Raw genomic sequence first — 57,671 nt, 5'->3', positions numbered from 1 at the left:
CAGCATGTCAGGCAGCTTCAGGTCGATGATCATGCAGTCGTAGACGTTGGTTTGCAGCAGATCCAGGGCTTGCTGGGCCAGGCCGACAGCGGTGATCTCAATGTCATCGTCGCCGATCAGGCGCGTAATGCTATCGCGCTGCAAGTCATCGTCCTCCACCAGCAGCACCCGCTTGACCTTCTGGGTCAACTTGGCTTCAAGACGGGCGAACACTTCCTTGAGCTCTTCGCGGGTGGTGGGTTTGACCGCATAGCCGACGGCGCCCATGTGCATCGCGGCTTCCACGCGATCCTCGACGGAAATCACGTGCACCGGGATATGCCGGGTTCCAGGCTGCTCCTTGAGCCGCTGCAACACCGTCAGCCCGGAGTGATCGGGCAGGCGCATGTCCAGCAGGATCGCGTCGGGGCTCAACTGCAAGGCCAAGTCGAAGCCTTCATCGGCGCCATGGGCCACCAGGCACTGATAACCGAGTTCGTGGGCCAGGTCGAAAAGGATGCGGGCAAACTTGGGTTCGTCTTCGATGACCAGAATACAACGGCTTTTGAACGGCGCGTTGTCGCGATCATCATCGAACCGGGCGGTGGGCGCTTGGACTTGGGCGATCAGCGCTGGGGACGCCATCTCCGGGGTGGCTCGCACCGGCAGAGCGGCTGACGTGGGCAGTGTCCTCGGCTCTTGCGGGGTTTCCCCCGGCTCGTGATAGCGCTCCGGCAAGACCAGCGTAAACACACTGCCCTGCCCCGGTTCGCTGGAAACGGAGATCGAGCCGCCCAGCAAGGTGGCCAGGTCACGGGAAATCGACAACCCCAAGCCGGTGCCGCCATAACGGCGGTTGGTGGTGCCATCAGCCTGGCGGAAGGCTTCAAAAATGCTTTCTTGCTGATCGGCGGCGATACCAATCCCGGAGTCACGCACCGTGAACGCGATACTCGAATCCGGCTGACCAGTCACCGACAGGCAGACGGTACCACGCTCGGTGAACTTCACCGCGTTGGACAGCAGGTTCTTGAGTACCTGCTCCAGACGCTGGCGGTCGGTATACAACGTGGCTGGGGCGTCAGGCAGCAATTGCACCTCAAGGCTCAAGCCTTTTTCGCTCGCCAGGGGCATGAACATGTCACGCAAGCCTTCCACCAGGCGCGACACGCCGGTGTTCTCGGGGCGCACTTCCAGTTTCCCGGCTTCGACCTTGGAGATGTCGAGAATGTCATTGATCAGGTTCAGCAAGTCGTTACCGGCGCAATAGATCGACTCGGCAAACTTCACCTGCTCCTCGCTGAGGTTCTGCTGAGGATTCTCCGCCAGCAGTTTGGACAGGATCAGTGAACTGTTGAGCGGCGTGCGCAATTCATGGGACATGTTCGCCAGGAACTCGGACTTGTATTTGCTCGAACGCTGCAGCTCTTCGGCGCGTTCCTGTAACTGGACCTGCGCCAGGTTCAGTTCGTTGTTCTTCTGGTCCATGGCGTCGCGCTGTTCAGCCAGTTGCTCGTTAGTCTGCTCCAGCTCCTGTTGCTGGGCTTCCAGATGGGCCTGGGACTCCTTGAGGATGCGCGACTGCTCTTCCAGTTCCTCGTTGGCGGTCCTGAGTTCTTCCTGCTGAACTTGCAGCTCTTCGTTCAACTGCTGGGTTTCGGCCAGCACTTCCTGCAGACGCTGCCGATAACGAGCCGCCTCAATGGAGGTGCCAATGTTGCCGGCCACCAGTTCCAGCAGTTCAATATCGCGCTCGGTCAGCGGACGTAAAAAGCCCAGCTCGATGACACCGTTGATCCGGTCGTCGTCGCTGGTCGGCACCACCACCACGCTGTTGGGCGCCCCCTGGCCGAGCCCGGAGCTGATGTTCAGGTAATCGTCGGGCACATCATCCAAGCGGATGAGACGTGCCTGTTGTACGGCCTGGCCCGCGATCCCTTCACCTGCAACGATCACCTGATGATGCTCGTCATCCTCTCGCGACATGCCGTAAGTGGCCACGCGCCTGAGCAGACCGTTCTCTTCGCGCGCATAAAGTGCCGCTACCACCGCTCCCATGTATTGGGCACAGAACTGCAGGATGTTGCGCCCCAGCAGGTTCAGCGTCAGTTGGCCCAGGACCTGCTCCGCCAGTTGAGTCTGGCCATTGCGCAGCCAGGCCTGCTTTTCCAGACGTAACGCGCTCTGCTGCTGGACCTTCAGACTGGCGCTGTAGTTGTTGGAGAGCCCCAACAGATCCCTGCGTCCGACATAGGCCAGCAACCCACTGACAGCGGCCACGAACAATAGATACAGCGCGATGCTCCAGAGGGTGGTGGTGCGCACTTGCTCATTGCGCTCGGCACGCAATTGCTGTTCGGACTCGACGATATCTTCGAAGGTCTTGCGTATCTCATCGGTCAAGCGCTTGCCGCGACCGGCCTTTACCGCGCCCCGGTAATCACCGCTGTTGCGCTGCATGTTGATCATGTCCTGGGCGTAATTGGCCCACTCCACCTGAAGCGCTTGTACCTTGCGCAGCCGATCAACCTGGACGGGGTTGTCGGCTGTCAATTCCAGCAATGTGTCCAAGGCCACGGCGATACGTGGCTTGGCGACTTCATAGGGGTCGAGGAAGTGCTCGTCGCCCGTCAAGAGGTAGCCGCGCATGCCGGTTTCCAGGTCCACGCTCAGTTTGAGCGCTTCGTTGGCGTTATTGATCACCCGGTCGGTATGCCCCACCCATTGGATGACCGATAACAGATAGGTGATCAGCACGATGAAAAACACGGCGCTAAGGGCGCCGATGCCAAGGGGCAGGCTGATATTGCGGCTCAGGAGCTTGCGAAAACTTTGCTCGTCAACCGAAGACGAAGGAGTCATGGAATAAGCCTTGGTGGACAGTGAAAACCGTGGAGTTTGCCGAAAAACACCGGTTGGATCCACACTCTGACGGCGCAAAGGCGCAAACTCCACAAAAAGCCTGAGGATGCGACGATCCTTGTCAGCTCTTGTACTATAGATCCTTTCTTGTACAACCCCGGGAACTTGTGCCGCCTCGCTACTTACTCATGCATAAGGCCGTTTTTCGGCGCACCTCCCCAACTCAATACACCGAGAATGCCAACTATGCACAACCACGCTCCTGATACTCAGCCGACCATTCTGGTAGTCGAAGACGACGACATTGTGCGTATGTTGATTGTCGACGTGCTGGAAGAGCTGGAATACCAGGTACTGGAAGCGGACGGCTGTGAACAGGCCCTGGCGTATCTGGGCAATGATGCGCAGCCCATAGCCTTGATGATGACCGATGTCGGTCTGCCGGGGATGGACGGTCGCGAGCTGGCCAAGCAGGCCCGATCGGCTCGGCCTCAGCTACCCATTCTGTTTGCCAGCGGTTATGCCGAAAGCATTGATGTGCCCGAAGGCATGGCGGTGATTGGCAAGCCTTTTTCCATCGATCAGTTGCGCGACAAGGTCAACGGTATTCTTTCTTGAGCCCGACGGGATTGTTGGTCACTATCGGCGCCCCGCGCTGATCGCGCTCACGTCGATTCGTTCCAAGGAAGCCCCCGCTCATGCGTCAACCCACCGCCACCAAGGTCCTGGTTATCGGCTATGTCTGGCCCGAGCCGCGTTCATCGGCTGCCAGCGGGCACGTCATGCAGATTCTGGAGGCCTTCCTCGGGCAAGGCTGGGACATTACCTTCAGCAGTCCCGCAGGCCCTGGCGAGAACCGTGCCGACCTGATCGCGCTGGGCATCGGCGAAGTACCGATCGAACTCAACAGCAGCAGCTTCGACGCATTCATCGCTGAACTGGCCCCGGATATCGTGTTGTTCGACCAGTTCATGATGGAGGAACAGTTTGGCTGGCGGGTCGAAAAACACTGCCCCGGCGCCCTTCGTGTGCTGGAGACTTCCGATCTGCAAAGCCTGCGCCACGCCCGGCATCAGCGGCTCAAGGATCGTTTGAAGACGGATGACGTTTCCCAGGACTTCAGCGATCTGTTTGCGCAAGACCTGCGTCAGGCGTTCGAGCTGATGGCCGACAGCGACCTTGCCAAGCGGGAAATCGCTGCCCTGTACCGGTGCGACCTGAGCCTGATGGTGTCCGAAGTCGAGATCGAGTTGCTGGTAGAGCACTTCAAACTGCCCCGCAACCTCTTGCAGTGGTGCCCCTTGATGCTGGACTTGCCGAGCGAAGCCAGCGTGCCGTTCGAAGATCGGGCGCATTTCCTGAGCATCGGCAACTTCCGCCACGCGCCGAACTGGGACGCCGTGCTCTGGATGAAAAACGCCATCTGGCCACTGATCCGCCAACAACTGCCTGACGCGCAGTTGCACCTGTATGGCGCCTACACTCCACCCAAGGCAGCGGCCCTGCACAACCCGGCCCAAGGCTTTCACATCATGAACTGGGCCGAAGATGCCCTGCAGGTCATGTCGGCGGCCCGTGTCTGTCTGGCGCCGCTGCGTTTCGGTGCCGGAATCAAGGGCAAGCTGATCGAGGCCATGCTGTGCGGCACGCCCAATGTCACCACGCCCATCGGCGCAGAGGCTATGCAGGGTGAAATGCCCTGGCCCGGATCGATTGCCCAAAGCGCCGCCGAAATTGCCCGCGCCGCGGTGCAGTTGTACCGCGACCAGCGCCTTTGGACCCGCGCCCAGGACGACGGCCTGGCCCTGTTGAGGGACCGTTACCGCCGACAGGTTCACGCCCAGGCGCTGATTGATAGTCTCAATGCCTGCCGCGCCGACCTTGAGCAACGGCGCCGGGAGAACTTCACCGGCAGCATGTTGCGTCACCACCAGCACAAGAGCACTCAATACATGTCCCAGTGGATTGAGGAAAAGAACCGCAACAGCCAGGCAGCCAGCGCTGCGGGGTAGCCCCCGTGCGGCGAAGGGGGCATTATCCAACGGCAATAACAATAAAAGCGCCAGGCCATGACCCGAACAGCAAGAGTCACCGATCCTTCCTACGAGTTGATGGACGACCATAACGGGTTGTCCATCATCTATCGCCAGCACGGCTTCCCGTGCCCGCTGGTGCGCTGGCATTTCCATAAGGAATACGAGTTGCACCTGATCGTCGCCAGCTCCGGCAAGGTGTTCATCGGTGACTACATCGGCAACTTTTACCCGCAATCGCTGTTTCTCACCGGCCCCAACCTGCCTCACAACTGGATCAGCCAGGTCGCCGAGGACGAGGTAGTGCCCAAGCGTGACATGCTGGTGAATTTTACCGACGAGCTGTTCGAGAGCGGTCATCAGGTGTTTGCTGAGCTCAAGACCGTCGCTCCTCTGCTGGAGCGAGCCCAGTACGGCATCGAATTTCGCTGCAAGCGCACCATCCGCCAGGCCATGATCCTGATGCAGCGCATCGCTGATTCCCAAGGCATGAGCCGGCTGGGACATTTTTTCATCCTGATGGAGCTGCTGGCCGCAACCGATGACTATCAATTGCTCTCCGGCGCCACCGCAGCGCAACCGGCGGACGAACACAGCATCGACCGCACCAACCGGGCGGTGGATTACATCTTTGCCCATTACGCACGGGAATTGTCCCTGGAAGAGGTCGCCGACCACCTGGGCATGAAGCCCACGTACTTCAGCCGCGTCTTCAAACAGGCCACCGGCCGCTGTTTCATCGAGTTCGTCAATCGTCTGCGCATCAGCAAGTCCTGCGAATTGCTGGCCGACGGCGACAAGCCGGTGACGGATGTGTGTTTTGAGTCCGGGTTCAACAACATTTCCAACTTCAACCGGCGCTTCCAGCAGCTCAAGGGCATGACCCCTTCCCATTACCGGCGGCTGGCGGTGCAGCGCTTGACCGAGCAGAACCAGGGCTGACATTTTTTCGCCCCGACAGCCCCCCCGTGGCGAGGGAGCTTGCTCCCGCTGGGGCGCGCAGCGGCCCTTGTTTTTTGGGTCTGCTGCGCAGCCCAGCGGGAGCAAGCTCCCTCGCCACGGGGTTCATTGTTTAGCCGCATTTCTCTTCAGTGCAAAAAAGTATCAGCACAAGTGCGACGGATGATTTGTCACGCCGTCGATTGAGGGCTGTAATCAGCGCACATTCTTCCCTTCATCCGGAAGACACAAAAACAATAACTGTCCTTCCGCAGCCTTGGGCGCGGAAAAGGAGTGCGCGATGAAACCTTCGGTAAAAGCTCTGCTTGTCTCCACCTGCATGACCCTCAGCAGCGTCAGTTTCGGCGCACAGACCCTCACCATTGCCACCGTCAACAACAGCGACATGATCCGCATGCAAAAGCTCTCGAAGACCTTCGAGGCCGAGCACCCGGACATCAAGCTCAATTGGGTGGTGCTCGAAGAAAACGTCCTGCGCCAGCGCCTGACCACCGACATCGCCACCCAGGGCGGGCAGTTCGACGTGCTGACCATCGGCATGTACGAAGCCGCACTCTGGGGGGCCAAGGGGTGGCTGGAACCGATGAAGGATTTGCCGGCCAGCTATGCCCTGGATGATATTTTTCCGTCCGTGCGCGAAGGCCTGTCGGTCAAGGGCACGCTCTATGCCCTGCCGTTCTACGCCGAAAGCTCGATCACGTACTACCGCACCGACCTGTTCAAGGATGCCGGGCTGAGCATGCCCGAACACCCAACCTGGACCCAGATTGGTGAGTTCGCGGAAAAACTCACCGACAAGACCAAGGAACAATATGGCTTGTGCCTGCGGGGCAAAGCCGGTTGGGGCGAAAACATGGCGCTGATCACTACCCTGGCCAACGGGTATGGCGCACGCTGGTTCGATGAGCAGTGGCAGCCGCAATTCAATGGTCCCGAGTGGAAGGAAGCGCTGAATTTCTACGTCGACAACATGAAGAAATCCGGCCCGCCGGGCGCGTCCAGCAACGGCTTCAACGAAAACCTGGCGCTGTTCAACAGCGGCAAATGTGCGATCTGGGTCGATGCCAGCGTCGCCGGCTCGTTCGTGACCGACAAGACCCAGAGCAAGGTGGCCGATCACGTTGGCTTCACCTTCGCTCCCCACGAAAAAACCGACAAAGGTACCTCGTGGATGTACTCCTGGTCGCTGGCCATCCCGGCCAGCTCCAAGGCCAAGGAAGCGGCCACGGTCTTTACCACGTGGGCAACGTCCAAGGAGTACGGTCAATTGGTCGCCAAGACCGACGGCATCGCCAACGTACCGCCAGGCACACGCACCTCGACTTACAGCGATGACTACATGAAGGCCGCGCCGTTTGCCAAGGTGACCCTGGAGTCGTTGAAAGTCGCCGACCCGAAAGCGCCAACGCTCAAACCTGTGCCCTACGTCGGCATCCAGTTGGTAACCATTCCCGAGTTCCAGGCCATCGGCACCCAGGTGGGTAAATTCTTTGCCGGCGCGCTGACCGGCCAGCAGACCGTGGACCAGGCGTTGACCGCAGCGCAGTCCACCACCGAACGCGAGATGAAGCGCGCCGGGTATCCCAAGTAACCCGCGCCGCCGCTCTGCCTTTTGTGGGCGTGGGCTTGCTCGCGAAAGCGATCTGTCAGTCACATTGATATTGGATGTGCTGGCCTATTCGCGAGCAAGCCCGCTCCCACAGGGGATTTTTGTAGGCCTGCACAAAAACGGTTCAATGCCATGAATAGCTCAACGACAACCGCCAAAGCGCCCACCGAGATTGCCCCACCGGTTCGCAAAAGCCGCCTGGCCAATCCCGGCTGGTTCCTGGTCAGCCCTTCGGTTGGCTTATTGCTACTGTGGATGATCGTGCCACTGGGCATGACCGTCTACTTCTCGCTGATCCGCTATAACCTGCTCTACCCCGGCGAAAACGAATTTGTCGGGCTGGAGAACTTTGAGTACTTCCTGACCGATTCGGGTTTCATGCCCGGTGCTACCAATACGCTGCTGCTGGTGGGCAGCGTGTTGCTGATCAGTATCGTGCTCGGGGTGTTGATCAGTGCGCTGCTGGAGGCCAGCGAGTTTTTCGGCCGAGGCATCGTGCGGGTTTTGCTGATCTCACCGTTCTTCATCATGCCAACCGTGGGCGCGCTGATCTGGAAGAACCTGATTTTCCACCCCGTCTCGGGCATCCTCGCCTCGGTGTGGAAACTGTTCGGCGCGCAGCCGGTTGACTGGCTGGCCCACTATCCGCTGCTGTCGATCATCATCATTGTGTCCTGGCAATGGCTGCCCTTCGCGATCCTGATCCTGATGACCGCCATGCAGTCCCTCGATCAGGAACAGAAAGAAGCTGCGCGCCTGGATGGCGCCGGCCCGATCGCGATTTTCTGGCACCTGACCCTGCCCCATCTCGCCCGCCCGATTGCGGTGGTGCTGATGATTGAAACCATCTTCCTGCTGTCGGTGTTTGCCGAGATTTTCACCACCACCAACGGTGGCCCCGGCTACGCCTCCACCAACCTCGCCTACCTGATCTACAACCAGGCGCTGGTGCAGTTCGACGTTGGCATGGCTTCGGCCGGCGGCTTGATTGCCGTGGTGATTGCCAATATCGCCGCCATCATCCTGGTCCGGATGATCGGCAAAAACCTCACCGACAAGAATTGAGGCCGCAGCCATGACACTTCAACAATCCCGTCGCCTGCAAAGCCTGCTGCTGGGTACGCTGGCCTGGGCCATCGCGATCCTGATCTTCTTCCCGATCTTCTGGATGGTGCTGACCAGCTTCAAGACCGAAATCGATGCGTTCGCCACGCCGCCGCAGTTCATCTTCGCGCCGACGCTGGAGAACTACCTGCACATCAACGAGCGCAGCAACTACTTCAGCTTTGCCTGGAACTCAGTGGTGATTTCCTTCAGCGCCACCGCCCTTTGTCTGCTGATTGCAGTGCCGGCGGCCTACTCCATGGCGTTCTATGAAACCCAGCGCACCAAAGGCACGTTGCTGTGGATGCTCTCCACCAAAATGCTGCCGCCGGTGGGCGTGCTGATGCCGATCTACCTGTTGGCCAAGAGCTTTGGCCTGCTGGACACGCGGACTGCGTTGATCATCATCTACACCCTGATCAACCTGCCGATCGTGGTCTGGATGATTTACACCTACTTCAAGGACATTCCCCGCGACATCCTTGAAGCCGCGCGTCTGGATGGCGCCACGCTGTGGCAGGAAATGGTGCGAGTGCTGCTCCCCATCGCCAAGGGCGGCCTGGCCTCCACCGTGCTGCTGTCGCTGATTCTGTGCTGGAACGAGGCGTTCTGGTCGCTGAACCTCACCTCGTCCAAAGCTGCGCCCCTGACGGCCCTGATCGCCTCCTACTCCAGCCCCGAAGGTTTGTTCTGGGCCAAGTTGTCGGCCGTCTCGACCCTGGCCTGCGCGCCGATCCTGATTTTCGGCTGGATCAGCCAGAAGCAGCTGGTGCGCGGTTTGTCCTTCGGCGCCGTGAAATGAATCGCCAAAAGATCGCAGGCTTCGCCAGCGCCTACACGCAGCCCACAGCCTTCACGATCCCGTAGGAGCTGTCGAGTGCAACGAGGCTGCGATCTTCTCCAGCCAAACTGAATAAATGACAAGTGGAGGCCCATCATCATGGCCAACCTGAAAATCAAGAATCTGCAAAAAGGCTTCGAAGGTTTCTCCATCATCAAGGGCATCGACCTTGAGGTGAACGATCGCGAATTCGTGGTCTTCGTCGGCCCGTCTGGCTGCGGCAAGTCCACGCTGCTGCGGCTGATCGCCGGCCTGGAAGAAGTTAGCGACGGCACCATCGAACTGGACGGCCGCGACATCACCGAAGTCAGCCCGGCCAAGCGCGACCTGGCGATGGTGTTCCAGACCTACGCCCTTTACCCGCACATGAGCGTGCGCAAGAACATGTCCTTCGCCCTGGACCTGGCCGGTGTGCCCAAGGCCGAGGTCGAGAAGAAAGTCAACGAAGCGGCGCGCATCCTCGAACTGGGGCCGATGCTTGAGCGCAAGCCCAAGCAGTTGTCGGGCGGTCAGCGCCAACGGGTGGCGATCGGCCGGGCCATCGTGCGCAACCCGAAGATTTTTCTGTTCGACGAACCGCTGTCCAACCTCGACGCCGCCCTGCGGGTGCAGATGCGCCTGGAACTGGCGCGACTGCACAAGGAGCTGCAGGCGACGATGATCTACGTCACCCACGATCAGGTCGAAGCCATGACCCTGGCCGACAAGGTGGTGGTGCTCAACAGCGGGCGCGTCGAACAGGTCGGTTCGCCGCTGGAGCTGTATCACCAGCCGGCCAACCTGTTTGTCGCCGGGTTCCTCGGCACGCCGAAAATGGGCTTTCTCAAAGGCAAGGTCACACGGCTTGAAGGCCAGGGCTGTGAAGTCCTGCTGGACGCCGGCACCCGGATCAGCCTGCCCCTGAACGGGGCCAGCCTGAGCGTCGGTGGCGCGGTGACCCTGGGGATTCGCCCGGAGCATTTGAACCTGGCGCAACCGGGCGATTGCACGCTTGAGGTCACCGCCGATGTCAGCGAACGGCTGGGCAGCGATACGTTCTGTCACGTTGTGACCGCGTCCGGCGAAGCCTTGACCATGCGGGTGCGCGGCGATCTGGCGAGCCGTTTCGGTGAACAACTGAGCCTGCACCTGGATGCTGAACACTGCCACTTATTCGATGCCGAAGGCGTGGCGGTCACCCGTGCGCTGCGCGTCGCCGCCTGATTGCCGAGACTTGTGATGAAACTCAACCGACAGAACCTACACAACCTCAACCCTGAGGTCGCCCTGCCCGCTTATTCGTTGAGCGAGGTCAGCCAGGGCATTGCCCACATCGGCGTCGGCGGCTTCCACCGCGCGCACCAGGCTTATTACACCGACGCCCTGATGAACACCGGCGAAGGCCTCGACTGGGCCATCTGCGGCGTGGGCCTGCGGGCCGAAGACCGTCGTGCCCGGGATGACCTCGCCAGTCAGGACTACCTGTTTACCCTGTTTGAACTGGGGGACACCGATGACACCGAAGTTCGGGTGATCGGTGCCATCAATGACATGCTGTTGGCCGAAGACGGCGCCCAGGCGCTGATCGAGAAACTGGCCGATCCGCACATCCGCATTGTCTCGCTGACCATCACCGAGGGTGGCTACTGCATCGACGACAGCAATGGCGAGTTCATGGCCCACCTGCCGCAGATCCAGCACGACCTGGCCCATCCTGACGAACCGAAGACGGTCTTCGGTTTCCTCTGCGCGGCCCTGGCCAGGCGCCGCGCGGCCGGCACTGCGGCATTCACCCTGATGTCCTGCGATAACCTGCCCCACAACGGCGCTGTCACCCGCAAGGCGCTGCTGGCATTCGCCGCGTTGCGCGACCCCGAGCTGGGCCAATGGATCGACCGCAACGTGAGCTTCCCCAACGCCATGGTTGACCGCATCACCCCCATGACCAGCGGTGCCCACCGGCTGCAATTGCATGACGAACATGGGATCGACGATGCCTGGCCGGTGGTCTGCGAGCCGTTCGTGCAATGGGTGCTGGAAGACAAATTCGTCAACGGTCGCCCGAACTGGGAAAAGGTCGGCGTGCAGTTCACCGATGACGTCTCGCCCTATGAAGACATGAAAATCAAGTTGCTCAACGGCAGTCACCTGGCGTTGACGTACCTGGGTTTTCTCAAGGGTTATCGCTTCGTCCACGAAACCATGAACGACCCGCTGTTCGTGCGTTACATGCGCGCTTACATGGACCTGGACGTGACCCCGCAGCTGGCACCCGTGCCAGGGATCGACCTGACCGACTACAAGAACACCCTGGTGGAGCGTTTTTCCAACCAGGCGATAGCCGACCAGTTGGAGCGGGTGTGTTCGGACGGCTCGTCGAAGTTTCCCAAATTCACCGTGCCGACCATCAACCGTTTGATTGCCGATGGCGGTGAAACCCGTCGCGCGGCGCTGGTGGTGGCGGCCTGGGCCGTGTATTTGAAAGGCGTGGACGAAAACGGCGTGAGCTACTCGATCCCGGACCCGCGGGCGGCGTTCTGCCAGGCGCTGGTGGCCGACGATGCGCTGGTGACCCAGCGGCTGCTGGAGGTCGAAGAGATTTTCGGCACGGCCATTCCCCATTCGCCTGAGTTCGTGGCAGCCTTCGAGTGGTGCTGCAACAGCTTGCGCGAACATGGGGTCACGCCCACGCTTGAGCGGGTGTTGGCCAACACGGACTGAGTTGCTGACACGATCTGCTTTTTGTGGCGAGGGGATTTATCCCCGCTGGGTCGCGAAGCGCCCCCCCAGACGAGCTGCCTGATATACCTAAGCCGCAGATACATTGGGGCTGCTTCGCAGCCCAGCGGGGCGGTGCGACGTTTCGCTAAATCCCCTCGCCACAGGTAATTTCCCTGGCCACTAGTTCTGTGTTTTGTTCTTTGATCCGAGGATTCTTATGGCAAACCAACAATTGTTCCTGGGCATCGACTGCGGCACCCAAGGCACCAAGGCTTTGATCCTCGACGCAAGCAGCGGTCAGGTTCTGGGACACGGTTCTGCTGCCCACACCATGATCAGCGGCCCGGATGGGCGACGCGAGCAAGATACCGCGCAATGGCTGGACGCTTTCACCCAGGCCACCCACCAAGCCCTGGCATCCGCTGGCGTCGATGGCCAGGCCATCCTCGGCCTCAGTGTCTCCGGCCAGCAACATGGCCTGGTACTGCTCGATGATCAAGGCCAGGTCCTGCGCCCGGCCAAGTTGTGGTGCGACACCGAAAGCACTCCACAAAACGATCGTCTCTTGGCCCACCTGGGCGGCGAAAGCGGCTCCCTGGAACGCCTGGGCGTGGTCATTGCCCCCGGCTACACGGTTTCCAAACTATTGTGGACCCGCGAGCATCACCCGCAGCTGTTCAACCGCATCGCCAGCATCCTGCTGCCCCACGATTTTCTCAATCACTGGCTCACCGGCCGCCATTGCAGCGAATACGGCGACGCCTCGGGTACTGGCTATTTCAACGTACGTACCCGTCAATGGGACGTACCGCTGCTGCAACACATCGATCCCAGCGGCCGGCTGCAATCGGCATTGCCGCAGCTGATCGAGGCCCATCAGCCGGTGGGGCGGATCCTGCCGGCCGTTGCCGCCCACCTGGGCATCAACCCCGACGCGGTGGTGGCCAGCGGGGGGGGCGACAACATGATGGGGGCTATCGGCACCGGCAACATCCAGCCCGGTGTGATCACCATGAGCCTGGGCTCCTCCGGCACGGTCTACGCCTATGCCGCAGAGCCTGCGGTCAGTGCGCAGCCGTCGGTGGCAACCTTCTGCTCATCCAGCGGCGGCTGGCTGCCGCTGATCTGCACCATGAACCTGACCAACGCCACAGGGGTCATGCGCGAGCTGCTGGAGCTGGACATCGAAGCGTTCAATGCCCTGGTGGCGACGGCCCCGATTGGCGCCGAAGGCGTGTGCATGCTCCCGTTTCTCAACGGCGAGCGGGTCCCCGCCCTGCCCCATGCCACTGGCAGCCTGCTCGGTCTGACCACCACCAACCTGACTCGGCCCAACCTGTGTCGGGCGGTGGTCGAAGGCACGACCTTCGGTTTGCGCTACGGTTTGGACCTGCTGCGCGCCAATGGGCTTGAGGCCCAGAGCATCCGCTTGATTGGCGGTGGCTCGAAAAGCCCGATTTGGCGGCAGATCGTCGCCGACATCATGGACACCACGGTCATTTGCACCGAACAAAGCGAAGCGGCTGCGTTGGGTGCGGCGATTCAGGCGGCGTGGTGCCATTCAGGCTCGCCAGACAGCTTGGCCGACCTGTGCGAACGCTGCGTCAAGCTCGATCCAACCAGCGAAACCCGACCCGTTGCCGAGCATGTCGCCGCATCCCAAAAAGCTTATGAATATTATCAACAACACGTCGCAACCCTTTAAGAGTTAAGAACTATGTATTTGGTGTGTGGTGAAGCGCTGTTTGATTTTTTCAGCGAAAAGGAAACCGGCGGCCCGGCCTCACAGGTCAATTTCAAAGCGATTGCCGGCGGCTCGCCATTCAATGTGGCGGTAGGGCTGCGGCGCTTGGGGGTGGAGTCTGCGCTGTTTGCCGGCTTGTCTACGGACTACCTGGGCCGACGCTTGCACCAGGTCCTGCTTGCCGAAGGTGTCAACACCGAGTACGTACGGGACTTCGACGCGCCTACAACCCTGGCCATGGTGGCGGTCGGCGCCAACGGTTCGCCCCACTATAGCTTTCGCGGTGAAGGATGCGCGGACCGGCAACTGGGCCTGGACCATCTGCCGGTCCTCGGTCCCCACGTACGCGGATTGCATGTCGGCTCCTTCTCTCTGGTGGTGCAACCGATCGCCGACACACTGCTGGCCTTGGTACGGCGCGAGAGCGGCAAGCGCTTGATCAGCCTGGATCCGAACGTGCGACTCAACCCGCAACCGGACATCGAACTGTGGCGCTCGCGAATCGCAACGCTGGTCGAATATGCCGATTTGATCAAGGTCAGCGACGAAGACCTGAGTCTCCTTTACCCCGACCATCTGCCACAGACCCTCATCGAGCGCTGGCTGGAGCACCGTTGCCAATTGGTGTTCCTTACCCGTGGCAGTCAAGGCGCGACGGTCTTCAGCCGCCAGCACGGCTCCTGGTCAATGCCGGCATGCTCGGTGCAAATCGCCGATACCGTCGGCGCAGGGGACACCTTCCAGGCGGCGTTGATTACCTGGCTGACCGAGCGACAACTGGATTCGGCGGAAGGCCTGCATGCCCTGACTCGGGAACAGGTGAGCGACATGCTCGCCTTTGCCATGCGCGCGGCTGCACTGACGTGCGGCAGGACCGGGCCGGACCTGCCGTATCGGCAGCAATTGGACTGAATCGATTGAGTAAAAGCACGGCACCGGGTTCGGACAATGACCGAACCCGGACGTGATTCTCAGAAGGACAAGGCCGTGATCAGCGCCCGGTCATGCGGTGTTGCTGATGAAAGTGATTACTGGTGTGGTGATTGTGGTCGAGTTCAGAGCGCAACTCGGCAATCAGGTCGTTGATTGCCCGGCAACCATTCAGCTTGTTGGCATCAATGTCGGTCTTGATCAACGCCACACGATCGGTTTCATGATCGTCATAGATCTTGATTGTCATCGACAAGTCAGGTGACAAGGTGCACTGCGAGCGCTTGGGCAGCAAGCTGCTTTCAATGATGTTTCGCATTTCGAGGGCAGATAAAAACATGGCGACTCTCTCCTGTTGAGGCGGCCAATTTATGTTCACGACGGCGGTATTTCGCCCGTTCTTCCATGCGGACTGGGACTACGAATGCCGTGCCGTTCGTTCGTTCTTGGCGTTTCTAATCAATGAGCCCATTAAGCGACTCATTCATCATCCCGCAAAAAATATGCCTGCTTTAAAGAAAATCCCGATTGATCCAAATCAACTACTTAGCTTTCAGGACGGTTGAAGCGTGCGTGCAAATTGCAAGGAAGCGGGATTTTCCTCATGCAAACTGCAATCGCCAATGATCCCTGTCGCAAGCTAGATTAGACCCTCTTGCGCCGGGGCGAACGGGCGCCCGTCGCCTGCTTCGAAAAAAGTGTGACGTAGCGTAAAAAACTTCAAATGGCTTGCGCCGCTGCCCGCTCCGCGACATGGCGCAGGCTATCGAAGTTGATATTCGCGCCTGAATCGATTGCCACCAGTGTTTCGCCCCGTGCCCCGGTGTGAGCAACGTAGTGCTTGATGCCGGCGACCGCCAGGGCGCCCGAGGGCTCGGTTATCGAGCGGGTATCGTCATAGATGTCTCGGATGGCCGCGCACAATTGGTCATCGGTGACGGTGATCACTTCATCGACGCAAAAACGGCAGATGTCGAAGCCATAGACACCTATTTGCGCAACAGCCACGCCATCGGCAAAGGTTCCCACGCTTGCCAAACTCACCCGCTCACCGACTGCCAGCGCCGCCTGGAGACAAGCGGAATGTTGTGACTCCACCCCGACGATGCGAACCTCAGGACGCAGGTACTTGACGTAGGCCGCGATTCCGGCAATCAGCCCCCCGCCACCGACCGGGACAAAAATCGCGTCCAGGCTGCCTGGGTGCTGACGCAGGATCTCCATGGCGACGGTGCCCTGCCCGGCGATCACGTCCGGATCATCGAAGGGCGATACGAACTCGCGTCCGGTCTGACGGGCCAGCTCCAGTGCGTATGCCAGGGCAAAGGGAAAGCTCTCCCCGTGCAGCACGGCTTCGGCGCCCCGGTTGCGCACACCCAGCACCTTGAGCTGTGGTGTGGTGAGCGGCATGACGATGCTGGCCGAAATGCCCAGCTCCCGCGCGGCCAACGCCACGCCTTGGGCGTGATTGCCTGCCGAAGCCGTGATGACGCCGCGAGCCCGCTGCTGCGCGGTCAGTTGTACCAGTTTGTTGTAAGCGCCGCGGATCTTGAAAGAAAAAGTCGGCTGCAGGTCTTCACGCTTGAGCAGGATCCGGTTGCCCAAGGTTTCGGACAGCCCGGCGGCCGCTTGCAACGGCGTACGCACGGCCAGTTCGTACACCGGCGCGGCGAGGATCTTCTTGACGTAATGTGCTAGCAGGGCTTGCTCGGAACGGGTGGTCGGCATGGCGGTCTCCTGGTTTGGACAAACTCCGGAGACAGAAAGAAAAAACCCGCCTCGGAGGCGGGTTGGGTACAGTCGTCAGCTAGCCCGCCAAATAAGGAATGGCGGTAATAATGCTCGGCTGGCTACGCAATACGGTGCGGGTCATGGCTGGAAATTAGCCTGCCGTTGGCAGGCAAGTCAATGGCATTGTGGCGATTCACTTGAGCCCGACTTTATAGAGCGCCCCGTCATCGTCGTCCGTCAGCACGTACAGGAAACCGTCCGGCCCCTGGCGAACGTCGCGAATACGCTCACCGAGTTCACCCAGCAGACGCTCTTCGTGAACGACCTTGTCACCCTCCAGCTCCAGGCGGATCAGATTCCGGGACACCAGCGCGCCGATGAACACGTTGCGTTGCCAGGCCTTGAAGCGATCACCGTCATAGAACGCCATGCCGCTCAACCCGGGTGACACTTCCCATACGTGAAAAGGGCCAAGCGTGCCTTCGGCGGTCTGGCCGCCGGCTTCCGGGATCGGCGCCCCGGAGTAGTTGATGCCGTGGGTCGCCAGCGGCCAGCCGTAATTCTTGCTGCGTTCGATGATATTCAGCTCATCGCCGCCCCTGGGGCCGTGTTCGTTCTCCCACAGCGTACCGTTCCAGGGATTGAGGGCCGCCCCTTGGGGGTTGCGAACGCCATAGGACCAGATCTCGGGGCGTACGTTGGGCTGACCGACAAACGGATTGTCGTCCGGTACCTTGCCGTCGGGGTAGATGCGCACGATTTTGCCCTGCAGCTTGTCCAGATCCTGGGCCGTGGGGCGCTCGTTGTTTTCCCCCAGGGTGATGAACAGATAACCGTCCCGATCGAAAACAAGACGCGAGCCAAAATGGTTCCCCGTGGAAAGCTTGGGCTGCTGGCGGAAAATCACATTGAAGTTCTTCAGGCTCTGCAGGTCTTCGGACAATTGCCCGCGGCCCACGGCGGTGCCCGCCTTGCCGTCATCGCCGGCCTCGGCGTATGACAGGTAAACCGTGCGGTCCTGCTTGAAGTCCGGCGACAGCACCACGTCCAGCAAACCGCCCTGGCCTCTGGCCCAGACCTCAGGTACGCCGTTCAACGGTGCCGAGAGCTGGCCATCAGGGCTGACCCGGCGCAGGTTGCCCGCGCGCTCTGTCACCAGCATGCCTTGTTGGTCAGGCAGGAAAGCCACGGACCAGGGATGCTCGAGCCCCTTGACCATGGTGGTCACCTCCACCGTGCCCTCCTCGCTCTTGAGTTGCTGGGTTTGCGCGGCAGACGCCGGCAGGGCAAGGGTCAGTACAGCGCTGGCGCAGAACGCGGCCAGGAGTGTTTTACGCAACATGCACACTTCCTTCTGTGGTGTGGATAGAGACTGCCGGGGCTAAGCACTCAGCGAGTGTCGTTGGAGGTGGCCCTCGGCGGTGGAGTGGACTTGATGGTAGGCCGTGGCGAACCGGCAGGCTGACCGGAACGAGGATAACCGTTGCCGATACCGCCATTCTCCAGCGTGGGTGGCCGCGGAACGGGAACCGTCGGGTTGTTATGGATCATCGGCACGTTGGGCCGGGTGCCCTGCATGCTGTTGGGATTGGCCCGGCGGATCGGGCTGTTATAGGGATTGTTGTTGCCTGGCAGGTTCTGGGCCAGTAGCACGACCCCGCGGTCGGGCGTTGCCGAGTGGGCGGCGGTGGCCAGCAACAGCGTCATGAGAGCGAGTAGCAGCCTGTTCATCGGAGCACCTCTTGGATTCAGGCATATCGAAAGCACGCTACGCCGCCGGTTCGCCATTGTTAAGGAAATGTCCGCCCGAAGATGTAACCAAGCGTCTCGAAAGTAATGTGGGGCGGGTCAACCGGCGCGCCATGGAAACTTTTGCGAAGGCCGCAAGGTCACCTGAATGACTCATTCACCGGCAAGGAAACTCCTCCATGGCACGGGCAATCTGGAAAGGCGCAATCAGCTTCGGACTGGTCCACATTCCTGTAGCGCTGGTGTCGGCCACGTCCTCCCAGGGGGTGGATTTCGACTGGCTGGACAAGCGCAGCATGGACCCGGTGGGCTATAAGCGAGTGAACAAGGTCACCGGCAAGGAAGTGACCAAGGAAAATATCGTCAAGGGCGTGCAGTATCAGAAGGGCCAATACGTTCTGCTCAGCGAAGAGGAAATTCGCTCTGCCCACCCCAAATCCACCCAGACCATCGATATTTTTTCTTTTGTCGACAGCGAAAAAATCCCCCTGCAAAACATCGACACCCCCTACTTCCTGGCGCCAGACAAACGCGGCGGCAAGGTCTACGCCCTGCTACGCGAAACCCTGATCAAGACCAACAAGGTGGCCCTGGCCCATGTCGTGCTGCATACCCGCCAGCATCTGGCTGCGCTGATGCCGCTGGAGTCTGCACTGGTGCTGGTGATGCTGCGCTGGCCCGCCGAAGTGCGTGAACTCGACATCCTGGAACTGGGCGATGAAGTCATCAAGCCCACCTTGGCCAAGGGAGAATTGGAAATGGCCAAGCGACTGGTGCAGGACATGAGCGCCGATTGGGAACCGCAAGCGTACCGAGACAGCTTCGAAGACAAGATCATGGAGCTGGTGGAGAAAAAGGCCAAAGAAGGCCGGCTCGAGGCGGTGGAAACCGACCCAGGCGAAGAGCAACGCAAGAGCGCCGATGTCATCGACCTTACCGAGCTGCTCAAGCGCAGCCTGGGCGGCAAGGGCAAGGCAGCCGACAAACCTGCTGGCAAAACCTCCGCAAAGCCGGTGAAAACCCGCAAATCCGCTCCCGCGAAAAAAGCCACCAAGGCCTCCCAGGGCTAACCCCCGGGCGCCAGCAATAAAAGGGAATCCGTCATGGCCAAGGCCCAGAGTGAATACGCCCGTTTGTCCGGTGCCGAGCCGGAGCAGAAGAGAAGCCGCAAGCGCCCCCGGCAAAACCAGGCCGGCGTCGCCAACACACTTCCCGAGCGCTTGTTGCCGCAGCGTGCCACACCCGTGGAGCAACCCCCAGCCGGTGAATGGCGTTATGAAGTGCAGTTCGATGGCTATCGCCTGATGGCCCGCATTGAAGCAGGCCAAGTGCGTTTGTTCAGCCGCAATCAGCAGGACTGGACCGATCGCCTGCCGTTGCACGCCGAGGCGTTGTCCGAGCTGAACCTGGGTGACAGCTGGCTCGACGGCGGCCTCGTTTCGCTCGATGACGATGGCCACTCTGACTTTGCGGCGCTGCGACAATCCTTCGAGATTGGCCGCACGGTAGACCTGGTGTATGTCCTGTTTGATGCCCCTTTCCTCAATGGCGTCGACCTGCGCCAGATGCCCGTTGAAAAGCGTCGGGCCGCCCTGCACAAAGCCCTGAAGAACAACGCCAGCAAGCGCCTGCGTTTCTCTGAGTCGTTTTCGGCCAACCAGCGCGACATTTTTGAAAGTGCCAACGCCCTCGCACTCGATGGCGTAGTCGGCAAACGCCTGGGCAGCCCCTATGTATCACGCCGCAGCACCGACTGGATCACATTAAAATGCCGTCTGCGCCAAGCGTTCGTGATCGTCGGTTTCACCCGCCCCAAAGGTCGGCGCAGTGGGTTCGGGTCACTGTTGCTGGCCGTCAACGGAGCTGAGGGACTGGCATATGCCGGTCGCGTCGGCAGCGGATTTGCTCACGCCCGGCTCAAACAATTGCACGAACAACTCTGCAGGCTGGAACGGGACGATTCGCCATTGGCCGCGCCGCTCAGCAGTGCGCAAAGCCGCAACGTGCATTGGGTAGCGCCAACCGAGGTCTGTGAAGTCGAGTTTGCCGAATGGACCCGCAGCGGCCTGGTGCGACAGGCCGTGTTCCTGGACGTGCAGAACGACATACCGGCAAACAAGGTTGTGCGCGAGCAACCGGTTCCGATAAAAAACATGCCCTCCACGGCCGTGCTCCGGAGCAAGGCCCGTACCGTAAAGGTCGCGGGGGTGGATGTTTCCCACCCCGAGCGCGTCATCGACAGCGTCAGCGGTGTTCACAAAGTCGAACTGGCGCAGTACTACGAAAACATCGCCCCCTGGATTCTGCCGCATCTGAAGCAGCGCCCTGTGGCCCTGCTGAGGGCTCCAGAGGGAATCGGCGAAGAGCAGTTCTTTCAGAAACACGCCGATCGCCTGGAGATTCCCCATATCAAACAGCTGGATCCGGCACTGGACCCCGGCCATGCCGCGCTGATGGAAATCAACAGCGTCCAGTCGCTGGTCAGCGCGGCACAAATGGGCACGGTGGAGTTGCACACATGGGCCGCCACGCATGATCGGATCGAGACGCCGGACCTGTTCGTGCTTGATCTGGACCCCGACCCGTCGCTGCCCTGGAGTGCGATGATCGAGGCGACGCGCCTGACCCTCTCGGTGCTCGACGAATTGGGTTTGCAGGCGTTCCTCAAGACCAGCGGCGGCAAAGGCATGCATGTCATCGTGCCGCTGGCGCGCAGTGAAGGCTGGGACCTTACCAAGGCTTTCGCCAAGGCCATTTCCCAGTTCATGACCGGGCAGATGCCGCAGCGGATCACCGCGACCATGGGGCCGAAGAACCGTGTCGGGAAGATATTCGTCGACTACCTGCGTAACGCCCGAGGCGCCAGCACCGTCAGCGCCTACTCGGTGCGCGCTCGGCCAGGTCTGCCGGTATCCGTTCCGATTGCCCGAGCCGAGCTCGACGGCCTGCGTAACGCCCAGCAGTGGGATATTTATACGGCGCTTGAACGGGCCAGAAATCTGGGCGCCGACCCGTGGGAGGGTTACAACCATCGCCAGCGGATCACCGCCAGAATGTGGGAGCAACTGGACGCGAAGAAACCCGAGGAATGATTCAGGTACGCAAAATTACCCGCTCAGATCCAGATAAAGGCGGCTAGCAGACCGCCGAACAATGCCCATTTCAGCAAGTAATACAGCTGGCGGTTACGCTTCTTCAACGCTTTGCCTTGCAGACGAATTCTGTAAAGCCTGGAAAACGCCCGGTTCAGCCCGCCCGTTTTATCACCTGCGTCGTTAGGCGCTCCGGCGGCAGCCATCACGGTGCGGCTGAACCAGCGGTTGAATGCAGCGGCCCAGCGAAACCTCATGGGGCGTTCCACGTCGCAAAACAGGATGATTCGATTGTGGGGCGTGGTGTTCTGGGCGTAATGAATGAAGGTCTCGTCGAATATCACCGCCTCGCCATCACGCCAATGGTAATGCTCGCCGTCGACATTGATGTAGCAACCGGCATCGTTGGGCGTTTCCAGGCCCAGGTGGTACCGGTAGGACCCGGCATACGGGTCGCGATGACGAACCAGCTTGGAACCCGGTGGCAGCTCGGCGAACATCGCCGCCTTGATCGAACCGATGCTCTGCACCAGTTCAGTGGTGCGCGGGCACAGCTTCATGGCCGAGGGATGGCTGTCGGCGTACCACTTCAGGTAGAAACGCTTCCAACCGGTCTTGAAGAACGAATTGAAACCCACATCGTCGTACTGGTTGGAACGCTTGATCTCCCCCGCTCGCAGCAAATTCTGGCCTTCGGCACGGATCTCCTGCCAGTGGGTCTGCAACGGGCTCAGGTCAGGAAACTGCGCCGGGTTCAGGAAAGGCTTGTTGGGCAGTTTCGAGCACAGGTAAAGCAGGCAGTTGATCGGCGCGAGGAAGGACGAGTGGTCGCTCAACTGGCGTCCGAGCTTGTGCCGAACGCGCCCGCGCAGATGCACATAACCGATAGAGAGAAGATAGATCGCGGCAATGATGAGTTTCACAGTATCCGCACACATCAAAAGTGGACAGGCTGCCACTTCCGCACAACCGAACAGTGTGGGGAATGGCGTAAGTGAGACGGCAATTTAGCCACAACTCGTAACTAAAGGTTATCCCCGCGTTGTTAAAAACTGTCTTGCCTGGGTTACACCCTATCGTTAACGCGGCCAGATCAGTACAATTGCCGCCAAACATTACGCGCCCCCTTTTTGGCCGATACCGGATTCCGGCTTCGGCGTACGTCTATTTGGGTCAGGCGCTCCGTATGCTGCTGTCCTCTTATGCCGGATGGACCCTTGCGCTTGCGACCGCGATGCTCTTGTGCGGTCGGGACCTGCGCAAACAGGTACTGAACAGGTACTGCCGCACCCTTAGCTACTCTGAATGTTCCGCAGGATAAACCTTTGATCTCTACAGCTAACATCACGATGCAGTTCGGCGCCAAGCCGCTGTTCGAAAACGTCTCTGTCAAGTTCGGCGCGGGTAACCGCTACGGTCTGATCGGCGCCAACGGTTGCGGCAAGTCGACCTTCATGAAGATCCTCGGCGGCGACCTCGAGCCGTCCGGCGGCCAGGTCATGCTCGAGCCGAACGTGCGCCTGGGTAAACTGCGTCAGGACCAGTTCGCCTACGAAGAATTCACCGTGATCGACACCGTGATCATGGGCCACGAAGAGCTGTGGAAGGTCAAGGCCGAGCGCGACCGTATCTACTCGCTGCCGGAAATGACCGAAGAAGACGGCATGGCCGTGGCCGAGCTGGAAACCGAATTCGCCGAAATGGACGGCTACACCGCCGAGTCCCGTGCCGGTGAACTGCTGCTGGGCCTGGGGATTGGCATCGAGCAGCATTTCGGCCCGATGAGCGAAGTATCGCCCGGCTGGAAACTGCGCGTATTGCTGGCCCAGGCGTTGTTCTCCGACCCGGAAGTGCTGCTGCTGGACGAGCCGACCAACCACCTGGACATCAACACCATCCGCTGGCTGGAAAACGTGCTGACCCAGCGCTCGAGCCTGATGATCATCATCTCCCACGACCGTCACTTCCTGAACAGTGTCTGCACCCACATGGCGGATCTGGACTACGGCGAGCTGCGTCTGTTCCCCGGCAACTACGACGAGTACATGACCGTGGCGACCCAGTCCCGCGAGCAACTGCTGTCGGACAACGCCAAGAAGAAAGCGCAGATTTCCGAACTGCAATCGTTCGTCAGCCGCTTCTCGGCCAACGCCTCGAAAGCCAAGCAAGCCACCTCCCGTGCCAAGCAGATCGACAAGATCCAGTTGGCCGAAGTCAAGCCATCGAGCCGTGTGAGTCCGTTCATTCGCTTCGAACAGACCAAGAAGCTGCACCGCCAGGCGGTCATTGTCGAAGGCATGGCCAAAGGGTTTGATGGCAAGCCGCTGTTCAAGGACTTCAGCTTCACCGTCGAAGCCGGCGAGCGCGTGGCGATCATTGGCCCGAACGGCATCGGCAAGACCACGTTGCTGCGCACCCTGGTCAACGAACTGGAACCGGACGCCGGGACCGTGAAATGGACTGACGCAGCAGAACTGGGCTACTACGCCCAGGACCACGCCCACGACTTCGAAGACGACGTCAACCTGTTCGACTGGATGGGGCAGTGGACCCAGGGCGGCGAACAACTGGTTCGTGGCACCTTGGGCCGCATGTTGTTTTCCAACGACGAGATCCTCAAGTCAGTCAAGGTCATTTCCGGTGGTGAACAGGGTCGCATGCTGTTCGGCAAGCTGATCCTGCAAAAGCCGAACGTGCTGGTGATGGACGAACCGACCAACCACCTGGACATGGAATCCATCGAGGCGCTGAACCTGGCGCTGGAAAACTATCCGGGCACGCTGATCTTCGTCAGCCACGACCGTGAGTTCGTATCGTCCCTGGCCACCCGCATCATCGAGTTGAGCGCCGACGGCGTGATCGACTTCAGCGGCACCTATGACGACTACCTGCGCAGCCAAGGCGTGTTGTTCTAAGAACAGCCCTGAGCCGCAAGCGTCAAGCTGCACGTGAAAAGCCCTGTCCGTTGTGACAGGGCTTTTCAGTTTCAAGGTAGAACAGCCTGTGAGCGCAATCCTGCACCTGCCCCTTGTGGGAGCGGGCTTGCTCGCGAAAGCGGTGGTTCAGCTTGCAGCGATGTTGACTGTGCCGCCGCCTTCGCGGGCAAGCCCGCTCCCACAGGATCCATTGGTGTAAGCAAATGCTGCATACACCCGAGATCCAGTATGGGAGCGGGCTTGCTCGCGAAAGCGGTGGATCCGTCACCTCTATGCTGGATGTGCCGCCGTCTTCGCGGGCAAGCCCGCTCCCACAGGATTCATTGGTGTAAGCAGATGCTGCGTACACCCGAGATCCAGTGTGGGAGCGGGCTTGCTCGCGAAAGCGGTGGATCCATCACTTCTATGCTGGATGTGCCGGCGTCTTCGCGAGCAAGCCCGCTCCCACAGGATCCATTGGTGTAAGCAGATGCTGCGTACACCCGAGATCCAGTGTGGGAGCGAGCTTGCTCGCAAAGGCGGTGGATCAGTCACTTCTATGCTGGATGTGCCGGCGTCTTCGCGGGCGAGCCCGCTCCCACAGGATTCATTGGTGTAAGCAGATGCTGCGTACACCCGAGATCCAGTGTGGGAGCGAGCTTGCTCGCGAAAGCGGTGGATCCGTCACTTCTATGCTGGATGTGCCGGCGTCTTCGCGGGCAAGCCCGCTCCCACAGGATCCATTGGTGTAAGCAAATGCTGCATACACCCGAGATCCAGTGTGGGAGCGAGCTTGCTCGCGAAAGCGGTGGATCAGTCACTTCTATGCTGGATGTGCCGGCGTCTTCGCGGGCAAGCCCGCTCCCACAGGGTTTCGGTGGCGTACGTCAATACTGCGTACACCAATGGACCCTGTGGGAGCGAGCTTGCTCGCGATGGCGTCAGTCAGGACGCCGCATTACTTGTCCTGAAACTCCGCCGCGCGCTTGGCCACGAACGCCGCCATGCCTTCCTTCTGATCATGCGTGGCAAATGCCGCATGAAAGACCCGGCGCTCGAAACGCACACCTTCGGACAGGCTGACTTCAAAGGCGCGGTTGACGCTCTCCTTGACCATCATGCTGATGGGCACCGACTTGGACGCAATCAGAGCGGCGGTTTTCAGCGCGTCGTCGAGCAATTCATCGGCCGGCACGATGCGCGCGACAATGCCGCAACGCTCGGCCTCCACTGCATCGATAAAGCGGCCGGTCAGGCACATTTCCATGGCCTTGGCTTTGCCCACTGCGCGAGTCAGGCGCTGGGTGCCACCCATGCCCGGTAGTACCCCAAGGTTGATTTCCGGCTGGCCGAACTTGGCATTGTCACCGGCCAGGATAAAGTCGCACATCAACGCCAGTTCGCAACCACCGCCCAAGGCAAACCCGTTCACCGCCGCGATGATCGGCTTGCGCCGGTTGGCCACCCGATCGCTGTCGCTGAACAGGTCATCCAGGTAAATCTGCGGATAGGTCAGCTCGGCCATCTCTTTGATGTCGGCACCGGCGGCAAAGGCTTTTTTCGAGCCGGTCAGCACGATGCAACCAATCTTCGGATCAGCCTCCAGCGTATCCAGCGCCTGGTTCAGCTCGTTGACGATCTGCGCGTTCAAGGCGTTCAACGCCTGGGGACGGTTGAGGGTGATCAGGCCAACGCGGTCCTTGATCTCCAATAAAATCGTTTCATAGCTCATGCAGGACTCCTGTTAAGCATTTGTATATTTCTCGACCCCCGTAGGAGCTGCCGAAGGCTGCGATCTTTTAAAAGACCAGAATCAAAAGATCGCAGCCTTCGGCAGCGCCTACGAAAGCGCTGTTCAAAGATTGCGCGAAATGACCATGCGCTGTATGTCGCTGGTGCCTTCGTAGATCTGGCAGACCCGCACGTCGCGGTAGATGCGCTCCAGCGGGAAGTCGTTGAGGTAACCGTAACCGCCCAGGGTTTGCAACGCCATGGAGCAGACTTTTTCGGCCATTTCCGAGGCGAACAGCTTGGCCATGGACGCTTGCACCAACGCAGGCTGACCGTTGTCCCGCAAAGCAGCGGCGTAATGGACCATTTGCCGCGCCACGGCGATCTGGGTGGCCATGTCCGCCAGGCGGAACGCCACGGCCTGGTGCTCGATGATCGGCTTGCCGAAACTTTGCCGCTCGCGAGCATAGTCGCGGGCCGCTTCGAACGCCGCGCGGGCCATGCCCACGGACTGCGCCGCAATGCCGACCCGCCCGCCTTCCAGGTTCGCCAGGGCGATCTTGTAGCCCTCGCCCTCCTCTCCCAAGCGGTTGCCCACCGGAACACGAACATCCTCGAACAGGATCTGGCAGGTGTCGGAAGCGTGCTGGCCCAGCTTGTCTTCGACCCGCGCCACGCTGTAGCCCGGCGAATCGGTGGGCACGATGAACGCACTGATGCCACGCTTGCCGGCGCTCGGATCGGTCACCGCAAACACAATCACCACCCCGGCGTTCTGCCCGGAGGTGATGAACTGCTTGCAGCCATTGAGCACGTAGTGGTCGCCATTCAGCTTGGCGCGGGTCTTCAGACCGCTGGCGTCGGAACCGGCCTGGGGCTCGGTCAAGGCAAAGGCGCCCAGCATCGCGCCGCTGGCCAGCGGCTTGAGGAAACGCTCTTTCTGCTCGTCGTTGCCATACTTGAGGATCGGCACGCAGCCCACCGAATTGTGCACGCTCATGATCGTCGAGCACGCGCCGTCGCCGGCGGCGATTTCTTCCAGGGTCATGGCGTAGGCCAGGTAACCGGTGTCGCAACCGCCCCACTGTTCCGGCACGAGCATGCCGAAGAAACCCAGCTCGGCCATCTCGCCGATGGCTTCTTTCGGGAAGCGGTGCTCACGGTCCCACTCGGCGGCGAACGGTTTCAAGCGTTCCTGGGCGAAGTCTCGGGCCATGTCGCTGATTTGCGTCTGTTCTTCAGTCGGGAGCATGTCGATTCCTTAATACAGGCATTCAACGGCCATGGCCGTGGCTTCGCCGCCACCGATGCAGATGGCCGCGACGCCCCGCTTGAGGCCTTTCTGGCGCAGGGCCGAAAGCAGCGTCACCAGGATCCGCGCGCCCGACGCACCGATGGGGTGGCCCAAGGCGCAGGCGCCGCCATGGACGTTGACCTTGTCGTGGGGGATCTCCAGCGCGCCCATGGTCGCCAACGCCACTACCGCAAAAGCCTCGTTGATTTCAAACAGCTCAACGTCGTCGAGCGACCAACCGGTTTTGTTCATCAGCTTCTTCACCGCCCCGATGGGTGCGGTGGGGAACAGGCTCGGGGTGTCGGCAAACGCCGCATGGCCGTGAATCACCGCCAACGGCTTCAAGCCTCGCTCTCGAGCCTGGCTCTGGCGCATCAGCACCAGGGCTGCGGCACCGTCAGAGATGGAGCTGGAATTGGCGGCGGTGACCGTTCCGCCCTCACGGAACGCCGGTTTGAGCGAGGCGATCTTGTCCAGGCGGGCCTTGGGCGGCTGCTCATCGTGGCGCACGGTGACCTGTTCCTTGCCGACCATGACCTGCAACGGCACGATCTCGGCGTCGAAACTGCCGTCCTTGATCGCCTGTTGGGCGCGGGTGGTGGACGCGATGGCGAAGTCATCCTGGGCTTGGCGACTGAAACCGTTGGCTTCAGCGCAATCTTCGGCAAAGGTGCCCATCAAGCGGCCCTTGTCGTAGGCGTCTTCCAGGCCATCGAGGAACATATGGTCGAGCACCTTGCCGTGGCCCATGCGCAAACCGCTGCGGGCGCGGTCGAGCAGGTATGGCGCGTTGGACATGCTTTCCATGCCGCCAGCCACGACCACCTCGGCGCTGCCGGCGATCAGCATGTCATGGGCGAGAATCGCCGCTTCCATGCCCGAACCACACATCTTGTTGAGCGTGGTGCAGCGGGTCGACTTGTCGAGCCCGGCCCCCAGCGCGGCCTGGCGCGCCGGGGCCTGGCCCTGGCCTGCCGCGAGCACACAGCCAAACAGCACTTCTTCCACCGCATCAGGCGCAATGCCGGCCCGCTCCACGGCAGCTTTAATCGCGGCGGCTCCCAATTGCGGGGCGCTGAGGCTTTTCAGTTCACCTTGAAAGCCACCCATGGGGGTGCGGACGGCGCTAACGATAACAATCGGATCGTGGGACATGACAGTTGCTCCTACTTGGCAGCCATACGCAAGGCGCCGTCGAGACGGATCACCTCACCATTGAGCATGCTGTTTTCAATGATATGCCTGACCAGCGCCGCGTACTCGGTCGGTTTGCCCAGGCGCGGTGGAAACGGCACGCCGGCGGCCAGGGAGTTGCGTACTTCAGGCGTCATGCCGGCCATCATCGGGGTTTCGAAAATACCCGGGGCGATGGTCATCACACGGATGCCGAAGCGCGCCAGTTCCCGGGCGGCCGGCAGGGTCAGGCTGGCAATGGCGCCCTTGGACGCCGCGTAGGCCGCCTGGCCGATCTGCCCGTCGAAAGCCGCCACCGACGCGGTGTTGATGATCACGCCACGCTCACCGTCAGCATCGGCCTCGGTTTCACTGATGGCGGCGGCAGCCAGACGCAGCAGGTTGAAGCTACCGATCAGGTTGACGTTGATCACCTGACTGAAGCTGGCCAGCGCGTGCGGGCCGTTCTTGCCGAGGATTTTTTCGCCGCGCACGATGCCGGCGCAGTTCACCAGGCCGTTGAGGCCGCCGAACGTATCCACGGTGGCCTTGACCGCCGCTGCAGCCGCCGCCTCGTCACTGATATCCGCGACCACGCTTTGGCACCCAAGCTTTTGCGCCTGGGCAGCCACGGCTTCGGCATTGAGATCCACCAGCATCACCTTGGCGCCGGCCTTGACCAGCATCTCGCCGGTGGCCGCGCCGAGGCCGGACGCGCCACCGCTGACGAGGAAAATCTTGTTGTCGATCTGCATCATGGTTTCCTTGGATTCAAGCTGAAACGTTATGCGCCGCGGCTTCTTGGGCCTTGGCGATTTCCTGGTTGCGCAAGATAAAGCGCTGCAACTTGCCGCTTGGGGTTTTCGGCAAATCACTGACAAATTCGATTTCACGGGGATAGGCATGAGCGGCGAGGCGCTTACGCACGTGCTGGCGCAGCTCTTCGGCCAGCTCCGGCGCGGCGCGGTATTGGGCGCCGAGCACCACGAAGGCTTTCACCAGTTCGGTGCGCTCGGGATCGGGCTTGCCGACCACCGCAGCCTCGACCACGGCGGGGTGTTCGATCAGTGCGCTTTCCACGTCGAACGGGCCGACGCGATAGCCGGAAGTGGTGATCACGTCGTCGCTGCGGCCGACGAAGCTGATACTGCCATCGGGGTTGAATTCAACGGTGTCGCCGCTCAGGTAATAATCGCCGACGAAAGCCTTGGTGGGCCCGCCCTCATAACCGGCGAACCAGCACATCGGTGACTGGCTGCGGTCGACGGCGAGAATGCCCGGCTGGCCCACGCCCAATTCACGGTTATTTTCATCCAGCACCACGATCCGGTGGCCCGGCGAGGCGAAACCGGCCGCGCCCATGTGCACCGGATGCCCCAACCCGTGGTGATTGCACAGCACCATGCCCAGTTCGGTCTGGCCGTAATGATCGTGGATCACCACGTTCAGGTTGTCGGCAAACCAGCGGATGACCTCCGGGTTCAGCGGCTCGCCGGCGCTGCTGACCACGCGCAGCGTGCCCTTGATCGAGCGGGCGAACTGCTCGCCCCCGGCGATCAGCAAACGATAGGCGGTGGGTGAACCGGCGAGGTTGGTGATGCCGTACTTGTTGATGACTCGGCAAGTGCTTTCCAGGGTGAACGGCCCATCGTAGAACGTGATGGGATGCCCCATTGCCAGAGGGCCGGTCACACCGAAGTAGATGCCGTAGGCCCAGCCCGGGTCAGCGACGTTCCAGAAGGCGTCTTCGGGACGCAGGTCCACGGCGTCACGCATGTAGTTCTGGAATGCGACGATGGCCTTGAGCGGCACCGACAGCGCCTTGGCCGGCCCGGTGGTGCCGGAGGTAAACATCAGCAGGAACGGGTCTTCGCCACTGAGCATCACCGGTTCGCAGTGGTTTGCATTGTTCGCCACTTCTGCCCAGAAACTGTAATCGCCGCGAACGATGCCCTGGCCTTTTGCGCCGCCGACCGTGACCACTGTGGGGCAATCGGCAACATCGTTGAGTTTGGGGCGATTGACCGCGTCGGTGACCACAACACGCGCGCCTGAGCTGCCCAGGCGATGTTCGATGGCCTTGGGGCCGAATGCAGTGAACAGCGGCTGATACACCGCGCCGATGCGCCAGGTGGCGAGTACCACGATCAGCAGTTCAGCGGTGCGCGGCAGCAGGCCGGCCACCTTGTCCCCCTTGCCCACACCTTGGGCCAGGAGGAAATTGGCAAACCGTGCGGCGTTGTCCTGCAGGTCACGGTAAGTCCAGGTCGCGTCGCTGCCGTCACGGCCCTCCCAGAACAAGGCAATGCGCCCCGGCAACGCATGCCGGTCGCAACACTCGACACAGGCGTTCAACGCCTCGAGAGAGCCGTGCAGTGCGGTGTTGACGGTGTGCAGGTAATCGAACTGTGACGTGGCGGACGAGTAATCGCGCATGACCAGAATCCCTCTGTACTTTTTATTGGTTGGGGGAACCGTAAACAGCAGGCAAATACTCGCGCCGAAGGGCTTGGGCGGCAATGGTCAAAGCTATCAAGTTGCTTGACTGGTTTGGCCATGATTGGTGGGTTGGTTGATGTGGCGTCTGGGAGGCCGCTATCGCAAGCAGGCTCGCTCCCACCGGGGCAATGCGACCTCTATGTGGGAGCAAGGCTTGCCCGCGATAGCGTCAACCCAGCCAACCCACATGCCGGATCAGCCAGGATCGTTGAGGATCAGGCTGCGATAATGCCCCGGATTGGACCCGGACCACTTGCGAAACGCCTTGTAAAAAGAACTGGCATCGGCAAACCCCAGGCGCGCGGCGATTTCCACGAAACTGATGGACGGCTCGGCCAGCCAGTTGATGGCCAACTCCTTGCGCACACTGTCCTTGAGCCCCTGATACGTCTGCCCCTCCTCCGCCAAGCGACGGCGCAGGGTCGAGGCCGAAACACACAATTGCTGGGCCAGAGCCTCGGTCTCCGGCCACTGCTCGGGCGGTAACTGGCGCAGGTCGTGCCGGATGCGGCTGGCGAGGCTTTGCGGGTCGCGATACTTGACCAGGATGTTGGCCGGTGCCTGGGCCAGAAAGCGGTTGAGTTCCTCGGTGCTGCGTCGGATGGGCAGGTCCAGGCATTCGGCGGCGAAGATCATCCGGGTGCGCGGCCGGTCAAAGCGCAGGTTCCGCGAGAACATCACACGATAGTCGTCGCAGAAATCCGGTTCAGGGCAACGCAACTCAATGGAAAGAATCGGAATACGCCGCCCGGCCAGCCAGCAGGCCACGCCATGAACGATCATCCAATAGGTGAAATAGGTGAAGGCCCGGCGCGGGTCCTGATCGTCCTCCAGCAGGACGATCTCCGCCAGGCTCTGCTGGCGGCTCCACTGGGCCGGCAACTGTTCGAACATCAGCGAGAGGAACCCAAGCCCCGCGGTCAACCCGGCCGCCAACGTCGGCTGGGCCATGGCGCATTGGCAAAGAAAGGCCAGGCTGCCCGACTTGAGTTTGCGCCCATCCATGCCGAAAAACTCGTCATCCAGTCGCCTGGCCAGCAAACGCCAGAGCCGCGCATAGGCATGGGCCGGGACCCTCGCCTGGGGGTTGTCGAGCAATCCTGGATCGATACCGACCTTGTTCAGCGCTTCATCGGTGGCCGCCCCAGGGGCGCAGCTTTGCAGCAGCGCTTCACGCACCAACTGGATGGAGATGGTGTCTTTTTTCGACATGGCACTGGCTTTCACAGGATCCGGTAAAGCAGCCGTTCTATTCGCACCCGGCTGACCCGCTTCAGAAACCTGGCGACTGCGGCGGGATAGTCCGGCAGGGTTTCCAGGTCCAGATATCGATCGATGCGCCGGGTATGCTGGTAAATCTGCCCAAGCTCGGCCTGGCGTGGCCCCAGTAGCTCGCCCTTGGGGTCATCCAGCAACAGGGCGTTTTCCAGGTCCAGGCGAAACGCTCGCGGGTTGAGGTTGTTGCCGGTCAACAACGTGTAGCGCTCGTCGATCCACATGCCCTTGAGGTGATAGGTGTTGTCGCCGTCACGCCACAGGTGCAGGTTCAACTGGCCGCTGTCGATGTAGCGCTGATGCCGCTTGGCGAAGCGTCGCAGGCTGATTTCGTAGAGATAGGGCAGCGCGGCGATGATCTTGAACGGCTCGCTGGGCGGCATGTAGAAGTCATTGGCGGTTTTGTCGCCGACGATAATGTCGATCTTGACCCCGCGAGCCAGCGCGCGATTGATCTCCCGGGTCACCCCCAGGGGCAGATTGAAATACGGCGTGCAGATGGTCAGTTGCCGGCGGCTGCTGGCAATCAATTCACCGATCACCCGGCTCAACGGGTTGTTCTTGCCCACGCCCAGCAGCGGGCTCACCGACAGGCCACTCTTGTCGAGGCTGCCGGCATGGGTGTCATACGCCGCGTACTTGAGCCGGCTGCGCAGATCGCCGATGTCCTTGCGCAGGCTGCGGGTGCTGGGCAGGTTCGGCAAATCCAGACGATGCACGGCGCTGGAGGCGATCAAGCCATGCTGTACCAGATGCTGCATCGAGTCGGCCAAGGCCTCGTTCCGCAACAGGTGGTAGCGGTCGTAGCGGTATTTGTCGAACTTGTGCAGGTAGACGTTATTGAGGCTGGCGCCGCTATAGAGCACACAGTCGTCGATCACGAAGCCTTTGAGGTGCAACACGCCGAACAACTCGCGGGTCTGCACCGGCACACCGTAGATCGGCACTTCGCTGGCGTGAGTGCGAGTCTGCTTCTGATACCACGCCGAATTGCCCGGTTGCTTCTTGGCGCCGATCAGCCCGCGCTGGGCTCGCAGCCAGTCCACCACCACGACCACGTCCAGTTCCGGACGCTTGGCCTTGGCGGCGTGCAAGGCATCGAGGATTTCCTGCCCGGCCTCGTCCTCTTGCAGGTACAGGGCGACGATGTAGATGCGTTGGGTGGCCTGGGCGATTTTCTCCAGCAGGCAACGGCGGAACTCGGCTGCGCCATCGAGGATGGTCACGGCATCGGCGGTCAATGCAAAGCTGCGCAGCTTGGGCAGCAAGGGGCGTTTGAAAAGCGACGGCATAGGGCTCGCAAAAGGTCGAATCCGAAGAATGGTTGAGCTTACACCATCGATGGGTTCGGGTCTTCAGTACGCCTTGAAAAAATAACTTGACCAAGGAGAACGATCGTTCTACTGTTAGCCACATGAACGAAATCAATAGTAATGAGACCCGAGACATTATTCTCGATGTCGCCGAAAAGTTGATCTATAAAAGTGGCATCGCGGCCACCGGCATGGACCTGTTGGTGAAAACCGCCGGCGTCTCGAGGAAAAGCATCTATCGCTACTTTGCCAATAAGGACGATCTGATCGTGGCCGCACTCCAGCGGCGTGACGAACGCTGGATGCACTGGTTCAGCCGTGAGGTCGACAAGGCCCCCACGCCGCGCGCTCGGCTGCTCAACCTGTTTACCGTGCTCAGAGCCTGGTTCGACAGCGAAGGCTTCCGCGGCTGTGCATTCATCAACACCAGCGGCGAAACCGGTGACCCACAGAACCCGGTCCGACAGGTCGCCAAACTGCATAAACAGAAGTTGCTCGACTATGTAACCCGACTGTGTACGGAACACGGCGTCGAGAACCCGGACGTCTTGGCCCGGCAGTTACTGGTCCTGATCGATGGCGCCATTACCGTTGCACTGGTCATGGGTGATCACAGCGCCGCTGACCAGGCCCAAAACATACTCAAGTCTTTATTGACCGACACTGAATAACCGTTTCCTGTAAACCGCTGTGCCATTTGCTCAATCACTCACTGGAGATCTGCCATGTCATCCTCTGCTGAAGTTCGTCCGCCGCTGCCGCCGTTCACCCGTGAATCGGCCATTGAAAAAGTCCGTCTGGCCGAAGACGGCTGGAACTCCCGCGACCCGCAACGGGTGTCCCTGGCCTATACGCTGGACACTCAATGGCGCAACCGCGCCGAATTCGCCCATAGCCGCGAAGAGGCCAAGGCCTTTTTGACCCGCAAATGGGCCAAGGAACTGGACTACCGGCTGATCAAGGAACTGTGGGCCTTCACCGGTAACCGTATCGCCGTGCGCTACGCCTACGAATGGCACGACGATTCGGGCAACTGGTTCCGCTCCTACGGCAATGAGAACTGGGAGTTTGACGAGCAAGGGTTGATGTTCAACCGCTACGCCTGCATCAACGACATGCCGATCCAGGAAAGCGAGCGTAAATTCCATTGGCCACTGGGGCGCCGGCCGGATGATCATCCGGGGCTGTCTGATTTGGGGCTGTAAGCCCACAGCGTTTGTATCGGCAACAGAAACCTTATGGGAGCGGGCTTGCTCGCGAAGGCGGTGCATCAGCGGGTAGCAATGCTGGATGAGCAACCGTCTTCGCGAGCAAGCCCGCTCCCACATAGGTGCTACGGGGCTCGGCCCAGCGCCCGCTCGCAACGGCGCTAGACAAGCGGCCACTCAGCAGGGTTGACCGGCATGCCGCCAGGCATCACATTGCCTGGACCGTCACGACACTCTGGGGCGGTTCGATTGTTGCTGACCTGTGGAGCCCATGACCGCGTCGATTCCGATCCGTCCCCCCTGCCCGCCTGGTGTCTGTGACTGCGGGCGTGATGCGTTGCTGCAAACCCCGGGCAGTGACCTGCGCATCCTTTGCTTTAACCGCCAGGAGGAAAAACGCCTGCTCGAACGGCTGGAAAATATCCAGAGCCTGGACGAGCTCCAACGGTTGCAGCAGCGTATGTACGAGAACCTCGGAATCCGTCTGACCGTCGAACCGGGCTACAACGAAGTACGCACCATGCGTGGCATCGCCATCGAGTTCCAGGCGCAACCCGGCCTGTGCCGCAAGATTCGCCAGTCGATCCCCACCGCCATTCGACGCGGGTTGGAAAAGCGTCCCGAAATCGCCTGGCGATTGCTCGATGCCCACGACCTGTTCCGTGACGCCTGAGAAACAGCTTCATCCCTGAAGCTGCACACTGGCCTAAAAGTCCACGGTGGCCGAAAGCAGGTAAGTGCGCGGCGTTGCCAGCGTCAAGCCTGCCTCACTGTCATCCGAGGCGCCGGCGGAACTCCAGTAGCGCTTGTCCGCGACGTTCTCGACATTGGCACGCAGCGTGATGTTCTTCTGGTCCAGCTTGAACGCGTAGCGCGCGCCCACGTCGAAACGCTCCCACGAATCGATTTCCTTGGTATTGGACGGGTCCAGGTACTGCGCGCTGGAGTGGATGGCGCGGCTGGTCAGGGTCAGGCCCTGCACCGTCGGCACATCCCACTCCGCGCCCAGGTTGACGTTGTATTTGGGCGTGGCGGGCGCCCGATTGCCATCAAAGGTGCCATTGGTGGTGTCGGTCAACTCGCTGTCGATGTACATGACACCCCCGAGCAACCGCACACCTTTGAGCGGCTCACCGAACACGCTCAACTCAACCCCGGTGTTCTCACGTTTGCCGTTCGGGCCGAAGACACGGGTCGTGGCGTCGGTCGCGTAGGCAGGCTGCTTGATCCGGAATACGGCGGCGGTGACGGCGAGCGCACCCGCGTCATATTTGGCACCGACCTCGACCTGACGACTGATGAACGGCGGGAATATTTCGTCCTCGTTGACCGAGGTCGATGGCGCGATCTTGCCCTGGCTCAAGCCTTCCATGTAGTTGGCATACAGCGACAGTTTATCGGTGGCCTTGAACAGGATCCCGCCCGACGGCGACAGCTTTTCCTCATCGTACGCGGTGGCGCCTTTGACGTTATTGGTCCAGTCGTCAACCTTGATCCGCTGCCAGCGGGTGCCCAGGGTCAACAGCAGCCTATCATCGAAGAAACCCAAGGTGTCGGACAACGCCACGCCGGTGGAGCGGTTTTCGGTATAGACCTTGTTGTCCTGTCGCGTCGGGTCGCCCGGCGTCGGCGTTTGCACCGGGTCATACAGGTTGCTCGGAGACGAAGCATAACGCGCGCCGCCATTGGTGAAGTCCATGTAGAAATAGCTGGCGGCCAGGTTGATCTCATGGCTCACCGGGCCGGTATGAAACCAGTTGCGCACCCCGGCCGTGGCCGTGCGGACATTTTCATCCCGGGTAAAGTCGCGGGGTTGAACGCTGAAATCGCCGGCGTCATTGGTGACCGATACGTTATGGCGCAGGAAATCATGATCACTTTTGCGCGCCCCTGCAGCGCCATACAGCATCATCGAATCGTTGACATCGTATTCGGCATTGACTGTACCGAAAGTGTCCTGGGTACGCGCCTTGCTCCAACGCTGAGCGTAGTTGCGGCGCACATCGCTGGCATGCGGGACCTGTGCGTTGGCACCGACCAGTACGCGCTCCTGTGGCGCGTCGGTATCACGCTCGGTGCGCCCGATGTCCGTTGAGACACGCAGACGCTCGCCACGAAAATCCAGGCCCAGCACCGCCATGTCGCGGTCGACACTCTGGTGATCCCATTCGGTGTCGCCGGACTGCTTCACGCCGTTGAAACGAACGCCGAACTTGTTGTCTTCACCGAAACGCCGGGCGACATCCACGGCACCGCCGAGCTGGTTGTTGGAGGCGTAGCTGCCCGTGAACGAAGTGATGGGTTTGTCGGTGGCCCGTTTGGGCACCACATTGATCCCGCCCCCCACGCTGCCGCGTGGCGAGACGCCGTTGATAAGCTGGGTCGGGCCCTTGATGATGTCGACGCGGTCGGCCATTTCCATGTCGATCGAATAGGTCGGCAGGATGCCGTAGAGGCCGTTGTAGGCAACATCACTGTTGAACAGACTGAACCCACGAATGGTGAACTGCTCGAAACGCCCGCCCGCCGGATTGGTGGCGCGAACCGAAGGGTCGCTGGCGATCAGGTCGCCCAGGGTACGAGCCTGCTGGTTCTTGACCACTTCGCTGGTATAGGTGGTCATGCTGAACGGGGTTTCCATGAAATCCCGCGACCCCAGCAAGCCTTGCGAGCCGCGGCGCGCAACCTGGCCACCGGCATAGGGCTCGCCCTGCGCCAGGCTCGTGGCCCCCATGATCGAGGTGGGAGCCAGTTGCAAGCTGCTGCCTTCCGGGGCCGGGGTCAGGATGTAAGCCTGCTCGCCCGCCGGCTGCAGTTGCAGACCGGAGCCCTGCAACAGTCGGGCAAAGCCCTCCTCCACGGCATACTCACCCGACAGGCCGGCGCTGTTACGCCCGCTCACCAGGGCCGGGTCTACCGAGAGATTGACACCCGCCAGGCCGGCAAACCGGGTCAACGCTGCGCTGAGGCTGCCGGCCGGCACCTGATAGCTGCGCCGGGCCGCTTCTTCGGCCTGGCTGGAGGACATGAACCATGGACTGGCGCTCAGGCTTAGCAAGAGACTCAGGCTCAACAGCGGACGCCAGCCGGCAAGGACCGGGCGAAAACGCAAAGGGACTACTGCGGACATTGGGGCAAGCTCTCATTTTTGTTCAGTTGCCTTGAATGACAAGCGAGACAAAAAAAGGGGACAGGCGTCAGGCGATATTGTTGCGAAGCGTCAAGGTGACCCAGTAACGCGTGCGCATCTGCACTTGCACCGGCAGACTGGCTGAGAGCAACGCAAGGATTCGATCGGTGTTTTCCAACCGGAAGCTGCCGGTCACCCGCAATGACTCCAGGGCTTCGTCCCAGCGCAACACGCCCGGCCGATAACGGACCAGTTCACGGAGAAAATCCCCCAGAGGCTGGTTCTGCGCGACAAGGACCCCGTCACGCCACCCCAACTGCGCCACATCGAACGCGCCGATCGGCCCGGCGCCAGAGGCCTCAAGGTTGATCTGTTCGCCCGCCTCCATCGTCAGCATTGGCCCACGCAGCGGTTGCAGTTGCACCGAACCGCTGAGCACTGACACCCAACAACTGCGCTCAATCAACCGTACGCAAACTTCGCCACGGCTGATGGAGATCAGTCCAAAGGGTGCCTCAATGGCCAGCGGCGTGGTTCGGCTAACGTTGAGGGCCATCTCGCCTTGCACCAGCACCAGGCGTCGAGCCTTGAGGTCCAGGTCCAGGGCGCTGTCGGTGTTCAACTGCAAGACGCTGCCATCGGCCAGCGACCAGCGCCGCTGTTCACCGGTGGCCGTGTGCAGGTCGGCGCGCCAGACCTCCAGCGGCAGCGCTCGTCCCAGCAACCAGGCAGTGGGCACCAATGCGGCGACGCCGAGCGCACGCTTGAGCACGGCCCGACGGGGCAATGCCGGACGATCCAGGGTCGCCATGCCCAACGATGGCGGCACCCCGGCAAAACGCTGGCGTAATCGCTGGGCTTTTTGCCAGGCCGCCTCGTGCTGGGCGCTGCTGTCGCGCCAGCGTTGCAGCGCGGCGGCGTCGAAGTCATCCCCGCAAGACTCCATCACGGCCAGCCAGCGAGCCGCCGCCCGGGCAACTTCGCGGGCTTCAGGCGAGGGCGCTGAGCGAGTCAAAAGTCCACCAACAGGCAATGCTCATAAGCCTGGGCCATATAGCGCTTGATGGTGCGCTCCGACACCTGCATGCGTTCGGCGATTTCACGATAGCCCAGGCCTTCGAGCTGGCTCCACAAAAAGGCCCGCCGCACCAGAGCCGGCAGGCCATCGAGCAATTCATCCAGCGCTTGCAACGTTTCCAGTAGCAGCCAACGCTGCTCCGGGGAGGGGGCGCACGCTTCGGGCAAGCTCGCCAAGGCGTCGAGGTAGGCCTGCTCCAAATTGCGGCGAGCGTAAAAATTGCTCAGCAGACGCTTGCCGACGGTCAGCAGATAAGCGCGCGGTTCGTCCAGATCGGCCAATGGCTGAGCGCTGGACAGCACCCGCAGGAAAGTATCCTGACGCAGGTCCGCGGCATCCCACGCATTGCCCATGCGGCGTCTCAACCAGCCTTCCAGCCAGCCACCATGGTCTCGGTATAACGCGTGCAAGGAACGCTCCGCCAGCGTAGCTGCATCAGACATGTCAAGAGGCCTTGTGCAAGAGATACATTAAATGAGAGTGATTCTAATTAATGTTCTCAGGCTAATCCAAGCTCTTTATGTCGAAATGTGCAAATACAGGTATGGCTTAAGCGTGTGGAATATAGCCCGCCCTCCCACTCAAACGGCGAATGTCGGGACCGTGTGTCTACTCGATCCGGTAGTGGAAAGTATTGCGTACCGCCGGCACGGTCACGGCCTGGCCGTCGACGATCCGCGGCTGATAACGGAAGGTCTTAGCGGCGGTCAGCGAAGGGCGGATGAACAACGGGTGGCAGCCGTCCAACACCTTTGGGTTATCGATTCGCCCGTCCGGCTTGACGCTGTACTCCACTGTGCAATCGCCTTGCAGCCCTTTGTCCAGAGCCCGTTGCGGATAATCCGGGGCCTCTTTGCTCAGGGGTTGATAGTGGCGACTGTCGGCTGCGGCCAGGCGCGCCTGTTCAGCTTGGCGTTGCCGGGCGAGCGCCTGGGCCTGTTGCGCCGCCTGGCGCTGTTGTTCGGCGGCCTGTTGCTCGGCTTCCTGCTGACGGCGCTGGTTCTCCTGACGCTCGCGTTGTTGCTGGGCCTGCTGCTGGGCGTGTTGCTCGCGCTTTCGCTCCTCGACGCGTTTGCGGGCCAAGGTCGCCTGCTCCAGTTTCTGTGCCTCAAGCCTTGGGTCAACCACAGGTTTGCTCGGTGAGGGGCGTGGCACTTCCACCGGCGCCGGCGCGGCTTCGACCGGCTGTGGGGCGACCTCTGCCACGGCGGTCGGCGCAGGCGCTTCAGGCACCGGCAGCGGTGGCAACATCACCAGTTGCGTGCGCAGCACCCGCGGCGCTTCGACGGCGGGTTTCTCTACGGTCCAGCCCAGCACCAGCAATGCCGCGACCACCACGTGCAAGACCACGGCGAGTCCTGCCGCCAGGCTGTTCTTCCAAAAACCACTGCCGGACAGCGTGGGTAAACCCAAGGATGGACTGTGCATGATCATCGCCGTCATCGGGGTGCCTCGGTCACCAGCCCAAGGTTGCTGACTCCGCCTTGCTGCAAGGCAGCCATGGCGGCCACGACACGACCGTAGTCGGCGTGGTCGTCGGCACGGATATACACCTGGGTGTCGCTGCGCTCGGCGACAACCTGGGCCACCTTGGCGCGCATCTGATCCAGGTCCACGGCGCTGTCGGTCTGGCTTTGAGTGTCCAGTTCGGCGCCCAGGTTCCAGTAGTAACCGCCCTCGGCCTTCACAGACAGGGTCAGGATCTGTTGGCGGCTATCGTTGGCCAATGCCTGGCTGGCGACCTTGGGCAGCTCGATTTTCACGCCTTGGGTCAACATGGGTGCCGTGACCATGAAGATCACCAGCAGCACCAGCATCACATCGATGTAAGGCACCACGTTCATTTCGGCCTTGGGCCCGTGCTTGCGTTGTGGTTTGACTAGCATCTGCCCTCTCCTCTCAAGCGGCCGCGGCCAGGTTCACCGGGGCGCCGTGCAGCTTGCGGTGCAGGCGGGCCTGCAACTCGTTGCCGAACGCGTAGTAACGCGTCAACAAGGTCTGGCCGCGAGCGGAAAACCGGTTGTAGGCGATCACAGCGGGAATCGCCGCGAACAGGCCGATGGCGGTGGCAATCAAGGCCTCGGCGATGCCCGGCGCCACAGTGGAGAGGCTGGCCTGCTGCACCTGGGACAACCCCAGGAAGGCGTTCATGATCCCCCAGACCGTGCCGAACAAACCGATGTAAGGGCTGACCGAACCGACCGTGGCGAGAAACTGCAAGCCTTTCTCCAACTGGACCTCCTGCTCGCTGATTGCCACTTGCAGCGAACGCTCCACCCCTTCAAGCACCACCTGGGGGCTGCCTGAAGGCACGTTGAGCTGGGTAAAAGCCTGGAAGCCGGCGTGAAAGATCGGCTCCACGCCGCCCTCTTCTTCGCGCACCTGGGCGGTCTCGCGCAACAGCGCTGGCAAATCGCTGGTGCTGCGAAAACGCTGCATGAAACCGTTGAACTGGCGCTCGTTGCGGCGCAGCACCGCGCTGCGCTGGATAATCAAGTACCAGCTCAGCAGCGAGGCCAGCAGCAGGGTGAGCATGACGGCCTTGACCAACAGGCTCGCATCGCTGATCAGGCCCCAGATTGTCATATGTTCCAGAGTGGCTTGCATGGGTAGAACTCCTGTCTGGCTACTATTCGATGAAATGTTCATGACCGGTTGATGACCGCACCGCTCAAGGCAGGCGCAAGGCTTTGGTCACTTCGCTCCAGGGCACGAACTTGAAGTTCTGGGTCTGCTCGGGCATCCGTTTGCGGCCGTCCTGGACCACCAGCATGCCGTCGCTCCAGGGCCCGCCCAGGTTGGCCGAAGTGACTTCCAGGCCGTCAGTTTCCGAGGCACCGTCGATGCCCGCAGCGCCGTTCAGGCCGACGCGCAACGCACCGCGCACGGCATAAGGCGGCTCGGCATCAAGTAGCACATAGCTGTCGTTGCCCTGGCTTGAGACCACCAGGTAATCGTGGCCGGCGCCGTGATACAGGGCGATGCCCTCGACGTCGGCATGCAACTGAGGTCCGACCTTGATCACGTTGTTCAATGTCGCCGGCCGGTCGGCCCGGGCATCCACCGCCCAGACACCGACGTCTTCTTCACCGAGAAACAGACGCTGGCGGCGGTCATCGGCGACGCAACCTTCAGGCTGGCTGTCGACGCTGAACTGGCGCACCAACTCCCCTTTCACCACACCGTCCGGGGCGCTGAGGCGGTACTGCAAATAACGCCCGTCCTTGTCATTGGCGAAGGCATACAGTTCGCCTTCTACCGGCTGGAACAGGCAGATGCCGTAGATTTCCTTGAGCGGCGTGGCAATCTCGCCGGCCTCGCTCAACTCACCGCTGGCACGGTCAATGCGAAACAGGCTGAGGCTGTTGCGATCGCGGTTACTGGCGACAGCCAGATCGACGGTTTGCCTGCCCAACTTGAAGTGGCCGCGCACATCGACGTTGTTGAGCCGCCCCACCGCCAGCTCCTGCAGCAGCTTGCCTTGCAGGTCATAGGTCAGCAGGCCTTGCTTCTTGTTGGTGCCCAGCACCCGGCTCAACGCAGGCGTGGTGGGATGAACCCAAATCGCCGGGTCATCCGCCGCGTCGCCCTGGCGTGCTACCGGTTCGCTCTGGGCAACGGCCGCCACTGTGGGCAGTACCGGCGGCAGGGACACAGGCGTGGGTTGCCAATTGATTTGGCCCTGGTACAAGCGCCCGGTGTCATCGTCGCGCAACAGCATCTCCAGGCCGGTATTCGTCGAACGTACCGCGAGGCTTTCCGGCTCGTTCAGGCCCGGCAGCGTCAAACTGGCTTTAGAGGTCCAACCCTGGCTTTCTTGCTGGTACAGATGCAATTTCGCCGCCCCGGGGTCCAGGCCCAGCAACCCGCCTGGTAACGCAGCCATGCCACCAGCGGCCTGCTGGATGTCACCGAACGGTGTGCGCATCGCCACGGGTACCCGCACCGCATCGGCCTCGGAGGATGCCGGATAGGCCCACCAGCCCACCTGTTCCTCGTTGACGAACAGTTGATTGGCGCTGTCCTGCACCTGGCAGGCCTGGGCATCGGGCGGCAGTGGCAGGCCGCGTACGCGCTGTGCGCTGGCGCTCAGTTGCTCGCCGTTACCCACCAGCCATTGTTCGCCCTTGCCTTCTTCACCTACCAGAAACACAAACAGGTTGCTCGCTTCATCGCGGTACAGGCACAGCCCGTTTACCGGAAAATCCCGCGCGGGCAGGTACAGCGGCTTCCCCCACTGGCGTTTATCCGGGTCGAGGCTGACCAACAGTGCTTGCTGACGAGTGCTGTCGAGGCTGGCGATCAGCACGTTCGCCCCGAGGGCCCGGCTGTCGAGACCTTCGAAGGAGCCCTCCAGGCGCGACAGTTCGCGGCCTTGGGCATCGAGCAGCAACAAGCCTTCATCGGCAATGGCCAGTCGCTGGGTCGTCGAATGGCCGGGCACAAATGCCAGGGCGTTGATCGAGCGATCCTGGGTCTGCGACCAGGGTTGCAGCTTCAAGGTTGGCGAAGCCGCCAGGGCTGGAGCGGTTGCCAGACTGATGAGCATTGCCAGCAGGTACTGTTTGGGAAAAAACAAAGCTGTGTTCAACGGAAAAATCCTTGTCATTGAAAGGGGGGGCGCATCGCGCCCCGGCGGGGATAAATCCCCTCGCCACACGTGATCGGCGTCGCGATCTAGAAATGGGTGAACGTCAGCCCCAGCTTGTAGGTCGGGCCGTATTCCTCGTATTGGCCGTTGTAAGAGCGGTGGCCGGTGTAGACGAAATACGACTCGTCGGTGAGGTTCTGGGCTTCCAGGCTCACTTGCAGGTTCTTGGTCAGGGCGTAGCGGGCGCTGAAGTCGACAAAGGTCTGGGCGTCAACGTGCAGGTCATGGTCGCGGTCGCTGATGGACGCCAGTTCATACAGGTAGGCCGATTTGTAATTGGCCGACAGGCGCAGGCTCAACTTGTCGTTCTCCCAGCCCAGCATCAGGTTGCCCACGGTGTCCGACTGATTCGGCAGGTCGATGCTGCGCTTGCGCTGTGTACCGCTGGCCTGATCGAACCCTTCGATCTCGGCGTCCGAACGACTGAAGGTGGTGTTGGCCCCGAGCAGCAATCCATTCCAGGGGGCTGGCAACCAGTCGAATTTTTGTGAGTAGGCCAGTTCCAGGCCATAGAGCTTGGCGCTGTCGCCGTTTTCGAAGCTGTGGGCCTCGGAGAAGTCGGCCCAGGCGCCCGTGCCGGCCAGATCGGTGTTGTAGACGAAGTTCTTGATGTCCTTGTAGAACACAAAAGCCGAAACAGTGCCGGCCCGGCCCATGAAATGTTCAATGCCCAGGTCCAGGTTGCTCGACTCCAGGGGCTTGAGGTCCGGGTTGCCGAAGGTCGCCTCGTCATCGTCAATGACAAACCCCGGGGCCAGTTGCCCGAAGGTCGGGCGCACCACGGATTTGGTCCAGGCCGCGCGCACCTGAGTGTTTTTGTCCAACTGATAACGCGCGTGCAGGCCCGGTAGCCAGTGGTGATATTTACGCCGGGTCTGGGTGTCGGTGAACACGCCGTCGGTAACGCCGCTGCCTTTGGCTTCGAACTCCGTACCCTCATAACGCATGCCGGCGATCAAGCGCCAATCGTCGATGTCCACGGTGTTCATCAGGTAAGCGGCGTTGATGTCTTCGCTCATCTGGAAGTCATTGACCCGCGATTCCTGCTCATCAAAGAAGGCGTCGCGGTCCAGACCACCCAACAATTGTTCGATGGCCCCGGCGCTGATGCCTGGGCCGTACTGGCCGAGGCGGTAATCCACGTTGCCCTTCTGGAATTGTCCGAGGTTCAACTGCTCGTCGGTGAACCCCAGGTCGGCGAAATCCTCATAGACCCAGGCGTCGAGGTCGTTGTCCTTGTCGCGGCGGCTGACTTTTCCGCCGAATTTGACTTGGGAAGCGTAGCCACTGACGTCATAGTCTCTGGCCAGGTCCAGGCGCAGGTTTTTTTCGGTGTCGGTGGTGTTCTGCTGTTCCCAGTCCACCTTGTCCAGGCTGAAGCTGGCGGGATCGTAGAACCCCGAACCGATGATCGGCCGCGGCTTGTCGTTGCCGTAGAAGCCCCCCTCGAAATTGTCGATGCCTTCGAATGTGGCACCGGCAATGTGACCTGGGCTGTCCTCGCTGGACTTGCTGTAACCACCCTGGCCGCTGAGGGTCCAGAGGCCGAACATGCGTTCCCCGCCCAATACGTAGGACTGGATCTCCTGGGTTTCTTCGCGCTGTTTGACCTTGCGCTCGCCTTCTGCGGTACCCAGCTCACCGGCCGCTTGAGGATCCTCGAAAGCCAGGCTGGCGGCATTGCGGGTTTCGCTGTCTTTGTAACGACTGTAAAGCGTGCGCAGGTAGTAGCTGCTCACATCATCCGGCTTGTAGTCGAAGTTCAGCCCGCCGCCGGCGCGCTCGCGACGGATGTCATAGTCGCGTTGTTCAAATTCTTCGAGCCGTGAGCCTTGCTCGAAATCCCAGGCGCCGCCGGTTTCAACGTTGTCCGAGCCAAAGTCGCGCTTCTGCCAGCTCAGCGCCGCGGCAACGCCGAAGTTATCGATGCCGTCGCCCAGGCTGAAACGGTCGCTGATCGCGCCAGAGAATTTCGGACTGGTCTGCCCGGTATTCTTGTCGTAGCTGGCTTCGCTGCTGCCGGTGTAGAACAAGCCCTTGTGGTCGAACGCCGAGAGGCTTTTCACGTCAACCGTGCCGCCCAGGGAGTTGGCGTCCATGTCCGGCGTCAGCGTCTTGATCACCGACAGCGACTGCACCAACTCCGAAGGCAGCACGTCCAGGGCAACGGCCCGGCGCTCGCTTTCCGGCGCCGGCACCAGCGTGCCGTTGATGGTCACGCTGTTGAGGTCTGGCCCCAGGCCCCGCACGCTGACAAAGCGCCCTTCGCCCTGGTCACGTTCGACGCTGATGCCCGGCAGGCGCTGCACGGCTTCGGCGACGTTTTCATCCGGCAACTGCGCCACGCCGTCGGCATGCACCACGCTCTTGATGCTGTCGGCGCTGCGCTGTTCTTTCAGGGCCTGATCGATGCTGGCCGCCTGGCCGACCACTTCGACATGTTCGGTGGCCGTCTGCTCGGCAGCGCTCAACCGCTCACTGGCAATGGCCATCGCCAACGCAGTGAACGTAAAACCGACGAGCCCGGCAGTGCTGGTGCGGTGATGCATGGTGGTCTCCCCCAGGAATCCGAAAATCCGCCAGGCAACGGCCCGGCAACTGGGAGGGCACGCTATGGGTGGGGGGTGACGGTTCTGTGACAGCGTTTGGCCGCAGGGGCTCAAACGCACGGATGTGAGGGGGTTGGCGGACCAGAATGAGCTGAAATGACCTTTCTCAGGGCCTCTGACAATTTAAAGACGGTCACCCTTGTGGCGAGGGGATTTATCCCCGTTGGGACGCGTAGCGTCCCCCTTCAAATTACCTGCCGCACCGCGATATCCGGTTATAGGGTAGCTTCGCAACCCTGCGGGGATAAATCCCCTCGCCACAAGGGGTATGCGGTGAGGTCGCGCTGATGCGAAAAAATCCCGACAACAGATGAGCTGATTCGACCTCCCCCGACGATTCACCCACCGTCACCGCACTGTCACATCCATCTGCTGTGCTGAGCCGCATTCCGCTTTTGGCAAAGGATTCCGGCCATGTTCTCCGTGCTGCGCCCGCACCGCCTCAAACTCGCCCTGCTTCTGCTGGCGGCCAACCTTGGGCTGATGCTGCACCTGGCCAACGGTGAGCTCAAACCGCTGAGTGAGTGGGTCTGGCTGGATATCCTCGGCGAAGGCGGCTCGGCCTTGCTGGCGCTGGTCTGGCTCGGCCTGGTGCTCAAGAGTCGCCCGGCCGGTCGGGTGACCAACTATCTGATATGGGGCCTGGGCTGCATCTTTTTTTCCTGGTGGATCGACAGCCTCGACGAGTTCATCCGCTTGCCCGACACCATCACCTGGGACCATTGGCTGGAGTCCGGGCCGATGCCGGTGGGCATGATTCTGCTGACCCTCGGCATCTATCACTGGCACCGGGAACAACTGGCAATCAATGGGCAGATGGAAAAGCGTGAACGGTTGTTCCGCGAGCACCGCCTGTTCGACAAACTCACGCCGCTGGGAGGCGCGGACTTTTTCAAGCATGAGCTGGCGAGCAGCCTGGAGGACAGCCGGCGCCGCCAGCAGCCTCTGTCCTTGCTGGCTCTGGATCTGGACAACTTCACGGCCATCAACCAGCGTTTCGGTCACGGCGAGGGCGATGCGGTGCTGCAAGCGGTCAGTCAATTGCTGGTGCTGAACCTGCGCCGTCAGGATCTGCTTTGCCGCCTGGCCGGTGATCGCTTTGTGGTGCTGTTGCCCGACACCGGCGAGCGCCAGGCCCGGCATCTGGCCACCGAGCTTGCCCACGCGGTTTGCAGCCTGGCCCACAAGACCCGGCAACACGGCGAGCGCTTGCAATTGGCGGCCAGTACTGCCGTGGTGATGGCATTCGACGAGTCGCCGGAGGCCTTGCTCAAACGCCTCAACCTGACGCTGGCGCGATCCCGTTCCACGTTGAAAAGCGCCTGAGGCCGGTTCATGACGCTCAAGACCTGCTGGTATGAAACCGACAGCCGCTTCATTCCGGGCCATTATCAGCCTGCGGCGCTGATCGATCTGGCCCTGTCGCGTGACATCGACAGCCACCGTCTGTTGCGGGGCACCGGGCTGTTTCACGACGATATCCTCGCCGGCCAGAGCCGCATCAGCCCGCAACAGTTTCTGGGCCTGATCGACAACAGCCGACGCCTGCTCGATGCCAGTGACAGCAGTTTTCTGTTCGGCCAGCGGCTGCTGCCAGGGCATTACGGACCGGCCAGTCATGCCTTGCGCCACGCGCAGAATCTGCACCAGGCCCTGGAGACCCTGATCGACCAACAAGCCCTGCTCAGCCCACTGGCCGCGCCGCGCCTGTTACTGGACGAGCACTACGCCTACGTCCATTGGCTGGACAGTTGCGGTGCCGCTGAACAATGGCGCTTCGTACTGGAAGCAAGCATGACGTCGATGGTTGCCATGAGTGCATGGCTGAGCGGCGAACGTCTGCCCTGGCAATGCAGCTTTCGCCATGAAGAGCCGCGTTACGTCGAACAGTACTGGGTGCACCTGGGTGAGCAGACGCAATTCAATCGTCCGCTGGACCTGATGCGCCTGCCTCGCCACTGTCTGGCTCAGCCCTGGCCCAACGTCTCGGCCACCGCCGGCCAGGTAGCACGGATCGAGTCCCGGGATCAGCTCGAGCAGTTGGGTTTCACCGCCAGCTTTCTGGACTGCGTCTACGACTACCTGCACAGCCATGTGCAGCAAACGCCCAGCCTGGAACAGACCGCCCAGGCTTTCGCCATGAGCCCGGCGACCCTCAAGCGCAAACTGCACAAACACCACACCGGGTTCCAGCAACAGGTGGACCGGGTGCACACCCATGTGGCGTTGTACCTGTATCAGGTCAAAGGGTTCAGCAATGAGGAAGTGGCGCAGTACCTGAGCTTCAATGACACGGCAAACTTTCGTCGCTCCTTCAAGCGCTGGACCGGCAGTACGCCGAATCTGATCCGGCAGTTGCTGATGTTGGGGTGAGGGAATTTAGCGAAACTTCGCACCTCCACAGATAAATTCCCTGTGGGCTCAGTGCCCGCGAATGTAGTGTTCCAACTGCCGGATCAAATCCGCCTGCTCGACAATCGCTTCTTTCACCAGATCGCCAATGGACAACAACCCCATTAACTGGCCGTTATCCAGCACGGGCAAGTGCCGCAGGTGGCTGTCGGTCATGACTTCCATGCACCGGTCGATGCTCTGCTGGCTATCAGCGGTGACCACGGGGGCACTCATGACGGTGCGTACCGACGTGCCCACCGAGGAGCGTCCCTGCAACACCATCTTGCGCGCGTAGTCGCGCTCGCTGAACACGCCAACCACCTGACCGTCTTCGATCACCGGCAACGCGCCGACGTTTTTCTCGGCCATGATCTGCAGCGCTTCAAGCACGGTCTGCTCCGGCGCGATGCTGTGAACCTGCTGGTGCTGCACACTCTTGAGTCTTACCAGTTGAGCGGCTGTTTTCATTGTTGATCCTCAACTTCTGTTAAAGGCAAGCCAACCAAACAAGAAGATCTGCGCTAGCCGCGATCCCTGTGGCGAGGGGATTTATCCCCGTTGGGCTGCTAAGCAGCCCCAAGAACAGCGCATCCGATCTATCAGTGATACCGAGTTGGCAGGTTTTAGGGCTGCTGCGCAGCCCAACGGGGATAAATCCCCTCGCCACAACAGCGGTGTTGCCGCGCTCAGGTGCGAATCAGTCTTCGCCAATCTCCACCACATCCCCATTCAAACGCACCGGCCACACCCGCAGACGCTGCTCCGGGTATTCCAGGCAATGGCCGTCTTCCAGGCGGAAATGCTGTTTGTACAAGGGCGATGCGATCACCAGTTCACCCTTGATGCTGCCCAACAGCCCACGACCGATCACGTTCGCCCCGGACTTGGGGTCGCGGTTGTCGATGGCGTACAACGGCTTGTCCTGTTGTTCGGGCAGGTACAACAGCGCCACCTGGCTGCCGTCGTGCCAGGCGACCACGCCGGAGTTAGGCACCAGATCCTCACGGCTACACAGGGCACGCCATTGCATGGGGCGTTGGGCCGCGTCGCGGGTGGGGATACGAACAACGTTTGGCTGGCTCATCAGAGCACCTCCTCGGTAAGGGGAATCAGGTGGAGTTCGTGGGCGTGCACCGGCCGACGCTGGCCGCGCTCCCTGACGAAATGAACATCTGGATCGCCACGACCGTCGTTGACGAAGGTGCGGAAGCGCTTGAGCTTGTCCGGGTCTTTGAGGGCGTTGGCCCATTCGCATTCATAACGGTCGACCACCAGTTGCATCTGGGCTTCGAGTTCGGCCCCCAGGCCCAGGCTGTCGTCGATGATCACGTCCTTGAGGTAGTCCAGGCCACCTTCCAGGCTTTCGCGCCAGACCGACGTACGCTGCAACTTGTCGGCGGTGCGGATGTAGAACATCAGGAAGCGGTCGATGTAGCGAATCAGGGTCGCGTCATCCAGGTCGGTGGCGAACAGCTCGGCGTGACGTGGGCGCATGCCGCCGTTACCGGCCACGTAGAGGTTCCAGCCCTTCTCGGTGGCGATCACGCCGACGTCCTTGCTCTGGGCCTCGGCGCACTCGCGGGTGCAGCCGGACACCGCGAACTTGAGCTTGTGGGGCGAACGCAAACCCTTGTAGCGATCTTCAATGGTCAGGGCCATTTGCACGCTGTCCTGCACGCCGTAACGGCACCAAGTGCTGCCCACGCAGGACTTCACCGTACGGGTCGACTTGCCGTAGGCGTGCCCGGTTTCGAAACCCGCTTCGATCAGTTCGGCCCAGATATCCGGCAACTGGTGCAACTGGGCGCCGAACAGGTCGATGCGCTGGCCGCCGGTGATCTTGGTGTAAAGGTCGTATTTTTTGGCGACCACGCCGATGGCGATCAGCTTGTCGGCGGTGATTTCGCCCCCGGCGATGCGTGGCACCACCGAATAGGTGCCGTTTTTCTGCATGTTCGCCATGAAGGTATCGTTGGTGTCCTGCAACGGCACCAGGGACGGGTCCATGATCGGCTGGTTCCAGCACGACGCCAGGATCGAGCCCACCGCCGGCTTGCATAAGTCGCAACCGGTGTGCCCGCGTCCGTGCTTGGCCAGCAGCTCGTCGAAGCTGATGATGCCTTCAACCCGCACCAAGGCATAAAGCTCCTGACGGGTGTAGGCGAAGTGTTCGCACAGGCTCTTGTCGACGCTGACGCCGCGAGCGATCAGTTCGTGCTCGAACACCTGCTTGACCAAGGCGGCGCAACCACCGCAACCGGTGCCGGCCTTGGTATCGCATTTCAGTTGCCCAAGGTCGGTGCAGCCGCTGTCGATGGCCGAACAGATCGAGCCTTTGGTGACGTTGTGGCACGAGCAAATGGTCGCCGCCGCGGGCAGCGCTGCCGGGCCCAAGGTGGGTGCGCCTTCGGAACTCGGCAGGATCAGGCTGGAAGCCTCCTTGGGCAAGGCGATGCCGTTCTGCATGTATTGCAGCAGGGTGTCGTAGTAGCTGTTGTCGCCCACCAGCACCGCGCCGATCACCCGTTTGCCGTCGGCATCCACCACCAGTCGCCGGTAGCTGGCGCTGGTTTGATCGATGAACTGGAAGCTGCGTGAACCCGGTGTATGGCCGTGGGCGTCGCCGATGGAACCCACGTCCACCCCCAGCAACTTGAGCTTGGTGGACATATCCGCGCCAGTGAACGGTTCGGCGCTTTCACCGCATAGGCAAGCCGCGACGTTGCGAGCCATCTGGTAACCCGGTGCGACCAGGCCGAAGATGCTGCCGTTCCAGGCTGCGCATTCGCCGATGGCGTAGATGTCCGGGTCACTGCTCAGGCAATGGTCATCGATCACCACGCCACCGCGCGGGCCGATCTGCAGATCGCACTGGCGAGCGAGGGCATCCTGGGCGCGGATGCCGGCAGAAAACACAACCAGATCGGTTTCCAGAAAGTCGTCATCGCCGAAATTCATCCGATAACGGTACTGCTCACCAGCGCTGATGGACTGCGTGCCCTTGGACAGATGCACGCCGACGCCTAGCATCTCGATGCGCGCCTTGAGGGCCAGGCCGCCCTGCTCGTCCAGTTGCACCGGCATTAATCTCGGCGCGAATTCCACCACATGGGCTTCCAGGCCCAGAGTCTTGAGGGCATTGGCCGCTTCCAGGCCCAGCAAGCCGCCACCGACCACCACACCCCGACGGGCGTTGCTTGCGGCGGCACGAATGGCGTCCAGGTCTTGCAGGGTGCGATAGACCAGGCAGGAATCGCCTTCGGCGCCCTGGATCGGTGGCACGAACGGGTAAGAGCCGGTAGCGAGCACCAGTTTGTCGTAGCTGATGCGAGCCTGGGCGGTGATCACCTGGCGCGCCCGGCGATCAATGTCCAGCACCGGCACGCCCAGGTGCAGCGTGACGCCGGGAGTCTGGTACAACGAGGCTTGCCCAAGCGCCAGGGACTCGGCGTCACGACCAGAGAAATACTCCGACAGATGCACGCGATCATAGGCGCGCATCGGTTCTTCACTGAACACATGCAGGTGGTAATGATTGAGGGCACCGCGCTCGATCAGTTGCTCGACGCAGTGATGGCCGACCATGCCATTGCCGATCACGATCAGTGTTTGCAGCTTGTTCAGGGAAGCGACGTTGGAATTCATAAAAAGCACCCGACAAAAGCCCATCACGGTTTTGGAAGCAAAAAAAAGACGCCTGAAACCTTGCGGTTCCAGGCGTCTTTGCCTGTTCTGTGCGGTATCGATCCGGCGACTGCGCCCCGATCTACCGTTATCCCCGGCCTGCTGGCTCTCGATCTTCGTTGACCGACGGGGTTGCCCACTTGAGTGTATTTACAGTGGGCCTGAACAGCCTCTTGCAGCGAGCGTGCCAAGCCGTTGTCTGTCCTTTTGAATTCATAGATCCCACGCTGCTTGCAGCCCTCGAAAAGCCCTGTGGGAGCGGGCTTGCCCGCGAAAGAACCCGCCCGGCCACCTTAAGCAAGCAGGCGCCCGTCAGACGCTTTCCATGCGCCGACAATTGCCTTGCCATGGTGCGATCCGCCGCCTGCGGCTTCATAAAAGTGCAGTGACTGGGCCTTTCTCATCGCGAGCAAGCTCGCTCCCACAGGGTGTTTGAGTACCATTGTGGGAGCGAGCCTGCTCGCGATGAGGGAGGTTCAATTTGTGGAGATGCGAGCGGTTCTATCGACCATCGCAACGATGCTCACAAGAAGCTCCTCCTTCGCCTCGCTAGCGCTGATTTCACCGGTAGCTGCTGCATTGGACAATGCCTCCGCCGCCCCCAGCATCGCCCGCAAGCCGGCCTGGGTGATTCCCCTCGTGCCGGCGAACGGCTGCAGGACAGCCCGGCACTTCTTCAGGAAAATCATCTCGTACTCCCGCTTGATCAGCTCCAATTCCGGTGAACTGGTCAACGCCGCAATGACCCCTGGAATCTCGCGGCCTTGCAACAACACGCATTCCACGTACGAAGAGGCAATCACCGCAGCCCGACTGGGCAATGTCGGTTCGCTCGCATCCAGAGCGGCGTCCATTAGCGCTGTCTGGCGAGCATCGAAATCCTGATACAACGCAGCCAGCAACCCGGATCGACTGACGAAGTGGTCATACACGATGGGTTTGGTCACGCCTGCCTGCTCCGCGAGCCGGGCCAGCGTCAGTGCTTCACTGCCCTCCTCCCGGATAAGACGCCAGGCGACATCCAGCAGTTGCCGTTGCCGGTGATCTCGCGAAAGGCGTCGACGAGGCGCAGCAGGTGAATTTTCAGGGGTGCTTGACATGCTTACTTTACCAACCGTAACTTACTAAAGGTAACTTAACTAAGCATACCCGCTTAATGCCTGCGGGTGCCATCAGGAGATTTGCCATGCATGCACTGATCGTTGTCGCTCATCACGACCCTCATTCCCTTACCCACAATCTGGCGAAAAAGATCGCTGAGGGCCTTACCCTGGCCAATCCCGCCGATACCTTCGAGATCGCCGACCTGGCCGCCGAAGGCTTCGATCCTCGGTTCAGTTTCGCCGACCATGCGGTCCACCACCGCGAGGCCTCACCACCGGCCGATGTACTGGCCGAACAAGCTAGAATCGACCGCGCCGATGCCCTGGTGCTGGTGTACCCCATCTATTGGTGGTCAATGCCAGCCTTGCTCAAGGGCTGGATCGACCGGGTGTTTTCCAACGGCTGGGCGTTCGACTTCAGTCTCGATAAACCTTTCATAAAAAAATTGCAGCGTTTGCAGGTGCATCTGGTGGCCGTGGGCGGGGCTGATGAGGGTACGTTCCAGCGCCACGGTTATGGCCAGGCGATGACCGCGCAAATCGACCATGGCATCTTTGATTATTGCGGCGCCCGGGTGGTCAGTTCCAAGCGCTTGCTCGAATCAGAAACCCTCGAACCGGCACTTCACCTGGACGCGGCCTATGCCATGGGCCAGCGGTTGTTCCAGGTTCGCGACGAGACTGCACAGGTTCAAGCCAGCACCGAGTGCGCCTGACCGCCATCAGAGCACGCGGCCCCTGGCCGCGGAGAGGACCTGATCACGCTTGTAAATATCCGGGATGTACACGGCCTGCCCCTGGCTGTCGGCTTGCACTGTCCAATAGCCCAACATAATCGACACCGGCTTGGCCAGCCTGAACTCATGGGTCAGCCCGCTGGCCAGCAGCGTGTCGGTGCGCAGACGTTCAGCCGGGTTTACCAACCAGTCGCGCAACTGCATGGCCTGTTCGACTCGCACACACCCTGAGCTGAATGCTCGCGGCTCCTTGCTGAACAGGGACTGGCTGGGGGTGTCATGCAGGTACACGGAAAACGGGTTGGGGAAGCGGATCGCCATTTTGCCCAGTGGATTCTTCGGACCGGGGTCCTGGCGCAGCATGAGACCGCCGGGATGGTCCCAATCGATGTCCTGGGCCAGTAACGGCAAGCCGTCGCGATCGATCACCCGCAGGTTATGTCGACTCAAGAACTCGGGGTCGCGACGAATCTCAGGCAGTTTGTCTTCGCGCATGATGGTCGGGGGGATGGTCCAGGTCGGGTTGAGGGTCAGTCGTGTCACCCGGGACTTGAGCAGTGGCGTTTCCCGGTCCGCGCGGCCCACTTGGGTGCGGGTTTGCCAGACCGGTGCGCCGTCCTGATAGACCGTCAACCGTGCCGCCGCCACATTGACCAGTACGCTGTCCGCCTCCAGGTCCCGGGCCAGCCAACGCATGCGTTCCAGGTTGACGCGCAACTGCTCGCGCCGCATGAACGGGCTGATGTTCAGCTCCGTCACCGTCCAGGGCCCCACCACCCCATCGGCCTGCAGCGAATGGTGAAGCTGGAAGCTTTTCATCGCCGCCACCAGGTCGGGATTGTAGTGATCGTCGATGATCACGGGGGGTGCGCTGAAATAGCCTTCGCTGAACAATCGCTGGGCCAGGGCCGGCACGCGGGCGTCCCGCTTGTCCGGGTGCAACAACGGGCCGCCGGGCACCGGTTGCCATTCGGGCAAGGGCAGTTGCCGTTGCCGGGCGTAAAGTTCACGCAAGTTGCGATACAGCGCCAGGCGCGGTCGGGCCTGTTCAAAAGCGTCATTCAGGTCCTGCAGCCCCACCCCGGCGATGGCCAACACGGCGGCCTGGCGATCCTGCGGCAGCGGGTCGGCCTTCCACTCCGGCTCCAGGCGCTCCTGAGGCAGGTAGCCGAAACGCAGCTCATACAGCGCTTGCAAGTAGCGCTGGCTGATGGCGATGTCTACACAATGGGCGTGTTGGGCGGTTTCTTCTGCGGGCAAGCTGTAGCGTGCCGGGTCCAGTCCATCATCGGCCAGTTGCTGCAACTGTGCCTGCAACGCCATCCGCCGCCCATCGTCCGACCAGACGTCCTGGCCTGCGTTTTGCTCGTAGAACGCCTGCAAACTCATCATCGTCGGAAAGTCGACGCCTGCGGCCAGCTCGGGACAGTTGACCGACAGCTGGGCCAAGGTGGTTTGCACCAGTGCCGGATCGCTTGGCTCGGCTGTAGCGACCAATGGCGCAGTGAGCAATAAAAGGCTCAGGTAACATGCGGACTTTTTGAACAACTGCTTTACTCCAATCCATGGCCGTCCCGTTGACGGTCAACTTTGCGACAGGTACGACCCGCCATCATGCAAACACACCAAATCGGACGGGATGCCGCAAACGAACACCACCGTGGGAATTTTCCATCTTCAGCCAGCCTCTTGCGCCGACTCTGCCTGGTCATCACCGGCCTTGCCGTAATGTGCAGTCCGGCACTGGCCGATAAAGGAAATGCTCAACCGCTTTACAACAGCCTCACCCACGCGGCGCCGGAACTCAATCCCCAGGCGCTCAAAAGTGCCTTGAGCGCCATGCAATGTGCTGTCGCCAACGGCGCTCGCCCAGCCCGGCACCTGGCGGTCATCGACTACTCGCAACCCTCCACGGCCCGGCGCCTGTGGATCTTCGACCTGCGCCAGAAGAGGCTGGTATTGCGCGATCTGGTGGCCCATGGGCAGAAATCCGGGGAAAACTTCGCCACACAGTTCTCCAATCGTCTGGGCAGTTTCCAGTCGAGCCTGGGGCTGTTTCGCACCCAGGAAAGTTATCAGGGCGCCCATGGATACTCATTGCGCATGGATGGTTTGGAGCCGGGCTTCAATGACCTGGCCCGCGATCGCGCGATCGTGATCCACGCCGCCGATTATGTGAACCCGCTGTGGAGCGTGCGTCAGGGGCGCATCGGCCGCAGCCTGGGCTGCCCAGCCGTCCGCCCGCAGGTGGCGCGCAAGGTGATCGACAAACTTAAAGACGGGCAATTCATGTTTTCCTGGTACCCGGACCCGAGCTGGCTCAAGCGTTCGGCCTACCTCAACTGCCAGCCGCAGCAGGTTGCCAGCATTTTGGCTACTAGCGGAGGTTGATGCGCCTGCTTCGCAGCCGAGCGCGAGCAAGCTCCCTCGCCACTGGGATTGCGTCGGGTTCTCCTGTGGTTAAAATGCCGGCCTTTCGAATCCCTGGCGTTGCCTGAATGAATTGCGTAGCCCTTCAAACCCTTCACGACCATTTGCTGGTAGCCCTGGAATCGGTGCCAGAAGAAACCCGTCGTCTGTTCCATGGCCGCGGGCGCTGCTGGCCGGGCCTGGAGCAGGTCACTGTCGACTGGTTGCAAGGGGTGGTGCTGGTCTCGTTGTTCAAGGAACCGGAGCCCGCGCACCTGGACGGGTTGATCGCCACGCTGCTGGCGCTGACAACCTCGCCGGCCTGGCAGCACAGCAAGGCCCACACACTCGCCATCCAACACCGCTATCTGCCACAGAGCCTGACCCAATGGCTGGTGGGCGAGCCGATCGACGAATGGACCCTGACCGAAGACGGCCTGCATTACCGGATCGACCTGGGCAAGAAGCAGAACAACGGCCTGTTCCTCGACATGCGTTATGGCCGCGAATGGGTTCGGGCCAATGCCAGCGGCAAGCGGGTGCTGAACCTGTTCGCCTACACCTGCGGCTTCTCAGTGGCGGCCATCGCCGGCGGCGCGCAGCATGTGGTCAATCTGGACATGTCCCGTGCGGCCCTGAGCCGCGGCCGCGACAACCATCGCCTGAACGGCCACGACCTCAGCCTGGTGAGTTTCCTCGGTCACGATCTGTTCAAGTCCTGGGGCAAGGTGATCAACAGTGGCCCGTACGACCTGGTGATCATCGATCCGCCCACCTTCCAGAAAGGCAGCTTCCTGTTGACCAAGGACTATCAGCGGGTATTGCGCCGTCTGCCGGAACTGCTGGCCCCCCACGGTACGGTGTTGGCGTGCAGCAACGACCCGGCCACCGGCCCGGATTTCCTCATCGACGGTGTTACCCGCGAAGCGCCCGGGCTGGCCTTCAAAGCGCGTCTGGACAATCCGCCGGAGTTTCCGGACGTCGACCCGGAGTGTGGCCTGAAGGCCCTGGTCTTCACGACCCTGTAGCCCAACCTGACAAGGCCAGCGAACCCGCGGCAAGCGAGCTTGCGCCCGCCAGGCAGCGATCTTTCCCCAGGCACTTGACTCTCAAGCGAAAGACCAAAAGATCGCA

At 61.2% G+C, this 57,671-nt stretch carries 48 protein-coding genes (1 of these 48 only partly in view); 22 read left to right on the top strand and 26 right to left on the bottom strand.

The window, feature by feature from the left end; all coding sequences use genetic code 11:
• Positions 1–2,841, bottom strand: partial view of a response regulator gene (locus AAIS01_RS05540; protein ID WP_343468155.1) — the 5' portion only. 642 nt of this gene lie to the left of the window's left edge; the window shows 2,841 of its 3,483 coding nt (coding positions 1–2,841); the start codon lies at positions 2,839–2,841; the stop codon falls past the left edge of the window.
• A gap of 312 nt (positions 2,842–3,153) precedes the next feature.
• Here AAIS01_RS05540 and AAIS01_RS05535 point away from each other — a divergent pair, with 312 nt between their 5' ends.
• The 10 genes from AAIS01_RS05535 to AAIS01_RS05490 all read left to right on the top strand — a co-directional run bounded on the left by AAIS01_RS05535 (position 3,154) and on the right by AAIS01_RS05490 (position 14,744).
• Positions 3,154–3,459, top strand: coding sequence for a response regulator (locus AAIS01_RS05535; RefSeq protein ID WP_251009937.1), 306 nt, complete (start codon positions 3,154–3,156; stop codon positions 3,457–3,459).
• Between the two features lie 80 nt (positions 3,460–3,539).
• Entirely contained in the window at positions 3,540–4,853 is a 1,314-nt protein-coding gene (locus AAIS01_RS05530) for a glycosyltransferase (RefSeq protein ID WP_343468153.1), read from the top strand.
• 57 nt (positions 4,854–4,910) lie between these two features.
• Positions 4,911–5,816 (top strand): AraC family transcriptional regulator, encoded by a 906-nt coding sequence (locus tag AAIS01_RS05525; protein WP_256230084.1) that lies wholly within the window; start codon positions 4,911–4,913, stop codon positions 5,814–5,816.
• Positions 5,817–6,114: 298 nt separating this feature from the next.
• A complete protein-coding gene (locus AAIS01_RS05520; protein ID WP_343468152.1) occupies positions 6,115–7,425 on the top strand; it encodes an ABC transporter substrate-binding protein in 1,311 nt (436 codons plus the stop codon).
• 150 nt (positions 7,426–7,575) lie between these two features.
• A complete protein-coding gene (locus tag AAIS01_RS05515; protein ID WP_343468151.1) occupies positions 7,576–8,508 on the top strand; it encodes a carbohydrate ABC transporter permease in 933 nt (310 codons plus the stop codon).
• Positions 8,509–8,518: 10 nt separating this feature from the next.
• The gene (locus tag AAIS01_RS05510) at positions 8,519–9,349 is read left to right on the top strand and encodes a carbohydrate ABC transporter permease (protein ID WP_173406940.1); all 831 of its coding nucleotides are present in this window, start codon (positions 8,519–8,521) and stop codon (positions 9,347–9,349) included.
• A gap of 138 nt (positions 9,350–9,487) precedes the next feature.
• Positions 9,488–10,591, top strand: a complete 1,104-nt coding sequence (locus AAIS01_RS05505; RefSeq protein WP_092398110.1) for an ABC transporter ATP-binding protein — start codon at positions 9,488–9,490, stop codon at positions 10,589–10,591.
• 15 nt (positions 10,592–10,606) lie between these two features.
• Entirely contained in the window at positions 10,607–12,088 is a 1,482-nt protein-coding gene (locus AAIS01_RS05500; RefSeq protein WP_343468150.1) for a mannitol dehydrogenase family protein, read from the top strand.
• Between the two features lie 217 nt (positions 12,089–12,305).
• On the top strand, positions 12,306–13,793 hold the full coding sequence (gene xylB / locus AAIS01_RS05495; RefSeq protein ID WP_343468149.1) for a xylulokinase: 1,488 nt from the start codon (positions 12,306–12,308) through the stop codon (positions 13,791–13,793).
• Between the two features lie 12 nt (positions 13,794–13,805).
• Entirely contained in the window at positions 13,806–14,744 is a 939-nt protein-coding gene (locus AAIS01_RS05490; RefSeq protein ID WP_343468148.1) for a carbohydrate kinase family protein, read from the top strand.
• Between the two features lie 79 nt (positions 14,745–14,823).
• Here the strand turns inward: AAIS01_RS05490 and AAIS01_RS05485 are convergent, their stop codons facing one another.
• A complete protein-coding gene (locus tag AAIS01_RS05485) occupies positions 14,824–15,102 on the bottom strand; it encodes a DUF1652 domain-containing protein (protein WP_343468147.1) in 279 nt (92 codons plus the stop codon).
• A 31-nt stretch (positions 15,103–15,133) separates the two neighbouring features.
• On the opposite strand from AAIS01_RS05485, the gene AAIS01_RS05480 reads away from it, so the two are divergent.
• The gene (locus tag AAIS01_RS05480) at positions 15,134–15,328 is read left to right on the top strand and encodes a hypothetical protein (RefSeq protein ID WP_343468146.1); all 195 of its coding nucleotides are present in this window, start codon (positions 15,134–15,136) and stop codon (positions 15,326–15,328) included.
• 154 nt (positions 15,329–15,482) lie between these two features.
• On the opposite strand, the gene ilvA is transcribed toward AAIS01_RS05480, so the two are convergent.
• The 3 genes from ilvA to AAIS01_RS05465 form a co-directional block, all read right to left on the bottom strand.
• The gene (gene ilvA / locus AAIS01_RS05475; RefSeq protein WP_343468145.1) at positions 15,483–16,490 is read right to left on the bottom strand and encodes a threonine ammonia-lyase, biosynthetic; all 1,008 of its coding nucleotides are present in this window, start codon (positions 16,488–16,490) and stop codon (positions 15,483–15,485) included.
• A gap of 196 nt (positions 16,491–16,686) precedes the next feature.
• Positions 16,687–17,835 carry a PQQ-dependent sugar dehydrogenase gene (locus AAIS01_RS05470; protein ID WP_343468144.1) on the bottom strand — a complete coding sequence of 383 codons (1,149 nt, stop codon included), beginning with the start codon at positions 17,833–17,835 and terminating at the stop codon, positions 16,687–16,689.
• A gap of 47 nt (positions 17,836–17,882) precedes the next feature.
• Positions 17,883–18,224, bottom strand: a complete 342-nt coding sequence (locus AAIS01_RS05465) for a hypothetical protein (protein ID WP_343468143.1) — start codon at positions 18,222–18,224, stop codon at positions 17,883–17,885.
• A 197-nt stretch (positions 18,225–18,421) separates the two neighbouring features.
• Between AAIS01_RS05465 and ku the strand changes: the two genes are divergently transcribed.
• Together ku and ligD are read left to right on the top strand one after the other, a co-directional pair.
• Complete coding sequence (gene ku / locus AAIS01_RS05460) at positions 18,422–19,312, top strand: non-homologous end joining protein Ku (protein ID WP_343468142.1); 891 nt, start codon at positions 18,422–18,424, stop codon at positions 19,310–19,312.
• 33 nt (positions 19,313–19,345) lie between these two features.
• On the top strand, positions 19,346–21,334 hold the full coding sequence (gene ligD / locus AAIS01_RS05455; protein WP_343468141.1) for a DNA ligase D: 1,989 nt from the start codon (positions 19,346–19,348) through the stop codon (positions 21,332–21,334).
• Positions 21,335–21,357: 23 nt separating this feature from the next.
• Here ligD and lpxO read toward each other — a convergent pair whose 3' ends face one another.
• A complete protein-coding gene (gene lpxO, locus AAIS01_RS05450; RefSeq protein ID WP_343468140.1) occupies positions 21,358–22,257 on the bottom strand; it encodes a lipid A hydroxylase LpxO in 900 nt (299 codons plus the stop codon).
• A gap of 402 nt (positions 22,258–22,659) precedes the next feature.
• Here lpxO and AAIS01_RS05445 point away from each other — a divergent pair, with 402 nt between their 5' ends.
• Positions 22,660–24,249 carry an ABC-F family ATPase gene (locus AAIS01_RS05445; RefSeq protein ID WP_092398087.1) on the top strand — a complete coding sequence of 530 codons (1,590 nt, stop codon included), beginning with the start codon at positions 22,660–22,662 and terminating at the stop codon, positions 24,247–24,249.
• 958 nt (positions 24,250–25,207) lie between these two features.
• On the opposite strand, the gene AAIS01_RS05440 is transcribed toward AAIS01_RS05445, so the two are convergent.
• The 7 genes from AAIS01_RS05440 to pssA all read right to left on the bottom strand — a co-directional run bounded on the left by AAIS01_RS05440 (position 25,208) and on the right by pssA (position 33,513).
• Positions 25,208–25,981, bottom strand: coding sequence for an enoyl-CoA hydratase (locus AAIS01_RS05440; protein ID WP_343468139.1), 774 nt, complete (start codon positions 25,979–25,981; stop codon positions 25,208–25,210).
• A 123-nt stretch (positions 25,982–26,104) separates the two neighbouring features.
• Positions 26,105–27,232 (bottom strand): acyl-CoA dehydrogenase, encoded by a 1,128-nt coding sequence (locus tag AAIS01_RS05435; protein ID WP_092398361.1) that lies wholly within the window; start codon positions 27,230–27,232, stop codon positions 26,105–26,107.
• Positions 27,233–27,241: 9 nt separating this feature from the next.
• A complete protein-coding gene (locus AAIS01_RS05430; RefSeq protein ID WP_343468138.1) occupies positions 27,242–28,429 on the bottom strand; it encodes an acetyl-CoA C-acyltransferase in 1,188 nt (395 codons plus the stop codon).
• An 11-nt stretch (positions 28,430–28,440) separates the two neighbouring features.
• Positions 28,441–29,202: an SDR family NAD(P)-dependent oxidoreductase gene (locus AAIS01_RS05425; protein ID WP_343468137.1), complete on the bottom strand. Its 762-nt coding sequence runs from the start codon at positions 29,200–29,202 to the stop codon at positions 28,441–28,443.
• A gap of 16 nt (positions 29,203–29,218) precedes the next feature.
• Complete coding sequence (locus AAIS01_RS05420; protein WP_343468136.1) at positions 29,219–30,883, bottom strand: AMP-binding protein; 1,665 nt, start codon at positions 30,881–30,883, stop codon at positions 29,219–29,221.
• 258 nt (positions 30,884–31,141) lie between these two features.
• Positions 31,142–32,158: an AraC family transcriptional regulator gene (locus tag AAIS01_RS05415; RefSeq protein ID WP_343468135.1), complete on the bottom strand. Its 1,017-nt coding sequence runs from the start codon at positions 32,156–32,158 to the stop codon at positions 31,142–31,144.
• Positions 32,159–32,169: 11 nt separating this feature from the next.
• Positions 32,170–33,513: a CDP-diacylglycerol--serine O-phosphatidyltransferase gene (gene pssA / locus AAIS01_RS05410; RefSeq protein WP_343468134.1), complete on the bottom strand. Its 1,344-nt coding sequence runs from the start codon at positions 33,511–33,513 to the stop codon at positions 32,170–32,172.
• A gap of 122 nt (positions 33,514–33,635) precedes the next feature.
• Here pssA and AAIS01_RS05405 point away from each other — a divergent pair, with 122 nt between their 5' ends.
• From AAIS01_RS05405 to AAIS01_RS05395, 3 genes are all read left to right on the top strand, one after another.
• A complete protein-coding gene (locus AAIS01_RS05405; protein ID WP_343468133.1) occupies positions 33,636–34,205 on the top strand; it encodes a TetR/AcrR family transcriptional regulator in 570 nt (189 codons plus the stop codon).
• A 54-nt stretch (positions 34,206–34,259) separates the two neighbouring features.
• Entirely contained in the window at positions 34,260–34,739 is a 480-nt protein-coding gene (locus AAIS01_RS05400) for a nuclear transport factor 2 family protein (RefSeq protein ID WP_343468132.1), read from the top strand.
• A gap of 274 nt (positions 34,740–35,013) precedes the next feature.
• Positions 35,014–35,415, top strand: coding sequence for a hypothetical protein (locus AAIS01_RS05395; protein WP_343468131.1), 402 nt, complete (start codon positions 35,014–35,016; stop codon positions 35,413–35,415).
• A gap of 33 nt (positions 35,416–35,448) precedes the next feature.
• On the opposite strand, the gene AAIS01_RS05390 is transcribed toward AAIS01_RS05395, so the two are convergent.
• The 8 genes from AAIS01_RS05390 to AAIS01_RS05355 form a co-directional block, all read right to left on the bottom strand.
• Complete coding sequence (locus tag AAIS01_RS05390; RefSeq protein WP_343468130.1) at positions 35,449–37,872, bottom strand: TonB-dependent siderophore receptor; 2,424 nt, start codon at positions 37,870–37,872, stop codon at positions 35,449–35,451.
• Positions 37,873–37,939: 67 nt separating this feature from the next.
• Positions 37,940–38,887 carry a FecR domain-containing protein gene (locus tag AAIS01_RS05385; RefSeq protein WP_343468129.1) on the bottom strand — a complete coding sequence of 316 codons (948 nt, stop codon included), beginning with the start codon at positions 38,885–38,887 and terminating at the stop codon, positions 37,940–37,942.
• Positions 38,884–39,393 (bottom strand): sigma-70 family RNA polymerase sigma factor, encoded by a 510-nt coding sequence (locus AAIS01_RS05380; RefSeq protein WP_343468128.1) that lies wholly within the window; start codon positions 39,391–39,393, stop codon positions 38,884–38,886. Before AAIS01_RS05380 ends, AAIS01_RS05385 begins: the two co-directional genes overlap by 4 nt.
• A 166-nt stretch (positions 39,394–39,559) precedes the next feature.
• Entirely contained in the window at positions 39,560–40,393 is an 834-nt protein-coding gene (locus tag AAIS01_RS05375) for an energy transducer TonB (protein WP_343468127.1), read from the bottom strand.
• Positions 40,390–40,836 (bottom strand): protein TolR, encoded by a 447-nt coding sequence (gene tolR / locus AAIS01_RS05370; protein ID WP_047226513.1) that lies wholly within the window; start codon positions 40,834–40,836, stop codon positions 40,390–40,392. Before tolR ends, AAIS01_RS05375 begins: the two co-directional genes overlap by 4 nt.
• A gap of 13 nt (positions 40,837–40,849) precedes the next feature.
• Positions 40,850–41,557 (bottom strand): protein TolQ, encoded by a 708-nt coding sequence (gene tolQ, locus AAIS01_RS05365; RefSeq protein WP_343468126.1) that lies wholly within the window; start codon positions 41,555–41,557, stop codon positions 40,850–40,852.
• Positions 41,558–41,621: 64 nt separating this feature from the next.
• Positions 41,622–43,559, bottom strand: coding sequence for a phytase (locus AAIS01_RS05360; RefSeq protein WP_431191903.1), 1,938 nt, complete (start codon positions 43,557–43,559; stop codon positions 41,622–41,624).
• A 68-nt stretch (positions 43,560–43,627) separates the two neighbouring features.
• Positions 43,628–46,150 carry a TonB-dependent receptor gene (locus AAIS01_RS05355; RefSeq protein ID WP_343468124.1) on the bottom strand — a complete coding sequence of 841 codons (2,523 nt, stop codon included), beginning with the start codon at positions 46,148–46,150 and terminating at the stop codon, positions 43,628–43,630.
• A 474-nt stretch (positions 46,151–46,624) separates the two neighbouring features.
• Between AAIS01_RS05355 and AAIS01_RS05350 the strand changes: the two genes are divergently transcribed.
• Together AAIS01_RS05350 and AAIS01_RS05345 are read left to right on the top strand one after the other, a co-directional pair.
• Complete coding sequence (locus AAIS01_RS05350; protein WP_343468123.1) at positions 46,625–47,536, top strand: GGDEF domain-containing protein; 912 nt, start codon at positions 46,625–46,627, stop codon at positions 47,534–47,536.
• 9 nt (positions 47,537–47,545) lie between these two features.
• On the top strand, positions 47,546–48,583 hold the full coding sequence (locus AAIS01_RS05345; protein WP_343468122.1) for an AraC family transcriptional regulator ligand-binding domain-containing protein: 1,038 nt from the start codon (positions 47,546–47,548) through the stop codon (positions 48,581–48,583).
• A 48-nt stretch (positions 48,584–48,631) separates the two neighbouring features.
• On the opposite strand, the gene AAIS01_RS05340 is transcribed toward AAIS01_RS05345, so the two are convergent.
• The 4 genes from AAIS01_RS05340 to AAIS01_RS05325 all read right to left on the bottom strand — a co-directional run bounded on the left by AAIS01_RS05340 (position 48,632) and on the right by AAIS01_RS05325 (position 53,388).
• Positions 48,632–49,072 carry a CBS domain-containing protein gene (locus AAIS01_RS05340; protein ID WP_092397988.1) on the bottom strand — a complete coding sequence of 147 codons (441 nt, stop codon included), beginning with the start codon at positions 49,070–49,072 and terminating at the stop codon, positions 48,632–48,634.
• 229 nt (positions 49,073–49,301) lie between these two features.
• Positions 49,302–49,688: a nitrite reductase small subunit NirD gene (gene nirD / locus AAIS01_RS05335; RefSeq protein ID WP_343468121.1), complete on the bottom strand. Its 387-nt coding sequence runs from the start codon at positions 49,686–49,688 to the stop codon at positions 49,302–49,304.
• Positions 49,688–52,249 carry a nitrite reductase large subunit NirB gene (gene nirB / locus AAIS01_RS05330; RefSeq protein WP_343468120.1) on the bottom strand — a complete coding sequence of 854 codons (2,562 nt, stop codon included), beginning with the start codon at positions 52,247–52,249 and terminating at the stop codon, positions 49,688–49,690. Before nirB ends, nirD begins: the two co-directional genes overlap by 1 nt.
• A 515-nt stretch (positions 52,250–52,764) precedes the next feature.
• Entirely contained in the window at positions 52,765–53,388 is a 624-nt protein-coding gene (locus AAIS01_RS05325; protein ID WP_343468119.1) for a TetR/AcrR family transcriptional regulator, read from the bottom strand.
• Between the two features lie 86 nt (positions 53,389–53,474).
• Here AAIS01_RS05325 and AAIS01_RS05320 point away from each other — a divergent pair, with 86 nt between their 5' ends.
• Entirely contained in the window at positions 53,475–54,107 is a 633-nt protein-coding gene (locus AAIS01_RS05320; protein ID WP_343468118.1) for an NAD(P)H-dependent oxidoreductase, read from the top strand.
• Between the two features lie 6 nt (positions 54,108–54,113).
• On the opposite strand, the gene AAIS01_RS05315 is transcribed toward AAIS01_RS05320, so the two are convergent.
• Entirely contained in the window at positions 54,114–55,676 is a 1,563-nt protein-coding gene (locus AAIS01_RS05315) for a L,D-transpeptidase family protein (RefSeq protein WP_343468117.1), read from the bottom strand.
• A 180-nt stretch (positions 55,677–55,856) separates the two neighbouring features.
• On the opposite strand from AAIS01_RS05315, the gene AAIS01_RS05310 reads away from it, so the two are divergent.
• Together AAIS01_RS05310 and AAIS01_RS05305 are read left to right on the top strand one after the other, a co-directional pair.
• Positions 55,857–56,519, top strand: a complete 663-nt coding sequence (locus AAIS01_RS05310; RefSeq protein WP_343468358.1) for a murein L,D-transpeptidase catalytic domain family protein — start codon at positions 55,857–55,859, stop codon at positions 56,517–56,519.
• A gap of 107 nt (positions 56,520–56,626) precedes the next feature.
• On the top strand, positions 56,627–57,565 hold the full coding sequence (locus tag AAIS01_RS05305) for a class I SAM-dependent methyltransferase (protein WP_343468116.1): 939 nt from the start codon (positions 56,627–56,629) through the stop codon (positions 57,563–57,565).
• The last annotated feature ends 106 nt before the right edge of the window (positions 57,566–57,671 follow it).

Source organism: Pseudomonas halotolerans (assembly GCF_039581215.1).
Taxonomy (GTDB): Bacteria; Pseudomonadota; Gammaproteobacteria; order Pseudomonadales; family Pseudomonadaceae; genus Aquipseudomonas; species Aquipseudomonas tehranensis.
The sequence above is the reverse complement of the archived record's forward strand: the minus strand, read 5'-3'. Positions and strand labels throughout refer to the sequence as shown.

Excerpts from the sequence above, each read along its gene's own strand:
- AAIS01_RS05505 (WP_092398110.1), top strand. The coding sequence starts at position 9,488 with ATGGCCAACCTGAAAATCAAGAATCTGCAAAAAGGCTTCGAAGGTTTC.
- AAIS01_RS05405 (WP_343468133.1), top strand. The coding sequence starts at position 33,636 with ATGAACGAAATCAATAGTAATGAGACCCGAGACATTATTCTCGATGTC.
- AAIS01_RS05520 (WP_343468152.1), top strand. The coding sequence starts at position 6,115 with ATGAAACCTTCGGTAAAAGCTCTGCTTGTCTCCACCTGCATGACCCTC.
- AAIS01_RS05350 (WP_343468123.1), top strand. The coding sequence starts at position 46,625 with ATGTTCTCCGTGCTGCGCCCGCACCGCCTCAAACTCGCCCTGCTTCTG.
- AAIS01_RS05400 (WP_343468132.1), top strand. The coding sequence starts at position 34,260 with ATGTCATCCTCTGCTGAAGTTCGTCCGCCGCTGCCGCCGTTCACCCGT.
- AAIS01_RS05325 (WP_343468119.1), bottom strand. The coding sequence starts at position 53,388 with ATGTCAAGCACCCCTGAAAATTCACCTGCTGCGCCTCGTCGACGCCTT.
- AAIS01_RS05395 (WP_343468131.1), top strand. The coding sequence starts at position 35,014 with ATGACCGCGTCGATTCCGATCCGTCCCCCCTGCCCGCCTGGTGTCTGT.
- AAIS01_RS05535 (WP_251009937.1), top strand. The coding sequence starts at position 3,154 with ATGTTGATTGTCGACGTGCTGGAAGAGCTGGAATACCAGGTACTGGAA.
- AAIS01_RS05435 (WP_092398361.1), bottom strand. The coding sequence starts at position 27,232 with ATGCTCCCGACTGAAGAACAGACGCAAATCAGCGACATGGCCCGAGAC.
- tolR (WP_047226513.1), bottom strand. The coding sequence starts at position 40,836 with ATGCTAGTCAAACCACAACGCAAGCACGGGCCCAAGGCCGAAATGAAC.
- AAIS01_RS05485 (WP_343468147.1), bottom strand. The coding sequence starts at position 15,102 with ATGTTTTTATCTGCCCTCGAAATGCGAAACATCATTGAAAGCAGCTTG.
- ligD (WP_343468141.1), top strand. The coding sequence starts at position 19,346 with ATGGCCAAGGCCCAGAGTGAATACGCCCGTTTGTCCGGTGCCGAGCCG.
- AAIS01_RS05310 (WP_343468358.1), top strand. The coding sequence starts at position 55,857 with ATGTGCAGTCCGGCACTGGCCGATAAAGGAAATGCTCAACCGCTTTAC.
- pssA (WP_343468134.1), bottom strand. The coding sequence starts at position 33,513 with ATGCCGTCGCTTTTCAAACGCCCCTTGCTGCCCAAGCTGCGCAGCTTT.
- AAIS01_RS05305 (WP_343468116.1), top strand. The coding sequence starts at position 56,627 with ATGAATTGCGTAGCCCTTCAAACCCTTCACGACCATTTGCTGGTAGCC.
- AAIS01_RS05415 (WP_343468135.1), bottom strand. The coding sequence starts at position 32,158 with ATGTCGAAAAAAGACACCATCTCCATCCAGTTGGTGCGTGAAGCGCTG.
- nirB (WP_343468120.1), bottom strand. The coding sequence starts at position 52,249 with ATGAATTCCAACGTCGCTTCCCTGAACAAGCTGCAAACACTGATCGTG.
- AAIS01_RS05515 (WP_343468151.1), top strand. The coding sequence starts at position 7,576 with ATGAATAGCTCAACGACAACCGCCAAAGCGCCCACCGAGATTGCCCCA.
- AAIS01_RS05500 (WP_343468150.1), top strand. The coding sequence starts at position 10,607 with ATGAAACTCAACCGACAGAACCTACACAACCTCAACCCTGAGGTCGCC.
- AAIS01_RS05530 (WP_343468153.1), top strand. The coding sequence starts at position 3,540 with ATGCGTCAACCCACCGCCACCAAGGTCCTGGTTATCGGCTATGTCTGG.
- ilvA (WP_343468145.1), bottom strand. The coding sequence starts at position 16,490 with ATGCCGACCACCCGTTCCGAGCAAGCCCTGCTAGCACATTACGTCAAG.
- xylB (WP_343468149.1), top strand. The coding sequence starts at position 12,306 with ATGGCAAACCAACAATTGTTCCTGGGCATCGACTGCGGCACCCAAGGC.
- AAIS01_RS05340 (WP_092397988.1), bottom strand. The coding sequence starts at position 49,072 with ATGAAAACAGCCGCTCAACTGGTAAGACTCAAGAGTGTGCAGCACCAG.
- AAIS01_RS05525 (WP_256230084.1), top strand. The coding sequence starts at position 4,911 with ATGACCCGAACAGCAAGAGTCACCGATCCTTCCTACGAGTTGATGGAC.
- AAIS01_RS05440 (WP_343468139.1), bottom strand. The coding sequence starts at position 25,981 with ATGAGCTATGAAACGATTTTATTGGAGATCAAGGACCGCGTTGGCCTG.
- AAIS01_RS05510 (WP_173406940.1), top strand. The coding sequence starts at position 8,519 with ATGACACTTCAACAATCCCGTCGCCTGCAAAGCCTGCTGCTGGGTACG.
- AAIS01_RS05470 (WP_343468144.1), bottom strand. The coding sequence starts at position 17,835 with ATGTTGCGTAAAACACTCCTGGCCGCGTTCTGCGCCAGCGCTGTACTG.
- AAIS01_RS05425 (WP_343468137.1), bottom strand. The coding sequence starts at position 29,202 with ATGCAGATCGACAACAAGATTTTCCTCGTCAGCGGTGGCGCGTCCGGC.
- AAIS01_RS05480 (WP_343468146.1), top strand. The coding sequence starts at position 15,134 with ATGTTCACGACGGCGGTATTTCGCCCGTTCTTCCATGCGGACTGGGAC.
- nirD (WP_343468121.1), bottom strand. The coding sequence starts at position 49,688 with ATGAGCCAGCCAAACGTTGTTCGTATCCCCACCCGCGACGCGGCCCAA.
- AAIS01_RS05355 (WP_343468124.1), bottom strand. The coding sequence starts at position 46,150 with ATGCATCACCGCACCAGCACTGCCGGGCTCGTCGGTTTTACGTTCACT.
- AAIS01_RS05465 (WP_343468143.1), bottom strand. The coding sequence starts at position 18,224 with ATGAACAGGCTGCTACTCGCTCTCATGACGCTGTTGCTGGCCACCGCC.
- tolQ (WP_343468126.1), bottom strand. The coding sequence starts at position 41,557 with ATGCAAGCCACTCTGGAACATATGACAATCTGGGGCCTGATCAGCGAT.
- AAIS01_RS05390 (WP_343468130.1), bottom strand. The coding sequence starts at position 37,872 with ATGTCCGCAGTAGTCCCTTTGCGTTTTCGCCCGGTCCTTGCCGGCTGG.
- AAIS01_RS05320 (WP_343468118.1), top strand. The coding sequence starts at position 53,475 with ATGCATGCACTGATCGTTGTCGCTCATCACGACCCTCATTCCCTTACC.
- AAIS01_RS05375 (WP_343468127.1), bottom strand. The coding sequence starts at position 40,393 with ATGACGGCGATGATCATGCACAGTCCATCCTTGGGTTTACCCACGCTG.
- AAIS01_RS05490 (WP_343468148.1), top strand. The coding sequence starts at position 13,806 with ATGTATTTGGTGTGTGGTGAAGCGCTGTTTGATTTTTTCAGCGAAAAG.
- AAIS01_RS05345 (WP_343468122.1), top strand. The coding sequence starts at position 47,546 with ATGACGCTCAAGACCTGCTGGTATGAAACCGACAGCCGCTTCATTCCG.
- AAIS01_RS05420 (WP_343468136.1), bottom strand. The coding sequence starts at position 30,883 with ATGCGCGATTACTCGTCCGCCACGTCACAGTTCGATTACCTGCACACC.
- AAIS01_RS05380 (WP_343468128.1), bottom strand. The coding sequence starts at position 39,393 with ATGTCTGATGCAGCTACGCTGGCGGAGCGTTCCTTGCACGCGTTATAC.
- AAIS01_RS05360 (WP_431191903.1), bottom strand. The coding sequence starts at position 43,559 with ATGACAAGGATTTTTCCGTTGAACACAGCTTTGTTTTTTCCCAAACAG.
- AAIS01_RS05430 (WP_343468138.1), bottom strand. The coding sequence starts at position 28,429 with ATGTCCCACGATCCGATTGTTATCGTTAGCGCCGTCCGCACCCCCATG.
- ku (WP_343468142.1), top strand. The coding sequence starts at position 18,422 with ATGGCACGGGCAATCTGGAAAGGCGCAATCAGCTTCGGACTGGTCCAC.